Origin of the sequence: Inquilinus sp. Marseille-Q2685 (assembly GCF_916619195.1) — a bacterium.
Lineage (GTDB): Bacteria > Pseudomonadota > Alphaproteobacteria > DSM-16000 > Inquilinaceae > Inquilinus.
The window spans coordinates 57315-113702 of record NZ_CAKAKL010000013.1; the positions used below are offsets into that span (position 1 = coordinate 57315).

The following is a 56388-nucleotide window of genomic DNA, read 5'->3' on the forward strand; positions in this document are numbered from 1 at the left end:
GCGCCGCCCAGGCGAATCCAGCCAGGCTGCGCCCGTCCGCCGCCACCGCGCCGAGGTCGCCGGCGAAGACGATGGCGAGGCCGAGCACGCCGCAGCCGAGCCCGGCCCACAGCCGCGGCGTCAGCGCCGTGCCGAGGAAGACGCGGCCGAGCAGCCCGGCGAAGACGGCGGAGAGCGACAGCACCAGCGCCGCCAGGCCGCTCGGGATCAGCCGCGTGGCGTTGTAGAAGGCGATGAAGGCGAGGCCGAAGAACAGCACGCCCTGCAGCAGCACCCAGGGCAGGTCGGCGCGGGCCAGGCGCAGCCGCGTGCCGGTGGCGGCGCCGAGGGCCAGCATCAGGAGGCCGGCCGCGGCCATGCGGTAGCCGACCGAGACGGTGGCCGCCACCGGCCCCGCCTGCAGCGCGGTGGCCAGCGCCCCGCCGCCCCAGAGCAGTGCCGTGGCCAGGAACAGGATCGCGGTCACCGGCCCAGCCCCTCGGCCCGGGCGTCAGCCAGCAGCGCGCGCCAGCCGGCGCCCGCGATCTTGCCGCTGGCGGTGTCGAGCCGGTCGAGGGCGCGGTCGAGCGCCGCCCGCTCCTCCTCCGGCAGCGCCGCCAGCAGCCGGGCCTCGATCGCCCGCGCCAGCGCCGCGATCTCGGCGAAGGCGGCCTCCCCTTCGGCCGTGAGGGTCACCGAGGCGTAGCGCCGGTCCTGCGCCCCGGCCTCGCGCCGGGCGAAGCCGAGGGCGGCGAGCTGGCCGATGCCGCGGCTGACCGCGACCGCGTCGAGGCCGCAGGCCCGCGCGATCTCCCGCGCGCTGACGCCCGGCCGGTCGGCCACCACCGCCAGGATGCGCCAGGCCGGCAGCCCCATGCCCCAGCGCGGGCCGTAGAAGCTCTCCAGCAGCTCCGCCACCCGGCCCGCGACCACGAACATCCGGTAGGGCAGCCAGCGCCCGAGCTCCAGGGCGGGGGCAGACGAGGCCACGGCACGCTCCGATCACAAAATGATTTCATTATGAAATCATATCGGAAGCTTCTGCGCTATCCAAAAGTCGTCATTGCGAGCGCAGCGAAGCAATCCAGGGCCGCTCGCAACGGCCCCTGGATTGCTTCGTCGGCTTCGCCTCCTCGCAATGACGGCGAACGCTGCCGGCGCCGAACTCAGCCAGCGCGGGCGATGATCTCGATCGGGGCGACCAAGCCGCGCTCGATCGCGGCTGTGACGTTGCCGACGCGCTGCGGCGCCGTCGGCCCCATCAGCAGATGAGGGCCGAGCGGCGACGGCCCGCGGACCGCCGCCCTCTCCCTCATCTCACGGCCGAGGCGCAGCGCCAGGTCGCGGCGGTCGTGCTCCGCCTCGATCGCGAAGCCGGCCTGCCCGAGCAACCGTCGATAGGTCTCCGGCGGCTCGACGAAGCTGGTCTCCGGCGTCGCCGCCCAGGGCATTGGGTAGGGCAACTCGCCTTCCCCGATCCGCATCACGTCGTAGACGCCGAAGCGCCCGCCGGGCTTCAGCACCCGCTTCATCTCGGCGAACAGCGCCGCCTTGTCGGCGATGTTCATGCCGACATGGATCAGCGTGGCGGCGTCGAAGCCGCCGTCCAGGAAGGGCATGGCCAGCGCGCTGCCCTGGCGGAACGACACCAGGCCAGCCAGGCCGCAGCGCCGGGTCAGGGCCTCGGCCGCCTCGACGAACTCCGCCGTCAGGTCGATGCCGGTGACCCGGCAGCCATATGTCGCTGCGACATGCCGGGCCGGGCCGCCGATGCCGCAGCCGACATCGAGCAGATGCAGGTCCGGCCCGAGGCCGAGATTTCGTGCCAGCTCCGCCGTCGCCGCAGGGCCGCCGAGATGGAACTCGTCGGCGCCGGACAGGTCGCCCGGCGAGAGATGGCCGACATCCTTGCCGACGGCCCGCAGCGCTTCGAGGAACGCCTGCTCGATGCCGCTGCGGCTGTAATGCCGTGCGACCTGCTGCTCCGCCGCCATGGCACCCTCCCGTGGTTGCGGCCCATCCTACAGACGGGCCGGCCGCCTCAGAAGGTCCTCGCCACCTCCTCCGCCCAGATCTTCGCCTCGGCCCGGGCCTTCGTGTCCACCTCCGGCCCGAACAGGGTCTTCTCGACCGTGATCGCGGCGATGTCGGTGACGCCGATGAAGCGCAGCCACATCTCCATATAGGGCCGCTGGAAGTCGAAGCCGGCGGCGGGGGTGAAGGCCGAGGGGCCGTAGTCGAGCCCGCGGGCATAGATCACCGCCGCCTTCCGGTCCGGCAGCAGACCGGAGAAGCCCTGCTCGGTGAAGGAGAAGAGCACGTCCTTCTGCGACACGACGTCGATCAGGTGCTTCAGCTTGTACGGGATGCCGAAGTTCCACAGCGGCACGGCGAAGAGCAGCCTGTCGGCCGCGTGGAAGGGCTGCGCCAGCTCCCGGATCCGGCGCCAGGCCGTCTCCTGCGCCGCGGTCAGCGGCGTGCCGGAGAGACCGGCGTATTTCGCCTCCATCGCCGCGCCGTCGAATTCCGGCAGGTCGGCGGCCCAGAGATCCAGCGTCTCGATCTCGTCGGCGGGATGGGCCGCCCGGTAGGCGGCTAGGAAGGCCTGCGCGACCTCGATCGAGGCCGAGCGCTGCTTGCGGGGCGACGCTTCGACATAGAGCAGCCGTGCCATGGCGATTCTCCTTGTGCGTGACTGGAGTCAGGCTAGCGGCTCGCCGTTCAGAGGATAAACGAATAGATCCCATGTCATTGATGGCGAACCGCGATATATTGACATCATGTTCGAGACCGAGCTGCTGCGCAGCTTCGTGGCGGTGGCGGAGCTGCAGGGCTTCACCCGGGCCGCGGAGCACCTCCACCTCACCCAGTCGACGGTGAGCGCCCAGATCCGCCGCCTGGAGGACCAGGCCGGGCGGCCGCTGCTGCGGCGCAGCACCCGGTCGGTGGCGCTGACCGAGGCCGGCGAGACCCTGCTGGGCTATGCCCGCGGCATCCTGCGGCTGAACCAGGACGCCCGGGCCAGCCTGGCCGCGTCGTCGCTGGCCGGGCGGATCCGGATCGGCGCGTCGGAGGATGTCGCCGGCTCCGGCCTGCCGGAGGTGCTGCGCCGCTTCGGGACGCAGCATCCGGCGGTGCGGATCGAGGTCGAGGTCGGCATCGCCACCGCGCTGTTCCAGGCGCTGGACGGCGGCCGGCTGGACCTGATCCTGTGCAGCCGCTGTCATGGCGACGGCCGCGGCTGGACGCTGTGGCGCGAGCCCCTGGCCTGGGTCGCCGCCGCCGATATGACCGTGCTGCCCGACCCGATCCCCCTCGCCTTCTTCCCGGAGCCCTGCCCGTACCGCGAAGCGGCGCTGGCGGGGCTGGCCGGGGCCAGGCGGCCCTGGCGGATCGCCTATGTCAGCCCCAGCGTCGCCGGCGTCCGCGCCGCCGCCCTGGCCGGGCTGGCGGTCACGCCCCTGCCGCTGAGCGCGATCGGGCCGGGGCTGCGGATCGCCGGGCCGGAGGACGGGCTGCCGCCGCTGCCGGAGGTCGAGTTCGTGGTCTGCACCGCGGGCTCGTCCGAGCCGGCCCGGGCGCTGGCCGAGACGCTGCGGCAGTCGGCGGGCCAACTCGGGCGTCCCTAGGCCGGCAGCAGCTTGAGCGCGACCACGCCGCCGAGGATGGCGAGGATCGCGGCGAGGCGGGCGCCGCTGAGCGCCTCGCCGAACAGCAGCAGCCCGGCGGCCACCGACCCGACCGCGCCGATCCCGGTCCAGACCGCATAGGCGGTGCCGAGCGGCAGCACCTTCAGCGCCTGGGTCAGCAGGCCGAGGAAGATGACCAGGGCCACCACCGAGGCCGAGGTCCAGCCGAGCCGGCTGTAGCCGTCGGAGTATTTCGTGGTCACGGCCCAGACCACGTCGGCGATGCCGGACAGGACCAGCATCGCCCAGGCGAGGGAGTTCGACATCGCCGCCTCCCTCAGCCCAGCTTGATCACGGCGACGCCGGCCAGCAGCACCGCCACCCCGGCCAGGCGCAGGGCCGAGACCGGGCGCCGCGGCAGGCGGAACCAGCCGTGGCGGTCGACGAAGACCGAGGCGACCTGCTGGCCGGCGACGGTCAGCCCGACCGCGGCGGCGGCGCCGATCACCGGCATCGCGGTGAAGACGGTGGTGACGTAGGTGGCGCCGGCGACGCCGCCGAGCCAGCCCCACCACGGCATCGCCGCGACGCCGTCGAGGCTCGGCCGCGGCTGGCGCGGCAGGGCGAGCGCCAGCAGCAACACCGCCGCCATCGCCGCGGTCGCCACCAGGAAGCTGACGGCGCCGACGGCGAAGGGCGCGCCGAGATCGCGGCGCAGGAGGGCGTTGACAGCGCCCTGCGCCGGCAGCACGGCGCCGGCGGCGAGCGCCAGCAGGATCCAGCCGGCCCGCGACAGGGCCGGGACGCAGCTGCCGCCGGGCTGGCCGAGCACGATCGCCGCCGCGCCGGCCAGCACCAGCGCGGTTCCCGCCAGGGCTGCCGGGGCGAAGCCCGCCGCCGGCACGCCGAGCAGGCCGAAGCCGTCGAGCGCCAGCGAGGCCAGCATCTGGCCGGCGATGAACAGGCCGACGCTGACCACGGCGCCGAGCCGCGGGAACAAGAGGATGGTCGAGACCACGTAGACGGCGCTGGCGACGCCGCCGACCGCGTGCCACCAGACCACGCCCGGCAGGGCGGCCAGGGCCGAGACCGTGCCGGTGAGGAGCGCCGCGGCCAGCAGGATCGCGGTGCCGACCGAGAGCTGCAGCGTGGTGGCGGCGAAGGGGCTGCCGGTCGCCGCGGCCAGCTGGGCGTTGGCGCCGGCCTGGACCGCGAGCAACCCGCCGGCGAGCAGCGAGATCGGGACGAACAGGGTTTCCATGGCGGCTTCTCCGACCGGGCGTCCGGTCAATCACGGCTGGCCAGGACAGGCACGCGCAGGCCGCGCTGCACGGCGGGCCGGGCGGCGATCGCCTCGTACCAGCGGCGCAGATTGGGGCTGGAATCGAGGTCGAGGCCGATATGGACCAGCCCGGCATGGATCCAGGGCCAGCTCATGATGTCGGCGATACCGTAGGCCTCGCCCGCCAGGTGGCTGCGCCGGCCGAGCGTGCCGTCCAGCACCCGGAACACCCGTGCCGCCTCGGCCTCGAAGCGGCCGATGACATACGGGATCTTCTCCGCGGCGAAGATCTTGTAGTTCCAGAGCTGGCCGAGCGTGGGTCCGAGATGGGCGGCCTGGAACAGGGTCCATTGCAGCGCCGTCAGCCGCTCCCCCGCATCGGCCGGCAGCAGCTTGCCGGAGCGCTCGGCGAGATAGGTCAGGATCGCGCCGCTCTCGAACACGGTGCGGCCGCGGTCCGGGTCGGTGATCACCGGGATCTTGTTGTTCGGGTTCAGCGCCAGGAAGGCGGGCTCGCGCTGTTCGCCGCGCTCGATGTCGACGGCGTGCACCTCATAGGGCAGGCCGGTCTCCTCGAGCATGATCGAGGCCTTGTGCCCGTTCGGCGTCTGCCAGGTGTAGAGCTGGATCGGGGTCATCATCGTCTCTCCAAGGCGGGCCAGCCCCGCCGCTGGAGAGAAGATGAAGGGTGCACTGACGCAGTTCGATCTGTGATACTGCAGCGATCATCTGCATCTATGCACAGGATGATCCATGGACAGCCGGCTGGATTGGGAGGACCTGCACACCGTGCTGGCGGTGGCCGAGGCCGGGTCGCTGGCGGGCGCCGCCCGGCGGCTGGGCGTCAACCACACCACGGTACTGCGCCGGATCGGCGGCTTCGAGCAGCGGCTGGGCCTGCGGCTGTTCGACCGGCTGCCCGGGGGCTATGCCCTGACCGCGGGCGGCGAGGAGCTGGCGGCGGCGGCCCGCGGCATGGCGGCGACGGTCGAGGCGCTGGAGCGCCGCCTGGCCGGCCAGGACCTGCGGCTGGAAGGCACGCTGCGGATGGCGCCGGCCGACACGCTGACGGCCTCGCTGCTGCCGCCGCTGCTGGCCCAGTTCCGCGAGCTGCATCCCGGCATCGTGCTGGAGGTGACCCCCGCCAACCTGATGGCGAACCTGACTCGGCGCGACGCCGACGTCGCCGTCCGGCCGGTGCTGGACCCGCCGGAGACGCTCGTCGGCCGCCGTGTCGCCGGCATCGCCTTTGCCGCCTACGCCGCCGCGAGCCACCCGGCAGTACGGGCGGGAGCGGCCGACCCGGCGGCCCATCCCTGGGTGGCGCCGGACGACAGCCTGGCCGGCACCGCCGTCGCCCGCTGGATGCGCCAGGCGCTGCCGGACGCGGCGATCGCGCTGCGCACGGATTCGCTGGTCGAGATCCGCAACGCGGCCCTTGCCGGGATCGGCCTGGCCGCCCTGCCCTGCTATCTCGGCGACACGTCCGAGGGGCTGGTGCGCATCGCCACGCCGACCGTGCCCGAAGGCGCGGCGCTGTGGGTGCTGACCCACGAGGACCTGCGACGCACCGCCCGGGTCAGCGCCTTCACCGAATTCATGGCCGCCGCCCTGGCCCGCCGGCGCGACCTGCTGGAGGGACGGCGGCCTGTCGTGGCAGGGTGAGGCCAGTGTCCCAGGACCGTCGGAGGAACCCCATGGCCGTCAAACGGATCGTCACCAACATCGCCACCGGCGACGTCGGCCGGGCGCAGGCCTTCTACGGCGACCTGCTGGGCCTGCATCTGGCCATGGACATGGGCTGGATCCTGACCTTCACCGCCGACGGGACGATGACGCCGCAGCTCAGCGTGATGAGCGAGGGCGGATCCGGCACGCCGGTGCCGGACATCTCGATCGAGGTCGACGACGTCGATGCGGTGCACCGCAAGGCGGTGGCGATGGGCCTGGCGATCGAATACGGCCCGGCCGACGAGCCCTGGGGCGTGCGCCGCTTCTATGTCCGCGACCCGTTCGGCCGGCTGGTCAACATCCTGACGCACTGAGCCCGGGCAACTGGATGAAGAGGCTGAGCCACGTCGGGCCTCCGATTTTCCTGTCATTGCCAGGCTTGACCCGGCAATCCAGGGCCACCCGGAGCGGCTTCGACATCTCTGGATGCCCGGGTCAAGCCCGGGCATGACAATAAATAGACAGACGCCCCGCTAAGCCGAACCGGGTCAGTTGATCCAGACCGCGAAGCTGATGAACTCGCCCTCGAAGGCCTCGGTCGCCTGCTCCCAGAACGAGCGGTCGCTGACCGGGCCGTCCTCGAGATAGGGCACCATGTCGGTGCCGGTCAGCAGCAGCACCAGGTCGAAGGGCTGCGGCGACTCCAGCAGGCGGCGCAGGTTGAAGCCCTGGTCGAAGCGCCAATGCGGCAGCAGCTTGTCGCCGTTCAGGATCGCCTCGGATTCCACCATCAGCGCGAGCCAGGACTCGATGCGATCGTCGGTGATCGTCATGCCGGGGATCAGGCTTGCCTGCTTCGCGTTCGGCAGCCATTCGCGGTCGTCGTCGGTCTCGGCCCGGATCGACGCCCACATCTCGCGGCTGAGCTTCGCCGCGGCCAGCAGATGCTCACGCGCCCGCGGCAGCCGGTCGGCCTCCGCCACCGGCCAGTTCAGCAGGTGGATCCAGGCGATGGCGTCGGCGATCCGCCCGTCTTCCGCCCCGGTGAACAGGCCCTCGACCGGCAGGGTCAGCGCCGCGGCCAGCGGCGAATCCGGCTTCGGGAACAGGAGATGCGCGGCGGCGTCGAAGCTGCGGTGCCAGTCGCGCGCCAGCAGGAACTCGGCGCCGGCGCGCAACACATGGGTGTAGGCGCGCAGCCACAGCACGTCGCCGGTGTCGAAGGTGATCACCAGCTTGCCGGCATTGGCCGGATCGCCCTGCCCGCCCAGCAGCACGGCGCTGTACACGTCGTAGAGCGTGGCCTGGCCCCGGCCCTTGCCGGCGAGGTCGAGCTTCACCCGGCCCATGGCCATGGGCAGCTTCACCGGCCGGTCGCCCAGCGGCTGCAGCGTGCGGTCGACCGCGTCGAGGTCGTCGACCAGCGCCTGCAGGATGGCGCGGGCGTCCTCGTAGCGGATCACCTCCGGGTTCGGGTTCGGCGGCACCGGCATGGTCAGCAGCGGCACCGTCATCATCGGGTCTTCCGGCGGCCGGAAGCCGTAGCGGTACAGCGCCTGGCTGAACCGCTCGGTCGCCTTGGCCAGGCGGATCAGGCCGAGCCCGGCGATCGCCTCGGCATCGTCCGGCGTCTTCGCCAGGACCGCCGCCAGGGCCTTCTCGCCCTCGGCGACCGCGCCGGCATAGAGATGCTTCTGCGTCAGCTCCGCCGGCGTCGCGGCCGAAGCCGGCGCTGCCACCAGGTGCAGGGCCAGAGCCGCCGCCAGGCAGGCCAAGCCCTTCGCCCAAATCAAGACAATCGTCCTGCAGAAAAGTGAATCGGATTCACTTCGACGGAGGGAAATCACGCCAGTCGCCTTTCAATATTCACAGCAACCGGACCAGAAGATCCCTCAACTTCATGTCACAATTCAGGCAGGCTCGAGGCCTGGAAACTCAGATTCCCTTCTCGGTATCCGGCGCCACGAGGGCGGTGCTGCCATAGCCGAGATCGCGCAGCTGGCGCGGGATGCCGTCGCGGACATGGCCGCTGCCGGCCAGCACCACGACCAGCGGCGTCCCGGCCGCCCGTGCCTCGGCGATCCGCGCCGCCATCGCCCGGTCCCACAGCAGCTGGATCTCGACGAAGCGGCGGAAGCCGCGGTTGAGGGCGTCGCCCTCCGCCGTCCGGCCGTGCCCGGCGAAGGCGGCGGCGAGATACCGGTTGTAGTCCGGCGACGGCGGCACCGGCCGGCCGAGATCGAGCTCCGGCCAAGCCTGCAGCGCCGACCAGCCGTCCTTTCCGACCGCGCGCACGACGTCGCGGTCGACATTCAGCGCGATCAGCGGGATGCGGTTCATCCGGGCGAAGGCGAAGATCGGCCGATACAAGGCGAAATCGAAGCCCCAGGAGCGGTCCCAGTCGACCTCGTGCAGGAAGGTGGCCTCGTCGAGCCGGCCTTCGGTCCAGGCGTCGAGCGCGGCCTGGCGGCTGCGGGGCACCATCTCCAGCCCGATGGCGAGGCCGGGCTCGTCCTCCCGCAGCGCCGCGATCCGCTGCAGCTGCCAGTGATGATCCGCCACGCGGTCATGGGTCTCGCCCAGCAGCACGACGCCGCCATCCGGCCGCGCCGGGGCGGGCGCGGCGCAGCCGGCCGCGGACCAGCCGAGCAGCCCGGCCAGAGCCAGGGCCAGGATCCTCCCCTTCATCGCCATTCTTCCGCTCCCTCCGCCACCCGTCTCATGTGGCAGCCTTCGCTGCCGACGGCAACCGCTTCGCCGCGACGACGGGCAGGGTTGCGCCAAGCCGCGGAAATCGCGAGCTATGACACCGGTTCAAGGGCGACGGAGTCGCGATGACGGCAGGACGGGCAAGGGCATGACCGATATCGCGCAGGCGGTCATCGAATTCATCGGCCAGCATCCGCATTGGGCCGGCCTCCTGATCTTCCTGATCGCCCTGACCGAATCCGTGGCGGTGGTCGGGCTGTTCATCCCCGGCTCGCCGATCCTGATCGGCGTCGGCGCCGTGGTCGGGCTCGGCCACCTGCCGCTCTGGCCCATGCTGGTCTGGGCCACCGCTGGGGCGATCCTCGGCGACGGCGTGTCCTACGAGTTGGGGCGGCGCTGGCGCGGCACCATCCTCGGCGTGTGGCCGATGAGCCGCTACCCGGGGCTGGTCGCGCGCGGCGAGGCCTTCTTCCGGCGGCATGGCGGCAAGAGCATCGCCCTGGGCCGCTTCCTTCCGATGCTGCGGCCGATGATCCCGATGGTCGCCGGCGCGCTGGGCCTGCGGCCGGGGCTGTTCTACGCCGTCAACATCGCCTCGGCGATCGTCTGGGCGCCGGCCCACATCCTGGGCGGCGCGCTGCTGGGGGCGTCGCTGGGCGCACTCGGCGCCGTCAGCGGCCGGCTGGTGGCGCTGCTGGCCGTGCTGGCGCTGACGCTGTGGCTGCTGGTCGTCGTCACCCGCTGGATCTGGCGCCGGCTGGTGCCGCTGCTGGGCTGGACGCAGCTCGCGATCCACCGCTGGGCGTCGGCCCGCGGCAGCCGGCCCGCCCGCCTGCTGGCGCGGCTGGCCGACCCCGATGAGCCGGATCTGCGCGTGATGGCGGCGCTGGGCGTCGTGGTGCTGGTGCTGGTGGCCGGCTTCGTCAACCTGCTGCGACTGGTGGCCCAGGGCGGGATGGCCCGGGCCGACGGCGCGATCAGCACCTTCGTCCAGGCGCTGCGCACGCCCTGGGGCGACACGGCCCTGACCATCGTGACCATGCTGGGCGACGGCACCACCATCACCGCCCTGGTGGTCGCGACCATCGGCTGGCTGGTGCTGCACCGGGCCTGGCACCGGGCCGGCGGCGTCGCCATCGCGATCGCCGTCACCGCCGCCTTCGTGCCGCTGGTGAAGGGACGGCTGCAGATCGCCCGGCCGACCGACCTCTACAGCGGCGCCGACGCCTTCAGCTTCCCCAGCGGCCATGCCTCCTTCTCCGCCGTGCTGTACGGCATCCTGGGCTGGCTGGTGGCCCGCGGACTGCCCGGCCGCTGGCAGTTGCTGCCGCTGACCATCGCCGCCGGGCTGATCGGGCTGGTCTGCGCCTCGCGCGTCTACCTGGCCGCGCACTGGCCGTCCGATGTCGCCGCCGGGCTGATCTTCGGCCTGGGCATGACCATCGCCTTCGCCATGGTCTTCCGCCTGGCCGATCCGCAGCGGATCCGGCCGCGCCGCTTCGCCCTGGCGCTGGTGCTGGCCGTGGCGGTCGCCGGCGGCGCCCATGTCGCCACCGGCTATCACCACGCCGCGGCGATGTACGTCCCGCGCGAGACCACGGCAGCGATCCCGGCCGCGGAGTGGCGGGCGGAGGGCTGGCGCCGCCTGCCGCAGCGCCGGATCGACCTGGAGGGCGAGGCCGAGCAGCCCTTCCTGCTGCAATGGGCCGGGCCGCCGGAAGCGCTGGCCGCCGCCCTCGCCCCTGCCGGCTGGACCGAGCCGCCCGGCTGGACCCTGGCGAACGCCCTCCGCTTCCTCGACGACGGCGCCAACGCCCGGACCCTGCCGGTGCCGCCGGTGCTGCAGGACGGGCGGATGCCGGTGCTGACCCTGATCCGGCCCGACGCCGGCGGCGCGAATCGCCAGGTGCTGAGGCTGTGGCCGTCGGGCTTCGCGCTGGAGGGCGGCCCGCCGATCCTGCTGGCGGCGCCGGGGGTCGAGACGATCCACCACCCGCTTGGCCTGGTCAGCGCCATCGACGCCGAGGACGAGGCGCCGCTGCCGGACCTGCCGGAGCTGTCGCGCCTGCCGAATGCCGTCTCCCCCACGCCCGGCCTGGTTCTGGCCCAACCGTAACCTACGGGGCTGAGCCGCTGCGGCATGGGGTAGCGGCAGCCATGCCGCCCCTGCCCTGGACGGATGCTGCGGCGCACCGCATGATGCGATCGCGATCCGTTCTCAAGGATCGATCTCTTCAAACCAGGTGCTGCCATGTCCACGGCCCCGACGGACGAGCCGAAGACCCTGATCCTGACCGGCGCCAGCCGCGGCATCGGCCATGCCACGGTGAAGCGCTTCAGCGCCGCCGGCTGGCGGGTGATCACCGTCTCGCGCCAGGCTTTCTCCAAGGAGTGCCCCTGGCATGCGGGCGAGGAGAACCACGTCCAGCTCGACCTCGCCGACCTAGACGGGATCGAGCAGGGCCTGTCCGCCCTGCGCGCGCGGCTGCCGCACGGCCGGCTGGACGCGCTGGTCAACAATGCCGGCATCTCGCCCAAGCTGCCCGGCGGCAAGCGCATGGGCGTGCTGGACACCGACTATGCGACCTGGATGCACGTCTTCAACGTCAACCTGTTCGCCACCGCCCTCCTGGCCCGCGGGCTGTTCGAGCCGCTGCGCGCCGCCAAAGGGTCGATCATCAACGTGACCTCGATCGCCGGCAGCCGGGTGCATCCCTTCGCCGGGCCCGCCTATGCCACCTCGAAGGCGGCGCTGGCGGCGCTGACCCGCGAGATGGCGCACGAGTTCGGCGCCCATGGCGTGCGGGTGAACGCCATCGCGCCGGGCGAGATCGACACCTCGATCCTGTCGCCGGGCACCGAGGCCATGGTCGACAGCGAGATCCCGATGAAGCGGCTGGGCAAGCCGGAGGAGGTCGCCGCAACGATCATGTTCCTCTGCACCTCCGGTTCGTCCTACATTACCGGGGCCGAGGTACACATCAACGGCGGCCAGCATGTGTGACGCCCATTCGATACGGCTACTGGCGTGGCCGTCTGGCGGCGGTTTCTCCGCTTCCGGTGCCCACGGACTATAACGTCCGCTGCGCTCCGGTTCTCGAAACCACCACCAGCCGACTCACGCCAGCGCCGTCTCGAACGGGCGCCGATCGGCCCCAGGCCGCAAAAAACAGGGAGTGTCCGTCATGATCCGTTTCCCCCGCCTCCTGCCCGCGGCAGTGCGGGCGGCCGGCATCGCCGCGCCCGCCATGGCCCGCGACCTGACCGTGGTGTCCTGGGGCGGCGCCTATCAGGACGCGCAGCGCGAGATCTATTTCGAGCCGTTCAAGGCCACCGGCGTGCCGATGCATGACGAGAGCTGGGACGGCGGCATCGGCGTGCTGCGCGCCAAGGTCGAGGGCGGCGATTCGAGCTGGGACGTGGTCCAGGTCGAGTCCGAGGAGCTGGCGCTGGGCTGCGAGGAAGGGCTGTTCGAGCCCCTGAACTGGGACGCGATCGGCGGCCGCGACGCCTATCTGCCGGCGGCGGTGAACGACTGCGGCGTCGGCACCATCGTCTACAACAACGTCGTCGCCTATGACGGCGCCAGGTTTCCCGACGGGCCGAAGAGCTGGGCCGATTTCTGGGACGTGAAGAAATTCCCCGGCAAGCGGGCGATGCGCCAGGGCCCGAAGATCAACCTGGAAGCCGCGCTGATGGCCGACGGCGTCGCCCCGGCCGATGTCTACAAGGTGCTGGCGACGCCCGAAGGCGTGGACCGCGCCTTCCGCAAGCTGGACGAGCTGAAGCCGAACCTGATCTGGTGGACCGCCGGCGCCCAGCCGCCGCAGATGCTCGCGGCCGGCGAGGTGGCGATGACCACGGCCTATAACGGCCGCATCGCCGCCGCCAACGTCGCCGACAAGAAGGATTTCCGGGTCGTCTGGAACGGCAGCCTGTTCACCATCGACAGCTGGGTGATCCTGAAGGGGTCGCCCAATGTGGACGCCGCCACCAAGTTCCTGGCCTTCGTCGGCAAGCCGGAGAACCAGGCCAAGCTGCCGGCCAAGATCGCCTACGGCGTCACCAGCAAGGCGGCGACGCCGCTGATCCCGGCCGAGTACCTGCCCGGCCTGCCGACCAACCCGGACAACATGTCCCAGGCGATCGAGCTGAACGCCGAGTTCTGGCTGGAGAACATCGACAGCCTGACCGAGCGCTTCAACACCTGGGCCGCGAAGTAGGGCGGCCGGCCGGCGCGGATGGCTTCGACGTCAACTCCAATGAGTCCCCCCCCTCGCGGGAGGGGGCCAGGGGAGGGTTCGCGCCGCGAAAACGGACGATCCCGCTTGGCCCCTTCTCTTCGATCGACAACCCCCTCCCCCTACCCCCTCCCGCAGGGGGAGGGGGGACTCGTGAAACTGCGCCATGACCGCCCTCGCCCAGGACGGCACCGCGATCCGCCGGTCGCTGCGGCGGGCCGGGCGGCGCAGGCGGGGCGAGGCGTGGCTGCTGCTGGCGCCGCTGATTGCCTTCCTGCTGCTGGTCTTCGTGGCGCCGATCGCCGGCATGCTGTGGCGCGCGGTCGACGACCGCGACCTGGCCCCGGTGATGCCGCGCACCGTCGCCGCGCTGGCCGGCTGGCACGGCGAGGGGCCGCCGGGCGAGGACGCCTTCGCCGCCCTGGCCGCCGATCTGGCGCAGGCCCGCGCCGACAAGACCCTGCCGGCCGCCGCCCGGCGCCTGAACTACGACCGCAACGGCTGGCGCACGGTGATCACCAACACCGCGCGCAAGCTGCCGGACTCGCCGAAAGGCAGCTGGCAGGAGACGTTGACCGCCCTCGACCCGGCCTGGGGCCAAGCCGAGATCTGGGGCGCCATCGCCCGCGCCGCCGGGCCGACCACCGATTTCTACCTGCTGGCGGCGCTGGACCTGCGCCGCGACGCCGCCGGCACGATCCTGCATTCCCCGCCCGACGAGGCGATCTACCGCGAGGTGTTCCTGCGCACCTTCCTGGTCGCGCTGTCGGTCACCGCGCTGTGCCTCGTGATCGGCTTCCCGGTCGCCTATCTGCTGGCCACCCGGCCGCCGCGCATCGCCAACATCCTGATGATCCTGGTGCTGCTGCCGTTCTGGACCTCGCTGCTGGCCCGCACCACCGCCTGGGTGGTGCTGCTGCAGACCAACGGCACGGTGAACGAGATCCTGACCGGTCTGGGGCTGGTCGGAGAGCCGCTGCAGCTGGTCTACAACCGGGTCGGCGTGCTGATCGCCATGACCCATGTGCTGCTGCCCTACATGATCCTGCCGCTGTACAGCGTCATGCGCTCGATCCCGCCGGCACATCTGCGCGCCGCCTACTCGCTGGGCGCCCGGCCGGTCGGCGCCTTCCTGCGGGTCTATCTGCCGCAGACCCTGCCGGGGATCGGCGCCGGCGCCCTGCTGGTCTTCATCCTGGCGCTCGGCTACTACATCACCCCGGCCCTGGTCGGCGGGCCGGCGGACCAGATGATCAGCTGGTTCATCGCCTTCTACACCACCAGCACGGTCAACTGGGGCATGGCCTCGGCGCTCGGCCTGCTGCTGCTGGCCGCCACCCTCGCCCTCTACGCGGTCTATGCCCGGCTGGTGGGCGCCGACCGCATGCGGCTGGGGTGACCGGGTCATGAGAATGGGGAGGATCCTCGAAAGCCTGGCCTTCTGGCGCGCCCTGCTGTGGCTGACCGGCGGCGCGGCGCTGCTGTTCCTGATCGCGCCGATCCTGGCGATCATGCCGCTGTCCTTCAACGGCGGGTCGTTCCTGGTCTATCCGCTGGACGGCGTGTCGCTGCGCTGGTTCGCGGAGTTCTTCGGCTCCGAGCGCTGGATGGGGGCGCTGGCCAACAGCCTGATCGTCGGCGGCGCCACCACGGTGCTGGCGACGGCGCTGGGCATCCCGGCGGCGCTGGGGCTGAACCACGCGCCGCTGCGCTTCCGCGGGCTGCTGACCGGCCTGCTGCTGTCGCCGATGATCGTGCCGGTGGTGATCGTGGCCGTGGGCCTCTACTTCGCCTTCGCCGCGGTCGGGCTGACCAACAGCTATGCCGGGCTGATCCTGGCGCACACCGCGCTGGCCGCGCCCTTCGTCGTCATCACCGTCGGTGCCACGCTGCAGGGGCTGGACCGCAACCTGCCGCGCGCCGCCTCCAGCCTCGGCGCCCGGCCGACCACCGTGTTCTTCAAGGTGACGCTGCCGCTGATCCTGCCCGGCGTGGTCTCCGGCGCCCTCTTCGCCTTCGTCACCTCCTTCGACGAGGTGGTGGTGGCGCTGCTGCTGGCCGGGCCGGGCCAGCGCACCCTGCCGCGCGAGATGTTCAACGGCATCCGCGAGAGCATCACCCCGACCATCACTGCCGCCGCCAGCGTGCTGATCGTGGTCTCGACCCTGATGCTGATCGCGATCGAGGCGCTGCGCCGCCGCGGCGAGAGGCTGCGCGCGCGGCGCTAGCGTCTCAGTTCACCGGCCCGGGCCCTCCGATATCCTCCATCGCCGGCTCCGCCGCCGACTGGCCGGTGGCGCGGTTGATCAGCACGGTGACCACCCAGAGGCCGGCGCCGATCGCCAGCAGGATTCCGGCGATCGCGTATTGCTCCGGATTGCGGCCGGTCCAGGGCCCGACCAGGAAGGCGCAGGACACGGCGCCGATGATGGGCAGGATGGTCGGCGTGCGGAAATGCTGGTGCTCGACCGTGTCGCGGCGCAGCACCAGCACGGCGACATTGACCACGGTGAAGACGCAGAGCAGCAGCAGCGCCGTGGTGCCGCCCAGGGCCGGGATCCCGCCGACGAAGCCGATCAGGCCGAAGGCCAGGAGGGTGGTGAAGGCGATCGCCACGGCAGGGGTGCGCCGCCCCGGATGGACCCGGCCCAGAACGCTCGGCAGCACGCGCTCCCGGCTCATGCCGTATACTAGGCGGCTGGCCATCAGCATGTTGATCAGCGCGGTGTTGGCCACCGCGAACATGGTGATGAAGCCGAAGATCTCGATCGGGAAGTTCGGGGCGCCGGCCTGCACCACCTTCAAGAGCGGCGTCTCGCCCTCGCCGAGCTGGTCGGGCGACACCAGGGTGATCGCCGAGATCGATACCAGCGTGTAGATCACGGCGGTGATGAACAGCCCGGTCAGCAGCACCTTCGGGAAGATCCGGCTGGGCTCGCGGGCCTCTTCCGCCATGTTGACCGAATCCTCGAAGCCGACCATGGCGAAGAAGGCCAGGGTGGTGGCCGCGATCACCGACCAGAAGGCGCCGCGCTCCGCGGGCGCGAACTGGGTGACGCGCGAGACGTCGCCCTGCCCCAGCCCGATCGCCCACAGCCCGATGACGATGATGATCAGAAGGCCGGTCAGCTCGACCATGGTCAGCAGGACGTTGACCTTCACGCTTTCGCCGACGCCGCGGAAGTTGATCGCCGCGACCACCGCCATGAAGGCCAGGCCGATGGCGGTGACGCCGCCGGGCGACAGCCCGAGGGCGAAGGCGTTCGACAGGTTGGCGGCGAAGGCGCGCGAGGCGGTGGAGGCCGAGGTGATGCCCGAGCACATCACCGCGAAGGCGACGAGGAAGGTGATGAAATGGATGCCGAAGGCCTTGTGCGTGTACAGCGCCGCACCGGCGGCGCGCGGGTATTTCGTCACCAGCTCCAGATAGCTGAAGGCGGTGACCAGGGCGACGGCGAAGGCCACCAGGAAGGGCAGCCAGACCACGCCGCCGACCTGCTTCGCCACCTGCCCGGTCAGGGCGTAGATGCCGGTGCCGAGGATGTCGCCGACGATGAACAGCAAGAGCAGCCAGGGGCCCATCACCCGGTGCAGGCTCGGCTCGGCGGCCGGCGTGCTCTGGGCCTTCTTGGCGATGTCGACCATCAACTCCCCCTTTTTGACGATCACAAGCAGCTGTTCATGAAACAGCATTTCCCGAGGAATGTCGCCCCAGGCCCGCCCGCGACCGTCGCAGGCGCCCCTTCGCCGAAGCGAGAGGCGCCCGGGCGAGAGTTGGTCAGTCCTCGAAACCGGTCGATTCCGCCAGGCGGCGCCACTGCGCCAGCTCCTTGGCGACGAAGGCGTTCTTGGCCTCGATCCGCTCGACCGTGTCGCGGCCGAGCGGCAGGCGCACCGGCGGGGCCTCCGCCGCGACGACGGCGCGCAGCGCCTGGGCCAGCTTCTTCGGATCGCCGGGCTGCTGGTAATTGTGCCCGGCCGCGAAGTCGCGCATCTGGCCGACCGTCTCGGCATAGTCGGCGATCTCGGTCCGCGTCCGGCTCAGCGAGCTGCCGTCCAGGAAGTTGGTGCGGAAGAAGCCGGGCTCGACCACCGTGGCCTGGATGCCGAGCGGCGCCAGCTCCGCCGACAGCGCTTCGCTCAGCCCCTCGACCGCGAATTTGGTGGCGCCGTAGACGCCCCAGCCCGGATAGGCCTGGTAGCCGCCGACCGAAGAGATGTTGAGGATGTGGCCCGAGCGCTGACGGCGCAGCTGCGGCAGCACCGCGCGGGTGACGTTCAGCAGGCCGAAGACGTTGGTGCGGAACAGACGCTCGACCTCGCCGGCGTCCGCTTCCTCGACCGCGCCGAGCAGGCCGTAGCCGGCATTGTTGACCAGGACGTCGATCCGGCCGAAGCGTTGGACCGCGGCCTGCGCCGCCGCCCGGGCCTGGGCCTCGTCGGTGACGTCGAGCGTCAGCGGCAGCAGGTTCGGATGATCGCCGAAGCGCTCCGACACCGTTTTCGCGTCCCGCGCGGCCGCGGCCACGGCGTCGCCGCCGTCCAGCACCGCCTGGGTGATCTCGGCGCCGATGCCACGCGACGCCCCGGTGATGAACCAGACCTTCATGATGCCCTCCTTCGGACTGCCGGCCCGCCCTCGGGCCGTTGCGTTTCCGAATTTAGGGGCTGGCCGATTGCACAATAATTCCATCAATATTCCATTGGTCGCTGAGAAAGAGTCACCAATCCATGGCCCGGATCGACTTCCCCGGCCTCTCCGCCTTCGTCGCCGTGGCGACCCATCGCAGCTTCCGCCGGGCCGCGGCGGAGCTGGGCGTCTCGCCGTCGGCCGTCAGCCATCTGCTGCGCGACCTGGAGGAGCGACTGGGCGTCCGGCTGCTGAACCGCACCACCCGCAGCGTCGCGCCGTCGGACGCCGGCGCGCGGCTGCTGCAGCGGCTGCAGCCGATGTTCCGCGACCTGGGCGACGCGCTGGAGGAGGTCAACCAGTTCCGCGACGTGCCGGCCGGCACGCTGCGCATCAACGCGCCGCATCAGGGGGCACGGCAGGTCCTGGCTCCGATCATGGCGCGCTTCGTGCGGACCTATCCGCAGATGCGGCTGGAGATCGTCAACGACGACGACCTGGTCGACATCGTCGCCGGCGGCTTCGACGCCGGGCTGCGCTTCGGCGAGAGCCTGGAGCAGGATATGATCGCCGTCCGCTTTGGGCCGCGGCAGCGCTGGGCCGTGATCGCCGCGCCGGGCTATCTCGACGGCCGGGAGCGGCCCCGCACCCCGCACGAGCTGAAGGGTCACGACTGCATCCGCTACCGCTTCCACAGCGGCGCCTTTCTCCGCTGGGAGTTCGAGAAGGACGGCGAGGCGCTGGAGGTCGAGGTCGATGGGCCCCTGACGCTGGGCGACCAGGAGCTGATGCTGCGGGCCGCGCTGGACGGCGCCGGCATCGCCTGCGTGTTCGAGGCGGTCGCCGCCGGGGCCCTGGCCGAGGGGCGGCTGGAGCGGCTGTTGGAGGATTGGTGCCCGGACTTCCCCGGCTTCTTCCTCTACTACCCCAGTCGGAGGCAGCTGCCGCGGGGCCTGCGGGCTTTCATCGAGATGGCGCGAGAGGAATGGCCGGAGAGCTAGCGTGTCGAAATCTTGAACGATTCAAGACACCGCATCCAGTCTGATTAGCAATTAGCACCCATTTGAGCCTGCCTTCATGATTTAACGTCGAGACTCGTGACGAAATCTTCTGCAAAATCCTCCTCTAAGGATTTCGACGGCCCTGACGGATCCTGATCCTCGACGCCGTCTCCTGGAAGGGAGGAACGACATGGCGATCATCAACGGCACCGAGCAGGACGATGTCCTGACCGGCACCGAGACCGACGATTCGATCACCGGCTTCGGCGGCAACGACCGGATCACCGGCGAAGGCGGCGACGACATCGTCCAGGCCGGCAGCGGAGACGACACCGCGGCCGGCGGGGCGGGCGACGATTCGCTGACCGGCGGCAGCGGCAACGACGTGCTGGAGGGAGGCGCCGACGCCGACACCCTCGACGGCGGCACCGGCATCGATGTCGCCTCCTATGCCGGCTCCGCCGCCGCGGTCACGATCGATCTCGGCGCCGGCACGGTCGCGGGCGGCGACGCCGCGGGCGACACGCTGCGGGCGATCGAAGGCCTGATCGGCTCGGCCTTCAACGACCTGCTGACCGGCGACGCCGGCGCCAACACCCTGTCCGGCGGCGACGGCGACGATACGCTGCAAGGCGGGGCCGGCGCCGACCGGCTCGAGGGCGGCGCCGGGGTCGATACGCTGACCTATGGACGGACCCAGACCGGCGTCTCGGTCAGCCTGCTGCTCGGGACCGGCACCGGCGGCGACGCCGAGGGCGACAGCTTCAGCGGCATCGACCGGCTGATCGGCGGTTTCGGCGACGACAGGCTGGCCGGCGACGCCAGGGCGAATTTCGTGGACGGCTCGAACGGCGACGACGTCATCTACGGCCACAGCGGCGACGACCGGCTCGAGGGCGACTCCGGCGCCGACATCCTGGTCGGCGGCATCGGCGCCGACACGCTGGACGGCGGCGAGGCCGTGTTGGACAGAGACGTGGACTGGGCCTACTACCACACCAGCGCGACCGCGGTGACCGTCGACCTGGCGGCCGGAACCGCCAGCGGCGGCGATGCCCAGGGCGACACGCTGATCGGGATCGAGGCGGTGTACGGGTCGAGCCACGACGACGCCCTGACCGGCAGCGCCGACGGGGACCAGTTGAGAGGCGGGGCCGGGAGCGACACGCTCCACGGCGGCGACGGCCATGACGGGCTCGGCGGCGGCGACGGCGCCGACGATGTCTTCGGCGAGGCCGGGGACGACACGCTCTGGGGCAATGCGGGAGCCGACACCCTGTCGGGCGGGGACGGACGAGACACGCTCGACGGCAGCGACGGGACCGACACCCTGCTCGGCGACGCCGGGAACGACACGCTCCGCGGCGGTGCGGCCGACGACATCCTGCGCGGCGGCGCCGACGACGACACGCTCGTGGGCGGCGCGGGGGCCGACCGGCTGGAAGGGGGTGACGGCAGCGATACGGCCGTCTATCTCACCTCGGCCGCCGCCGTGACGATCGACCTCGCGGCCGGGACCAGCTCGGGCGGCGAGGCCGAGGGCGACACCTATGCCGGGGTCGAAAACATCATCGGCTCGAGCTTCGACGACGTCCTGTCCGGCGATGCCGGTGCCAACACGCTCAACGGCGCGGACGGGGACGACCTGATCAACGGCCATGGCGGGAAGGACAACATCTTCGGCGGCGACGGCATCGACACGGTCACCTTCGCCGATTCCACAACCCGCGTGCTGATCCGGATCGACGACCATTCGTCCATTCTGACCAGCGAAGTCCGGGCCGCCGAGAACATCATCGGATCGGCCTTCAACGACACCATCCGCGGCAACGAGGCGGCCAACCGGCTGGAGGGCGGGGACGGAGCGGACTCGCTGGTCGGCGACAGCGGCGACGACACGGTGATCGGGGGCGGCGGAAACGACCGCGTGGAGGGTGAATACGGCGCCGATATCCTGACCGGCGGCGCCGGTGCCGACACCTTCCTCTATCGGTTCTACGGGGAGAGCACCGTCGCCGCCGCCGGCCGCGACCGGATCGAGGATTTCTCCGCGGCCGATGGCGACACGATCAACCTGTTCGCCATCCATGCGGACGGCACACGGGGCAGCAGCTTCACCTTCACCGATGGCGGCGCCTTCACCGGCATCGCCGGCGAGCTGATCGTGGTCGCCGATGGCGGCGTGTCCACGGTCATGGGCGACCAGAACGGCGACCGGGTGGCGGACATGGCGATCGACGTGGTCACCGCCACCGCGCTGACCGCCGCCGACTTCGTGCTGTAATAGGACGAGGGCCCGGCAGGAGCCCGGGCCCTTCGTTCTCCGGCCAGGGTGACGCGGCGCCCTTCAGGGCGGCGTGGCGTCCATGTCCATAAGACAGTCTCCCTGCTGGGGCAGCCTGAAGAACCGCTCCTTCGCGCCGCCGGAGCATGCCTCCATCGCCGACAGGGCCAGTATCGCGCGAACCGCGAACTCCGTCCTGCCATACAGTGCCATTGGCTTTATCTCATCCAATCCCGGCGAGGTCGGTGTCATTCCGGCCTTCGCCACGGCCTCGTCCAGAAACTTCCGCGTGCATTCCAGCATCATCCCCTTGATGCTGCCCGCGCCACATTGCCGGCCCTCGTCGGTCAGGCAGGTTTCCTTGATGCTGCGGGCCTTCAGGTCGGACAGCCACATCAGGAATTTCGACTGCTTGGCCGAGTACCCGTCCCGCTTGAGTTTCCGGACCAGCAGATCCCGCTGATCGCTGTATGAGTAGATCCGGCAATCCGAGGAGGGCGGCGGGGCCGCCACGGCGAGGCTGGCCAACCCGGCCAGCGCCATCAGAATCAGAAGCCCACAGGTTGACGCACGCCCTATCATGCCCCTCCCCTTCGCCCGGAGGGCCGATGGTCGGGAGATCCAATACCGGCCGCAACAGAAAAGGCCCGGACCAAGGGTCCGGGCCTTTCTTCTGCAGACTGACCTTGGGTGATTACGCCACGGTGGCGCGCAGCATCCAGGCGGTCTTGTCGTGATAGGTGATCCGGTCGGTCAGCAGGTCGACGGTCGAATCGTCGCCCGCCTTCTCGCCGACGGCCAGGGCGGCCTTGGCCTGCTCCGACAGCAGCTCGTGGCTCTTGGCCAGGTCCTTGACCATGGCGGTGCCGTCGAGCCCGTCCTTGGGCGACGACACCTTGGTCAGCTTGGAGAAGGCCTCGAAGCTGCCCGGCGCGTAGTCGCCGAGGGCACGGATCCGCTCCGCCACGTCGTCCACCGCCGCGAACAGCTCCTTGTACTGCTCCTCGAACATCAGGTGCAGCGAGCGGAACTGCGGGCCTTCCACGTTCCAGTGATAGTTCTGGGTCTTGATCTGGAGGGCGTAGGTATCGGCCAGCACCTGCTTCAGCGCGTCCACGACCGGCGTATTGGAGGCCTTGCTCATCACCCTTCTCCTGCTTTTCGGAAGCGTTCCGGCCCGTCCCCCGGGCCGTTGCCACGGATTGGTAAATGGCCCTGATCCGGCGGAGTTCCAATCGATCCGTCGGATCGGGACGATCAACCCTCCTTATCGGAAAAAGCGGGTCGACTTCCACCTCTCATACGGGATAGGTGCGGACTCGGCCGGGGGCAGTTGCCCGGCGCTGCGGTAGCGGGTCAGGCCCAGTCGCGCCAGCGCGCGGCGATGCGGTTGCCGACCGACAGGCGCAGGTCCTGGATGCCGGTGTCGACCTCGCGGCTGGGATGCACCCGGTTGGTCAGCAGGGTCCAGGCGATGCCGCGGTCGAGGTCGATCCACAGCCCGGTGCCGGTGAAGCCGAGATGGCCGATGGTGCGCGGCGAGCACAGGCTGCCGCCCTTCCAGCCGGGATGGCGCCGTTCCCACCCCAGCGCGCGGCCGGGCGTCGTCTGCGGCGCGCACAGCTCGACCATCGCCGCCGGACTGAGCAGCCGGCCGCGCAGCAGCTCCAGCGCGAAGTCGAGCACGCCGCGGACGGTGCCGAACAGCCCGGCATGGCCGGCGGCGCCGCCGAGCGACCAGGCGTTCTCGTCATGCACCTCGCCGCGCAGCAGGCGATTGCGGACGGCGCAGACCTCGGTCGCCGCCGACTGCGCCGGGACCGGCGCGAAGCTGAGGCCGGTGCCGACCGGCAGCTGGTTGAAGGCCACGCCGCGCCAGCGTTCGACCACGAAGCCGAGCAGCATGTAGTTGATGTCGGAATAGACCGGCTCGGCCTTCACCGGCCAGTGCTTGCGGATCACCGCGGCGCGGCGCTGTTCCGCCGGGCCGGGCCAGAGATAGATCCGCTCCTGCGCCGGCAGGCCGCTGGAGTGGTCGATCAGCCGGCGCAGCGGGATCGCGCCGTGCAGCGGCGCCGCGTCCGGCAGATGCTTGGCCAGCGGGTCGTCGAGGTCCAGCACCCCCTCCTCCACCAGCCGCAGGATCTCGGTCACCGTGACGATGACCTTGGTCAGGCTGGCGAGGTCGAACCAGGTGTCGCGCTGCAGCGCCTCGGGCTTCGGCAGGGTGGTGGCAACGCCGCCCCAGCGGATGGCGCGCTGGCCGTCGGCGGTGGCGATGCCGAGCGCCGCACCCGGAATCCGGCCGTCCTCCAGGGCCAGGGCCACGGGAGCGAAGGCGTGATCGGCGAGGGTCTCGAGGCTCATGGACACGGCTCGTCGGGGCGGACGGCGTCGTTAGAGCACGCGTCGGGCGGCCGGAGCAAGACCGGGCGGGTTGGACGGGCGCAAGGCGCGTGCTAGACCCACCCGGCAACGCCCATAAGAAACGGTCGCCATCATATGTCCCGCACCGCTGCCCGCGCCCTGGTCGACACCCTGCGCCTGAACGGCGTCGACACCATCTTCTGCGTGCCGGGCGAGAGCTACCTGGCCGTGCTCGACGCGCTGCACGACGTGCCGGAGATCAGGCTGGTGGTGTGCCGCCAGGAGGGCGGCGCCGCCTATATGGCCGACGCCTATGCCAAGGCCACCGGCAAGCCCGGCATCTGCTTCGTCACCCGCGGCCCCGGCATCACCAACGCCTCGGTCGGCATCCATGTGGCGCAGCAGGACAGCTCGCCGGTGATCGTGTTCATGGGCCAGGTCGGCCGCGACATGTTCGAGCGCGAGGCCTTCCAGGAGGTCGATGTCCGCAAGGTCTTCGGGTCAATGACCAAATGGGCGGCGCAGATCGACGACGCCGACCGGGTGCCGGAATTCGTCTCCCGCGCCTTCCACACCGCCACCTCCGGCCGGCCCGGCCCGGTGGTGCTGGCGCTGCCGGAGGACATGCTGGTCGAGGAGACCGACGCCCTGGACGCCCGCGCGGCCACGCCGGTCGAGACCGGCATCGGGGTCGAGGCCCTGGCCCGGCTGCGCGACCTGCTGGCCGAGGCGAAGCGGCCGCTGGTGCTGCTGGGCGGCGGCGGATGGAGCGCCCGGGCCCGTGCCGACATCCAGGCCTTCGCCGAGGCCTGGGAGGTGCCGCTGACCGTCTCCTTCCGCTGCCAGGACTATGTCGACAACGACCACACCCACTATGTCGGCGATGTCGGCATCGGCCCGAACCCGAAGCTGGCCGAGCGGGTGAAGAGCACCGACCTGCTGGTGGTGCTGGGCGCCCGGCTGGGCGAGATGACCACCAGCGGCTACACCCTTCTCGACGTGCCGGTGCCGGCGCAGCGGCTGGTCCACATCCATGCCGGGGCGGAGGAGCTGGGCCGGGTGTACCAGCCCGAGCTGGCGATCAACGCCAGCTCCGCCGCCGTCGCCGCGGCCCTGGCCGGCCTGGCCCCGGCCGGCGACATCCAGGCCCGGCAGGACTGGGTGCGCGGCGCCCGCGCCGATTACGAGGCCTGGCAGCAGCCGGTGGTGTCCCCCGGCGCGGTGCAGATGTCGGAGATCGTGCGCTGGCTGGTCGGCCGGCTGCCGGCGGATGCCGTCATCTGCAACGGCGCCGGCAACTATGCCACCTGGTTCCACCGCTTCTACCGCTACCGCGGCTGGCGCACCCAGCTGGCGCCGACCAACGGCTCGATGGGCTACGGCGTGCCGGCCGGCGTCGCCGCCAAGCTGCAGCACCCGGAGCGGGTGGTGATCGCCGCCGCCGGCGACGGCTGCTTCCTGATGAATGGGCAGGAGCTGGCGACCGCGGCCCAGTACAACGCCGCCGTGGTGTTCCTGGTGATCGACAACGGCATGTACGGCACCATCCGGATGCATCAGGAGCGGGAATACCCGGCCCGGATCAGCGGCACCGACCTGAAGAACCCAGATTTCGCGCAGCTGGCGCAAGCCTATGGCGCCCATGCCGAGACGGTGGAGCGGACCGAGGAGTTCGCGCCGGCCTTCGAGCGCGCGGTCGCCGCCGGCCGGCCGGCGCTGATCTGGATCAAGCTGGATCCCGAGGCGATCACCCCGCGCGCCAGCCTGAGCCAGATCCGCGCGACGGCGCAGCAGAAGGGCTAAGCCCAGCCGGTCATCAGCATCAGCGATCCTGCCCCGGCGCTGACGCCGAGCAGGACGTTGCGGCGGAAAAAGAGGAACACGGCGAGGCCGAGCGCGGTGGCGCCGGCCCGCTCGGCCATCGAGGTCGCGGCCAGGGGGCCGGCCGGCAGCAGGATCATGCGCGCGATCAGCCCGGCCAGGATGGCGTAGGCGACGCAGCCGACCCAGTCGAGCAGCGCCCCGCCCTCGCGCACCCGGCCGGCGAGATAGACGCCGAGCGCCCGCCAGACATAGGTGGCGAGCGCGGCGCCCAGGAGCATCACCCAGGGCAGCGCGTCAGCCATGACGGCGCTTCCACATCCGGTCGGCCAGGAAGGCGGCGGTGCCGGCGATCATGCCGGTGGCCAGGAGGCCCCATTCCGGGTCGAGCCGGTAGAGCGGCGGCCCCAGCGCCGCGCCCAGCACCATGGCGCCGAGCCGGGCCCGGTTCCGCAGGTCCGCGGTCAGCACCAAGATGAAGTAGAGCGGGTTGAGGAAGACGAGCCCGAGCGAGACCGAGGCCGGCACCGCCGTGACCAGGTAGTACCCGGCCGCGGTCCAGGCGACGCAGGACGCCCACAGCACGCCGGCGAAGCCGACGAAATAGGGCAGCCGCTGCTCCGGCGGCAAAGTCGGGCAGACCCTCATCCCCTGGACCCAGCCGGTGACGGCAACCAGGTGCGCGGCGGCGTAGTCCCACCAGCGCGGCCGGCCCGGCACGCGCAGCCCGGGCAGCAGCACCAGCGTCATCGGCAGCAACCGGACATTGACCAGCGCCACCGCCGCGACCATGGCCAGCAGCGAGGCGCCGACGGCATAGGCCTCGACCAGCACCATCTGGCCCGGCAGGGCCCAGCCGGTCAGGGTCGAGAGCAGGCCGACCGGCAGGCCGAGCCCGCTGGCCCGAACCAGCGAGCCGAAGCCGAGATAGGAGGCGCCGAGCACCAGGAGCGGCGCGCCGAGGACGTCCCGCGCGCCGCCGCGGAAGGCGGCGCGGGGCGAGTCGTAGGCGCGGATCGGGTCAGGCATGGAGTCGCTTTTAGGACGGCGCTCCGGCCCGCCGGCATGCCGATCCGGCATGGAGGGTCTGCGGCACGGCGCCGCCGGAACGGATCGGGATCGCTGCCGTTGAGTCGGCATCATGCAGACGCGAACCCCAGGCTGATCCCGTGTCGCGCCTAGGCGAGATCCAGCATGTCGAGAAAGGCCTCCACCGCCTTGCTGCGGTAATGGTCCGGATGGCGCAGCACGCGGAAGCGGCGGGCCGGGAACGGCGGATCCAGTTGATGCAGCGTGCCGAAGCGCAGCCCCGATTCGACCGCCAGGCTGGACAGCACCCCCGCCCCCGCCCCGGCCTCGATCGCCGCCCGCACCGCCTCGTTGCTGGCGAGCTCCAGCGCCACCGGCAGCGTGGCGGGATCGACGCCGAGCCGCCCAAGCGCCGACTCGAACACCTGGCGGGTGCCGGAGCCGCGCTCGCGCAGCACCCAGGGGCTGTCGGCGAAGCGGGCCGGTGCGACCACCCTGTCCCCGGCCCAGGGATGGCCGGTCCCGACCACCAGCACCAGCCGGTCGCCCGGCACGCCGGCGTGCTCGAAGCCGGCGAGGTCGAGATCGCCCTCGACGAAGCCGATATCGGCCCGGCCCTCGCGCACCGCCTCGGCCACCTGGGTGGTGTTGCCGATGGTGAGGTCGAGTTGCAGCCCCGGATGCGCCGCCCGGAACCGGTGCATCAGCGACGGCAGCCAGTAGTTGCCGATGGTCTGGCTGGCGTGCAGCGCCAGCATGCCGCGGCGCAGCCCGGACAGATCGTCGAGCGCGCGCTCGGCCAGGGCCGCGCGGGCCAGCACCGCCCGCGCCTCCGGCAGGAAGGCGGTGCCGGCGTCGGTCAGGGCGATGCCGCGGCCGACGCGGTGGAACAGCTTGGTGGCGTGGCGCGCCTCCAGCGCCTGGATCGCGGCGCTGGCGGCGGACTGGGTCAGATTCAGCGCTTGCGCCGCACGGGTGACGTGCAGATGCTCGGCGACGGCGACGAAGATCCGGAGCTGCTCCAGGGTCATGAGCCGACCCTAGCGCAGCCGGAGGGGCGATCAGAAGGCCGGCGTGTCCGAGCCCGAGCCGGCGGCCGCCGAACGGCCGGACAGGATTTCCGAGGCGCAGCGAATCGGTGGCCGGTTCGTCGAAGGACGGCGGGCGTCCAGGACGCCTCGCCGGAGGGCTTCATACTGGGCAAAACATCGGCTTCGCGAATGATTGGCGCCGGATCGATCGCAATTTCCGATCATATGGCGGCTTATCTCGTGCTTAAGGCGAGTCGGCCGAAAAGCCGCATCGCCTTTCTCGCGAACTGGGCATACCCTGTTAGCATCGACGGCATCCTACGGTCCGGATCGCAGGCCGCGCCAAGACCTCGACGAATGAGGCACCGGGCCGAGATAAAATTCAAAGCAGTAGTATTATCGGTCAGTTTGAGCCCTATATTGATAACCAGAGCGAGCGGTGGAGAAGGGGTAGTGTCATCTATTACGCCTCACCAGAGCCCGAACTGCACAGCCCCCGCAGGGCTTGTGGGCAGGGGCAGTGAGGCTGCACCTCGTCAGCCACCTGATTCTCGCCGCAAATCTCGGCTCATCATGAGCCGCAAACAGACGCCCAGAAGCTGCGGATGGTGAGTCTCGATCCTCCAACCTTTGGCGGGTGGCAATGGCACCGACCGACGATCTCTTCACCAGCTATGCGAAGTCGTACGAGGCCCGCCGCGCGGCGGAGATGTCCCTCGAAGAATTCCTGAAGGGATGTCGCAGCGACCCGATGATGTATGCGAGCGCGCCGGAACGGCTGCTCGCCGCCATCGGCCAGCCGGAGATCGTGGACACGGCCCGCGACGCCAGGCTGGGGCGGATCTTCATGAACCGGACCATCCGGGTCTATCCGGCCTTCTCCGAGTTCTACGGCATGGAGGAGACGATCGAGCGGATCGTCAGCTTCCTGCTGCACGCGGCCCAGGGGCTGGAGGAGCGCAAGCAGATCCTCTACCTGCTCGGCCCGGTCGGCGGCGGCAAGTCCTCCCTGGCCGAACGGCTGAAGGCGCTGATGGAGGTGCACCCGATCTACGCGCTGAAAGCCGGGGACGAGATCAGCCCGATCTTCGAGAGCCCGCTCGGCCTGTTCAACCCGGACACGATGGGCGCCGAGTTGGAGGACCGCTACGGCATCCCGCGCCGGCGCCTGACCGGGCTGGTCAGCCCCTGGTGCCTGAAGCGGCTGGACGAGTTCGGCGGCGACATCTCGCGCTTCAAGGTGGTGCGGCTGCAGCCGTCGCGACTGCGCCAGATCGGCATCGCCAAGACGGAGCCGGGCGACGAGAACAACCAGGACATCTCCTCGCTGGTCGGCAAGGTCGACATCCGCAGCCTGGAGACGCTGCCGCAGCACGACCCGGACGCCTACAGCTATTCCGGCGGCCTGAACCGCGCCAATCAGGGCCTGCTCGAATTCGTCGAGATGTTCAAGGCGCCGATCAAGATGCTGCACCCGTTGCTGACGGCGACGCAGGAGGGCAACTATGTCGGCACCGAGAACATCGGCGCCCTGCCCTTCACCGGCATCATCATGGCGCATTCCAACGAGGCCGAGTGGCAGGGCTTCAAGAACAACAAGAACAACGAAGCCTTCATCGACCGGATCTACGTGATCAAGGTGCCCTACTGCCTGCGGGTGACCGAGGAGCAGAAGATCTACGACAAGCTGATCCGCGGTTCGAAGCTGGCTGACGCCCCCTGCGCCCCGGGCACGCTGGAGATGCTGGCGCGCTTCTCGGTCCTGTCCCGCCTGCACGAGCACGAGAACTCCAACCTCTACTCCAAGATGCGGGTCTATGACGGCGAGAGCCTGCGCGAGGTCGATCCCCGCGCCCGCAGCCTGCAGGAGTACAAGGACGCCGCCGGGGTCGACGAGGGCATGGACGGGGTCTCGACCCGCTTCGCCTTCAAGGCGTTGGCCGCGACCTACAACCACGACACCAACGAGGTCGCCGCCGACCCGGTACACCTGATGTATGTGGTCGAACAGATGGTGCGGCGCGAGCAGCTGCCGGCCGAGACCGAGAAGCGCTACCTGGAGTTCCTGAAGGCCGAGCTGGCGCCGCGCTACGCCGAGTTCATCGGGCACGAGATCCAGAAGGCCTATCTGGAATCGTACCACGACTACGGCCAGAACCTGTTCGACCGCTATGTCGACTACGCCGACGCCTGGATCGAGGACCAGGACTTCAAGGACCCCGACACCGGCCAACTGCTGAACCGCGACCTGCTGAACCAGGAGCTGACCAAGATCGAGAAGCCGGCCGGGATCGCCAACCCGAAGGACTTCCGGAACGAGGTGGTCAAGTTCGCCCTGCGCTCCCGCGCCGGGAACGAGGGCCGCAACCCGAGCTGGACCAGCTACGAGAAGATCCGCGACGTGATCGAGCGGCGGATGTTCAGCCAGGTCGAGGAGCTGCTGCCGGTGATCAGCTTCGGCTCGAAGAAGGACGGCGACACCGAGAAGAAACACGAGGAGTTCGTCTCGCGCATGGTCGCCCGCGGCTACACCGAGCGGCAGGTCCGGCGCCTGGTCGAATGGTACATGCGGGTGAAGCAGGCAGGCTGAGAGAGCTTCTTCAGGACGGAGGTCGGAAACGACGCAACGATGTCCATGCATATCATCGACCGGCGGCTCAATCCGGGTGGCAAGAGCCTCGTCAACCGCCAGCGCTTCCTGCGCCGGGCCAAGGCCCTGGTGCAGCGGGCGGTCCGGGACAGTTCGCGCGAGCGCAGCATCAAGGATCTGGAGCAGGGCGGCGAGGTCGCGATCCCGGTCACCGGCGTGAACGAGCCGCGGCTGCACCGCTCCTCCTCCGGCGGCGTTCGCGACCATGTGCTGCCGGGTAACAAGGAGTTCGTCGAGGGCGACACCATCCAGCGGCCGAAGCGCGGCGGCGGGGGCGGCGGCACCGAGGGCGCGCCCGACGGCGACGGCCAGGACGAGTTCCGCTTCGTGCTGTCGCAGGAGGAGTATCTGGAGCTCTTCCTCGACGACCTGGAGCTGCCCGACCTGGCCAAGCGCAAGCTGGTCGCGTCCGAGAGTGTCGGCTGGCGGCGGGCCGGCTTCTCCACCAGCGGCCCGCCGGCCAGCCTGGCGGTGACCCGCACCATGCAGAAGGCGATGTCGCGCCGCATCGCCCTGCGCCGCCCGAAATCCGGCGAGATCAAGGATGTCGAGGCCGAGATCGCGGCGCTGGAGGGCGATGCGGAGGCCGACCAGGACCGGATCGACGAGCTGCAGGAGCGGCTGGACCACCTGCTGCAGCGCACCCGGCGCATCCCCTATATCGACCCGGTCGACCTGCGCTACCGCCGGCTGGAGGCGACGCCGAAGCCGGTGGCCCAGGCGGTGATGTTCTGCCTGATGGACGTCTCCGGCTCGATGACGGAGCACATGAAGGACCTGGCGAAGCGCTTCTTCGCCCTGCTGCACCTGTTCCTCAAGCGCCGCTACAAGCACGTCGAGATCGTGTTCATCCGCCACACCCACCAGGCCGAGGAGGTGGACGAGGAGACGTTCTTCTACTCGACCGAGAGCGGCGGCACGGTGGTCTCCACCGCGCTGGAGATGATGGCCTCGATCGTCGCCCAGCGCTACCGGCCGGAGGACTGGAACATCTACGCCGCCCAGGCCTCGGACGGCGACAACCTGTCGAGCGACAGCGCCAAATCCGCGGCGTTGCTGGGCGACGAGATCCTGCCGCTGTGCCAGTACTTCGCCTATCTCGAGGTCGGCCGCGACGAGGACCCGATGTCCTCGGGCGTGGTGCCGCGCCAGACCGACCTGTGGCAGACCTACGACCGGGTGCGGAAGGCCGACGCGCCCTTTGCCATGCGCAAGGTCTGGCACCGCCGCGACATCTATCCGGTGTTCCGCGAGCTGTTCCAGCGCCGTGACGTGCAGACCGCGGGGGCCGAATGACGGGCGACAAGCTGCTCTATCCAGGCACCGACTGGGATTTCGGCACGATCCAGCGGATCTACGACCGGGTTGAGCAGGTGGCGAAGGGGCTGAAGCTCGACACCTATCCCAACCAGATCGAGGTGATCACGGCCGAGCAGATGCTCGACGCCTATTCCTCGATCGGCATGCCGCTGTTCTACAAGCACTGGTCCTTCGGCAAGCAGTTCGCCCAGAACGAGGTGCTGTACCGCAAGGGGCTGCGCGGCCTGGCTTATGAGCTGGTGATCAATTCCAGCCCCTGCATCAGCTACATCATGGAGGAGAACACGGCGACCCTGCAGACGCTGGTGATCGCCCATGCCGCCTTCGGCCACAACACCTTCTTCAAGACCAACTACCTGTTCAAGCAGTGGACCGACGCCGAGGGCATCCTCGACTATCTGGAATTCGCCAAGGGCTACATCGCGCAATGCGAGGAGCGCTACGGCCAGATGGCGGTCGAGCAGCTGCTGGACGCCGCCCATGCGCTGATGAGCCATGGCGTGCACCGCTATCCGCGGCCGCGCCGGCCCGACCTGAAGACCGAGGAGCGCCGGGCCAAGGAGCGGTTGGAATACCAGGAGCAGGTGTTCAACGACCTGTGGCGCACCCTGCCGAACGCGCCGGCCAAATCCGGCCCGGTGCTGACCGAGGAGCGCCGCCGGGCCCTCTTGGAGCTGCCGCAGGAGAACATCCTCTACTTCCTGGAGAAATCGGCGCCGCGGCTGCAGCCCTGGCAGCGCGAGCTGCTGCGCATCGTCCGGCTGGTGGCGCAGTACTTCTACCCGCAGTCGCAGACCAAGGTGATGAACGAGGGCTGCGCCTGCTGGGTGCACTACAAGATCATGACCCAGTTGCACGAGGAGGGTGCGCTGAACGACGGCGCCTTCCTGGAGTTCCTGCAGTCCCACACCAACGTCGTGTACCAGCCGGAATTCAACGATCCGCACTACAACGGCATAAACCCCTACGCCCTCGGCCTGGGGATGATGCAGGACATCGAGCGGATCGTCGTCGACCCGACCGACGAGGACCGCGAATGGTTCCCGGACATCGCCGGCAAGGGCGATGCCACCGGCGTGCTGCAGGATGTCTGGGCGAACTATCGCGACGAGAGCTTCGTGTCGCAGTTCCTGAGCCCGCGGCTGATCCGGCAGTGGCGGATGTTCCACCTGCTGGACGATTCCGGCCAGCCGGAGCTGCGGGTGGACGCGATCCACGACGAGAACGGCTACCGCCGGATCCGCCGGGCCCTGGCCCGGCACTATGACGTCGCCTGGGTCGATCCGGACATCCAGGTGGTCGACGTCGACCTCGCCGGCGACCGCCGCCTGATCCTGCACCACAGCGTCGTCAACGGCATCCTCTTGGCCGAGAACGACACCAGGCAGGTGCTGCAGCATCTCGCCGACCTGTGGGGCTACGACGTGCTGCTGAAGGAGATCGACCCGGCCAGCAACGCCGTGCTGAAGGAGCATTCCGCCAGCGCCCGGTCGACGTTCTTCTGACTGCAAGGCTTGCCCTGATGCATTGCCTCTCCCGCCGGACGCGGGAGAGGCAACGTAACAAACTTCGGTCCTTCAGCCCGCCTCTCCCGCCGGCTTGGCGCGATCGAGGGCGTGCTGGGCCACGGCTGAGGTCGCAGCCCCGCCGCCCGCCACGGTCACGGTCGGGACGGCGAAGGCGATGCCGTTGGCTTCGAAGGCCTTCTTGATCATCGCCAGGGCGCGGCGCCGGATCACGAACTGCTCGCCCGGCCTGGTCATCATCTTCAGCCGGATCTGGATGGCGTAGTCGCCGAACTGTTCCACACCCTGCATCTTCAGCGTTTCCAGGATGTGCGGCGCGAATTCCGGATCGGCCGCCAGCTCCTTTCCGACCTGCTTGACGATCGGCTTGATCTTGTCGAGATCGGTGTCGTAGGTGACCGAGACCGTCATCTTGTCGATCACCCAGTCGCGCGAATAGTTGGTGATCTTGTCCAGCGAGCCGAACGGGATGGTGTGCAGCGCGCCGCGGTGGTGGCGCAGCTTGAGCGAGCGCAGCGAGAACCCCTCCACCGTGCCGCGGATGCTGCCGCTCTCGATGTACTCGCCGATGCGGAAGGCGTCGTCGAACAGGAAGAACATGCCGGAGATGACGTCCTTCACCAGGGTCTGGGCGCCGAAGCCGACGGCCAGGCCGACCACCCCGGCGCCGGCGATCAGCGGCCCGATCTCCACCCCCAACGCCGCCAACGCGATCAGCCCCGCCATCACCGCCAGCACCACGAACAGCACGTTCTTCAGGATCGGCAGCAGGGTGCGCAGCCGGGCGCGGCGCCGGGCCTCGTCGCCAGCGCCGAGCCCGGCCGTGTTCGCGGCCGCGATGCGCTGGTCCAGCCAGGCGCGCAGCAGGTGCCAGGCGAAATCCGCCACCAGGAACACGATCGCGGCGTTGATGGCGCCGCGCAGCAGCCGCGTCGCCAGCGTGTCGCGCGAGGTCAGGGCGCCGAGGTCGAGCCCGAGCACGCCGGCGATGGCCAGCGCGCCGCCGATCCCCAGCAGCGCGCGCAGGCCGCGCTCCAGCGACACCGCCAGCACCGACGGCACCTCCTCCGCCGCGGCCGCGCCCGGCGGGCGCAGCACATGCTTGACCGCGAGATGGGTGCCGCGGATGGCGATCGGCAGCAGCAGCAGGATGATGCCGACATAGAAGGGCGCGGTCGTGCCGGTGAACAGCGCCAGCCAGATCCCGACGATGTAGAGGGTCAGGAGCCAGGTGCCGATCCGGTGGTCATGGCCGATCCGGTCGCGCCCGTCGAAGGTCGGGGCGCGCCACAGCGCGGCCAGGGTCAGGCCCAGCAGCACCACGCCGCAGGCCAGGCCGACCAGGTACCAGGACTCCAGCCGCAGCCCCAGCGTCGCCAGCATGCCGAGCGTGAACTGCACGAAGAAGAACCAGCCGACCAGGATGGCGGACCAGACGAACCAGTAATGCGCGGTCGGCGTCGCCATCGGCACCAGCCGGAACTTCTCCGCCCCCGGCGCCAGGATGATGCGGCCCAGCACCAGCGTCACCCGCACGATCAGCACCAGCAGCAGGTAGGACAGCACGATCTCCTGCAGCAGCAGCGGCCAGTCGAACAGCAGGAAGGCGCCGATGCTGCCGAGGGCGAAGACGAGGATCAGGCCGAGGCCGTAGACCGAGCGCAGCCACACCGCCTGCAGCCGGCCGTGCAGGGTGTCGAGCTGGGTCCCGATCAGCCGCTGCCGGAAGCCGGTGGACAGCCGCCAATACAGCTGCTCGGCGCCGAAGCCGAGGCCGATGAACACGGCCAGGGACACGACCGTCCAGGCCAGCCCTCGCTCCATCAGCTGCCCCGTCAGGGTCCGCCAGGCGGCGGCGAGCTCCGCCGGCAGGGCCGGGGCGGCGGCGATCAGCGACCGCAGGAAGCCGCGCGTCGCCTCGATGCCGCCGGCCATGCTCTGCTGCATTCCCGCCGCCATGGCCGGGGCGGCCGGCGGCCCGGTGTCCGCCGGGGCCGCGGCGGGGGCCGCGACCTGGGCCTGCAGCCAGCCGCGGACTTCGGGGTCCTGCAGCAGCTCGGCCAGGCTGCGCAGCTTCTCCGGGCTCGGCGGGGCCGCCGCCTGCTGGGCCAGGGCAGGGCCGGACGCGCCCAGCCCGAGCAGGAGGACGAACAGGACCAGAAGGCGATGCATGGCGGGACGGTTCCTCAGCCGATCTCGGGCGATGATAGGGCCCGCGCGTGGCGAAGCGACAGCCGTTCCCAAACCGCGACGACGACCAGCACCACCGCCACGGCGGCGGCCAGCAGCAGCGGCGACAGCGCGGCGACCGCCGCGATCAGCAAGGCCAGGAGGACGAGGCCGACCAGATGCGACAGCGGGATGCGGCCGGCGGTGGTCCATTTGAACAGCGCGTTGCCGAGCAAGTACAGCGCCGGCCCGCCCAGCAGGGCGATCGCGGTCTTGCCGTCGACATGGCCCTCGGGATGGGCCAGCACCAGCTCGTCCGCCACCGCGCCGACGATGATGCCGGCGACGATCAGCAGGTGGATATAGGTGTAGGCGATGCGCGCCAGCCGCCCGGGATCGTCGGCATGGGCGATGCGGCGGCTGCCGCGCTCGGCGCCGATATCGAAATAGCTCCACCACATCGCCACGCTGCCGATGAAGGAAACGGCGAAGGCGGCGATGGTGGCGGCATCCGGCGCCAGATCGGCGAAGGTGGCGCCGGTGACCAGGATGGATTCACCCAGCGCGATGATCACGAACAGGCCGCAGCGCTCGGCCAGATGGCCGCCTTCGACGTCCCAGTCGGCGGTGGTCGAGCGCCCCAGGCCGGGGGTCCAGAAGCCGAGCGAAGGCGAGACATATTCGATCGCCAGCGCCACGACCCAGAGCGCCAGCCGCGCCTCCGCCTCGGCGAAGGCCCCGGCGATCCAGAACACGGCGGAGAGCACGAGCCAGGCGGTGATGCGCAGGAAGTTGCGATAGTTGCCGGGGCTGTGCCCGCGCAGCGCCGCCGCGGTGAACAGGCTGCGCCCGACCTGCATGAAGACATAGGCGCCGGCGAAGCCCAGCCCCTTTTCGGCGAAGGCCTCCGGCAGCGAGGTCGACAGCACCAGCCCGGCCAGCATCAGCACCAGCAGCAGCAGGCGCACCGGCGTGCGGTCGGGGTCGAGCCAGTTGGTGACCCAGGAGGTGTAGATCCACACCCACCATACGGCTAGGAACAGCAGCGCCGTGTGTACCGCGCCGAGCGCGGTGAGGTCGTGCAGCAGCCCGTGCGACAGCTGGGTGATCGCGAAGACGAAGACCAGGTCGAAGAACAGCTCGACGAAGGTGACCTTGCCGTGCTCATGCGCCTTGCGCGGGCGGAGCAGGCCGCGGGCCGCCTGGGTGGTCATGTGCGGAATCCCACGAATCCGATGGTTCGCAATCCTATGCCGGGCCCTGCATCCGCGCGAGATGCCGCGCCGCGGCGGCCTCCAGCACCGGGCTCAGCGCCTCGGCCAGCGCCTCCAGCTTGGCGATATCCTCCGCGCCGAAGCCGCCGCAGCGGTCGGTGACGGCGACGAGTGACGCCATCCGCCCGTCGGCGAAGGGCATCGGCAGGGCCAGGTAGTCGGTGGCGCCCTGCGCCGCCAGGCGGTGCAACAGCGGATGGGCCGTCGCCGGCACGGCCGGCTCCAGCCGCAGGCGGAACGCCGTGCCCGTACGGTCGATATGCTCCAGCGGGCTGCCGATATAGGCGGGCAGCCGCTGCAGCCCCGCCCGGGCGACCCGGTCGCGGTCCAGCGGCTGCCCGCGCGTCCAGACTGCGGCCCAGCCGGCGAGGCGCGGCCCGTCGGCCCGCAGCGACAGGCGCAGCCGCACCAGCGGCGCGCCGGCCGCGACCAGCCGCAGCGCCAGCCCCCGGGTCAGCTCGTTCGGGTCGGCCAGGAATCGGCCCTCGCGGAACAGCCAGAGCAGGACGGGCGCCAGCGCCCAGCCGCCGCCGGCATCCGCGAGGGCCTCGGCGCCCATCTCCCGTCCGCTAGCGGGTGGTGTAGCCGCCATTGGCGAACAGGGTCTGGCCGGTGATCCAGCCGCCCTCGGTCGCCAGGAAGCGGACGATCGGCACGATCTCCTCGATCCTGGTCAGGCCGCCCAGGGCCGAGGCCGCGGTGTGGTAGGCGACCGAATCCGGCGTCTCGGCCGGGTAGAAGAACGGCGTGTCCATCGGCCCGGGCCCGATGTTGTTGACCGAGATGCCGCGGGGCCCGAACTCCTTGGCCGCCGCGCGGGTGAAATGCTCGACCGGCGCCTTGGCCCCGGCATAGGTCGAGTAGAGCCCGGTGAAGGCGGCCAGCAGCGAGGTGACGATGGTGATGATCCGGCCGCCATCCTCCAGCGTCTTGCCGGCCTCGCGGATGAAGAAATAGGCGGCCTTGGAGTTGACCGCGAACATCTCGTCGTACTCCGCCTCGGTGGTCTCGACGAAGGGCTTCTTCAGCACCTTGCCGGCGGTGTTGACGGCGATGTCGACCCGGCCGAAGCGCGACTTCGCCTCGGCGAACAGGCGCTCGACCTCGGCCACCCGGGTCAGGTCGCCCTGCAGGGCGAAGGCGTCACTGCCCGCCGCCTTGACCGCGGCGACGGTCTCCTCGGCCGCGGCCTTCGTGGCGTTGCTGTTGAAGTTGATGGCGATGCGGGCACCGGCCGAGGCCAGGTCGCGGCTGATCAGGCCGCCGAGATTCTTGGCGCCGCCGCCGATGACGACGACCTTGTCCTTGAGAGGCTGGTTGGGCATGGCATGCTCCTGCGATCCAGGCCGGCATTCCGCCCGCTGCCCGAAGGATCCTGCCGATGTCGTCTCCCGCGCGCTTCCACAATGCCCGCGGGGATTACGAATTCTCCGGCGGGATCTAGAATGAATAAAATTCTATCTTTCTAACCGGCAGGCTGGTGAGATGGCGGAGATGACCGAGATCCAGGGGCGCTGGGGCGCGGTCGAGCTGGCGGTCACGCGCGAGGACATCCGCGCGGCGGCGAGCTGGCGGATGCGCGAGGCACGGCACGCCGTGATCGTCCATCTCGGCGGCCCGATGCGGCAGCTGGAGACCGAGCTGGACGGGGTCGCCGCCCGGCCGGGCCCGCCCGCCGCCGGCGACATCTGGGTGGTGCCGGCCGGCCGCAGCTATGCCAGCCAGGCCCGCGGCGGCACCATCCGCTATGGCGTGCTGTATCTCGACCCGGAGTCGCTGTCCGCCCTGCCCGGATCGGACGGTCGGATCGCGCCGCGCTTCGCCCATCGCGACGAGTTCCTGTACCGCGCGATCGAGCGGCTGGCCGAGCTGATCGGCCGCGACGACGGTGTGTCGGAGATGCTGGGCGCCAGCCTGGGCCAGGCGCTGTCGCTGCATCTGGTGCAGCGCTACCGGGCCGAGGAGACGGCATCTGGGCCGCGCGGCCCCTTGCTGAGCAAGCCGGCCCGGGAGCGGCTGCAGGAGCATATCCATGCCCGTCTCGGCGAGCGGATCACGCTGGACGACCTGGCGGACATCGCCGGCATGAGCACGCACAACCTGCTGGTCGCCTTCCGGCAGGCCTTCGGCACCACGCCGGCGCAATACGTCATCGCGCAGCGGCTGCGCCGGGTGCGCTGGCTGCTGGCGAACAGCGCCCAGGACATCACCGCGATCGCGCTGGAGACCGGCTTCGCCAGCCACAGCCACCTGACCACCGCCTTCCGGCGCCATGTCGGGCTGACGCCGCGGGACTTCCGCCGGCGCTGGCGCGAGGATGGCTGACCGGAACCCTCAGCGGGCGCGTTCCAACTCCATGATGTCGAACTGGGATTCGAGCCGCGGCGACGGGAGTTCGAGCCGCAGCCTGTCGGGGCCTACCCGGACCAGATAGCCGACCTGGTCGCGCTCCGCGTCGCTGCCATAGGGCTTGGGCTTGCCCTCATAACCGTAGTAGAGCGCGCCGACATAGGTCAGCCGCTCGGCATTGGCATCGTCGTAGAAGGCGCCGGCGGTGCGCTGCGAGCCGGAGACCTTGTCGAGCCGCAGCCCGGCCGCGTCGTCGGTGATCCGGCAGCGGAACCAGTCATAGACCACGAGCGGCAGGTTGCCGCCCAGCTTCGCCACCCGGCAGCGCCAGTCGCCGGCGAGGTCGCTGGCGCCGCGGATCGTCTCCGGCTTGCCGGACAGTATCTGGTCCAGCACGGCCAGCGCCGCCTTGTCGTCGCTCTCGCGGGCGGCGCCGATCGCCTCGCCGCGCACGGAATCGAAGGTTTCGAGCCGCTGCCGGTCGTCGGCCGACAGCTTGTCCGGCAGCGTGCCGTCGGCCAGGGCGGGCGCCGCCGCGGCCAGAACCAGGATCGCCAACGTTGCGCGAAGCACCATTCCCCTCCCCCTGCCGCGCGGCCGGATCAGCCGGCGTCGATGCGATCGATGAACCAGCGGCAGATCCGCCGCCACAGCTCGTCCTTGGCGATCATGTCCTCGCAGCCGTGGTCGAGATTGGGGTTGTCGTTGATCTCGATCACGAACACGCCCTTCTCGGTCTGCTTCAGATCGACGCCGTAGAGCCCGTCGCCGATCAGCTTGGCCGCGCGCACGGCGACGTCCAGCACCTCGGGCGGCACCTCGTCGAGGGCGAAGGTCTTGAAGTTGCCCCATCCGACCTTGCCGTCGGCGGAGTGGCGGACGATCTGCCAGTGCTTCTTCGCCATCATGTACTGGCAGACGAACAGCGGCTCGCCGTCCAGCACGCCGACCCGCCAGTCGTGGTCGGTCGGCATGAACTCCTGCGCCAGGATGACGTCGGAATCGTCCAAGAGCTGCTCGGCCATCTGCTCCAGCTCGCGCCGGTCATTGGCCTTGAACACGCCGCGGCTGAAGGACCCGTCCGGGATCTTCAGCACCATCGGATACGCGAACTCCTCCTCCAGCCGCTCGATGTTCTTCAGGCTGTCGACCACCACGGTCTTCGGCGTCGGGATCTTGTTCGCGGACAAGAGCTCGTAGAGATAGACCTTGTTGGTGCAGCGCAGGATCGAGGTGCTGTCGTCGATCACCGGCATGCCCTCCTGCTCCGCCCGTCGGGCGAAGCGGAAGGTGTGGTTGTCGATCGCCGTGGTCTCGCGGATGAACAGCGCGTCGTATTCGGCCAGGCGCAACAGGTCCTTCTTCTCGATGACCTCGACCTCCATGTCCATGGTCTCGGCCACGCGGGCGAGCTTCAGGATCGAGCGGTGGGTCGAGGGCGCGAACTCCTCCTTCGGGTTGAACAGCACGGCGAGGGTGTATTTCGCCGGCTTGTTCTCCTTCGGGTTCCGCCAGCTCTGGCGGGTGTAGAGGTCGAGCGTCTCGTAGAAGAAGGCCTCGGTGTCACCCTCGATGTCGGCGATCGACAGCTCGCCGATCGAGGCGATGCGGAAGCGGTCGGTGAAGCGGACCTTGACCTCGAGGATCGGCGCCCGGAACCAGTCGAACACCCGGCGGCCGAAATCCTGGAACCGGTCGTCGTCGGCCCGGCCGAAGCAGATGATCAACTTGAACGGGCCGCCCGGCGGCGGGGCCAGCCGCTTGATCCGGCGGTTGAGGTCGTCCTCCAGGTCCGGCAGCGCGATCTTGTAGAGCGTCTTCTGGCCGAGGTCGAGGATGGTCTCGACCATCGGGATGACCCGGTGGGCGCGGGCCTCGGCCAGCAGCGAGACGTAGTAGCCCCGGGTCATGTAGGCGGTGGAACGCGACAGGTTGATGACCTTGGCGTCCCCTCCCTTCAGCATCTGCGGCCGGGCGATGTAGTCCCGGGTGGTGACCAGCTGGCGACCATCCGCGTCGCCCTTGAAGTCGCCGATCCGGTCGACGACGATGATCCAACCGCTCATGAGCCCTTCCTGCTGAGCACGACCGCGGCCCTGAGCTGGGTGCGGCCGTAGCGGGCCATACGTTCGAATTCCTGGCGCGGGATCGGCAGATTCGCCTTGGCCGAGGCGCTCTCCATCTCCGTCACGGCGACCCAGGGGTCGTGCACATAGATGAAACGCTCGTCGAAGCCGTTTGCGACCACCCAGTGTGGATTTTTTTCGCCATAACCCCGGAACATGCTGATCAGGACGATCGGGATCGCGCCTTCGGCAATCAGGGCGCACATTTCGGGCAAACCGAGGGCACGATGCCGGACCTCGATCCGGCGGCGGGCGCAGCGGGTGCGGAAATCCTCCTGCACCACGGTCATCACCGCCTTCTTGTCGGGGCTGCGCACGCCGTCGAGGAACAGGATCGAATCGTCGCTGACGAAGATCCGGGCCCGCAGACCGCGGTCATGCGCCGCCAGCGCCATGCCGTAGGGGTCGCAGCCGCCATGGCCCGAGGTCATGTAGATCGTCGTCGCCTCGCGCCACAGCCGCAGCTCCCGCGCCCGGCTCAACTCCGTCTCCGGGTCCAGCGCCTTCAGCGCCATCAGCAGCGTCGCCGCGCCGCAGGTGAAGTTGGTGGTCTGCGCGTAATAGGGCACGTGCAGATCGATCTGCGGCAGGTCCTCGGTGCCCAGCCGCTTCTCGAAGCGCAGCGCGTCGGCATGGTCCTCGTAGAAGTCGAGATAGCGGCCGAAATGGCGGTAGCCGTGCTGCTCGTAGAGCGCGATCGCCTTGGCGTTGTCCGGCCGCACCTCGAGCCGCAGGAACAGCGCGCCCTCGTCATGCGCCGCCCGCTCCGCCGCCTCCAGGAGCCGGGCGCCGAGACCGCGCCCGCGGGCCTCCGGGTCGACCGCGAGGGAATAGAGCCGGGCCAGCGCCGTGGTCCGGCGCAGCAGCACCAGGGCATAGCCGAGCAACCGGCCGCCCCCCTCCGCCGCGAGGCAGACCGCGTGGCCCCGGGTCAGCAGGTGCAGGAAGCTGCGACGGCTGAGCCGGTCATGGTCGAAGGCGCGGGATTCGATCTCCAGCAGCCGCGGCACGTCATCGGGCGTGGCGCGCCGGATGGTCTCGGCAGTCGGGGCGGCGGATCTGTCGTCGGGCATCGCGCGGTCGATTCTCGATCTGGTTATCGCGCCGATACCGGTCCGGCACCAGGGTGTATTCGGAGATGACCGCGAATTCATCCACCCGCCACCAAAAGCTGTGTCATCGTCCCGCGCCATGACCGCGACGGACGCCACCCTGCCCCGCCCCCGCAACCGACTTGCGCCGCTGTTCGGCGCGCTGCGCCTGGCCGGGGCGCTGCTGTGGCTGGTGCTGCTGCTCGGCGTGCCGTCGGCCCCGGACGGCTGGCAGGTCTACGGCCTGGCCTCGGTGCCGGTCGAGTTGGCGGTGCTGGTCGCCGCCCTGGCGCTGGTGCCGCCGCTGCGGCGGTCGCGCGCCGTCGCCGGCGTGCTCGGCGGCCTCGGTCTGCTGGTCGCGGCGATCAAGCTGGCCGACCTCGTCACCCAGCTCTCCTTCGGCCGGCCCGTCAGCCTCTATGTCGACCGGCTGCTGCTGGTCAACGGCATGCATCTGGCGACCGGGGTGCTCGGCGCCGTCGGCCTGATCGGCATCACCCTCGGGGCCGTCGTCGCCGGCTGGCGCATCTGGCGGGCGACCACCCGGTCGGTGCGGCTGCTGCAGCAGGCCCTCTCCGTTTCCCCCGCCCGGCGCGGCATCGCCGGCAGCCTGGCGACGCTGGCCATCCTGGTCTTCGCCGTCGGCCAGGCCGTGCCGGATGCCTATGGCCCGGCCCGCCCGGTGAACGACACCGCCAGCTTCATGGTCGCCGACCAGGTCCGCCGTCTGATCCCGGCCCTGGCCATGGAAGGCCGATTCCGGGCCGAGGAGGCCGTGGACCCGCTGGTCGGCGGGGTGTCGCGGACGCCGCTGGGCGGGCTGGGCGGCGCCGACGTCACCGTCGTCTTCCTCGAATCCTACGGCCGCAGCGCGCTGGAGGACCCGCGCTTCGACGCCCTGCCCAAGGCCGCGCTGGCCGAGATGGCGCCGAAGCTGGCCGCCGCCGGGGTCTACACCGCCTCCGGCTGGCTGGCGTCGCCGACCCGCGGCGGCCAGTCCTGGCTGGCGCATGCGACGCTGGCCAGCGGCATGCAGATCGACGACCAGCTGCGCTACGACCTGCTGGTCACCGGCAAGCGCATGACCCTGCCCCGCCTGTTCGCCAAGGTCGGCTACCACACCGGGCTGATCGCCCCCGCGATCACCGGCAGCGAGCCCGAGGCGAAACGCTTCTTCGGCTTCGACCAGACGCTGTTCGCCGACGATCTCGGCTATGCCGGCCCGCCCTTCGGCTGGGTGACGATGCCGGACCAGTACACGCTGGCCGTCTATGACCGCTGGCGGCAAAGCCAGCCGAAGCCGTTGTTCAGCGTGGTGGTGCTGGTGTCCAGCCACGCGCCCTGGACCCCGGTGCCGACCCTGGTCGAGGACTGGGGCATGATCGGCGACGGCAGCCTTTACCGCAGCCTGCCGGCGACCGGCGGCACGCCGGAGGAGGTGTGGAGCGACCCGGACCGGATCCGCGAACAGTACGGCCGGTCGATGGCCTATTCGCTGCGCTCGGCGCTGGACTATGCCGCCCGCGTCATGGGCGACCACACGCTGATGATCGTGCTGGGCGACCACCAGCCGGCACCGATCGTGACCGGCCCCGACACCCCGCGCGACGTGCCGGTGCATGTCTTCAGCCGCGACCCGGACCTGGTCGCCCGGTTCCGCGACTGGGGCTTCGTCGACGGGCTGAATCCTCCGGCAACCGGACCGGTGGCGCCGATGTCGACGTTCCGGGATGCGTTCGCCAGATCCTTCTCCCCGTAAAAGCGAGTCAAACACGCGTGTCAATCTGTGAGAATGCAGACCAGCATCTGCCGCCGCGCCTGGGTTCGTCGGCTTTTGCACTGCACACAGAGCGGCTAGGGTAACATCGGAACAAATTCACGAAGGTTGCGTTGATCGGACGGTTGCGGCACGCGGCGCGGGGCGGAGGCGTCGTGGAACCGGGACCGGGCTGTGGGGGTTTGAGCCGTGCGCGGCGCAGCGGCGTTCGCGTGGGGCGGGTCTTGTCCACGAACCGCCACAATCGCGATCGATGGTGCCTGGATGTTGCAGTGCAAAAATCCGGTGGTGGTGACGTGGGGCTGACCAGACGCCAGATCTTGATGGGCACGACCGCGCTGGCGGCGTCGTCACTGTTCGCGCCCGGCCGGCCCGCCGTCGCCGCCCCCAGCCTGGGCGAGACCACGCCGTTCAGCATGACCTGGCTGATCGACCGGGCCAAGACCGTGTCGCAGGCGCCTTTCGTGCCGCCGGACGAGAACCTGCCGGCCGAGATCAAGCAGCTCAGCTACGACCAACTGCGGGCGATCCGCTTCCTGCCCGAGCAGGCGCTGTGGCGGCCGGAGAACCTGCCGTTCCAGATGCACTTCTTCCATCTCGGCGCCTATTACGACAAGCCGGTCCACATCTTCCAGGTCGACGGCTACCAGGCGCGCGAGGTGCTGTACCGCCAGGACCTGTTCGACCTGGGCGGCACCAAGTTCCCGGAGACGCCGCCCGACCATCTCGGCTTCGCCGGCTTCCGGCTGCATTACGCGATCAACCGGCCGGAGTTCCTGGACGAGATCGCGGTGTTCCTGGGCGCCAGCTACTTCCGCTGCCTGGGCCGCAAGAACATCTACGGCCTGTCCGCCCGCGGCCTGGCGATCGATACCGGGTCGACCCGCGGCGAGGAGTTCCCGCTGTTCCGCCAGTTCTGGGTCGAGACGCCGGCCCCGGACGCCAAGCAGATCCGGCTCTACGCCCTGCTCGACAGTCCGGGCGTCAGCGGCGCCTACAGCTTCCTGATCAAGCCGGGCGAGATCACCACGGTCGATGTCGAGGCGACGCTGTATCCGCGCCACGCCATCGAGAAGTTCGGCATCGCGCCCTTGACCAGCATGTTCCTGTTCGGCCCACAGGACCACAGGACCTTCGACGACTTCCGGCCGGAGGTGCATGACAGCGACGGGTTGTCGATGTGGAGCGGGGCCGGCGAATGGATCTGGCGGCCGCTGCGCAACCCGTCGCGCCTCCTGATCAGCTCGTTCATGGACGAGAACCCGCGCGGCTTCGGCCTGATGCAGCGCCAGCGCTCCTATGCCAGCTACCAGGACCTGGAGGCGATGTACGAGCGCCGCCCCAGCCTGTGGGTCGAGCCGCTGAGCGGCTGGGGACCCGGCGTGGTGCAGTTGGTCGAGATCCCGACCGACGCCGAGATCCACGACAACATCGTCGCCTTCTGGGTGCCGAAGCAGCCGGTCGACGCCGGCCAGGAATGGAAGCTATCCTATCGGCTGCACTGGGGCATGAATCCGCCGGTCAGCAGCGACCGCGGGATCGTGGTATCGACCCGCACCGGGGCCGGCGGCGTGTCCGGCGGCGACAACAAGTCCAGCGATACCCGCAAGTTCGTGATCGACTTCCGGGGCGGCGCGCTTGACTCTCTGCCGGAAGACGCGTCATTGGAGGCCGTGGTCACGGCTTCCGCCGGGGAAATCCAGTTCCCCGTCGCACAGCGGAATCCGGAACTCGGCGGCTGGCGGGCCTTCTTCGATCTGAAACCCGCCGGCGACGATCCTGCCGAGCTTCGGTGCTTCTTACGGCAGGGCAGCGATGCCCTGACCGAAACATGGAGTTTCCAATGGACGCCTTGACGACGCATCGGAATCGTCCCATGTCCCAGGTCGGGTCACGCACCCCGGTCAACATCAACATGCCCGACAACGTCATCGCCTTCTTCCAAGGCCTGGGATTCACGGATCCGGCCGCACTGTCCGGCGCGATCGAGACCGCGTTCTGCGACGTCGATCCGTCGACGATGCCGGCCCCCGCCCTGCTGGAGCACGCCCGCCGGCGTACCGCCGACTGGTTCGCCGTGGTGCTGAACCGCAGCGAGCGCGACGACGACGCGGTGCTGACCATCGGCCGCGCCGCCTATCCCCTGACCGCCGCCGCCCGCCGCTGGCCCGAGCACTTCCTGTCCGAGGATCCGCTGCCGCAGGCGATGGAACAGGCGCTGCGCCGGGTGTCGCCGGTGCCGGTACCGCGCTCCAAGCCGACGCCGATGCTGGACCAGCCGCTCGACCCGGTCTGGGCCGGCGAGCCGCTGAAGCGCATCTTCGGCTGGTGGTCGCCCGAGGCTGCCGAACGGCGCCCGGCCTGACGGAAAGGCGATCTCCTAGCCGATGACCGGACTCGAAGCGGCGTCCTACGCCTCCGCGGCTCGCTGGCGCCGCCTCGCCGTCTTCGGCGCGACCGCGCTGTCGACCCTGGCCGCCGCCTTCGCCCTCTACCGGTTCCTGTCGGTCGGCGGCGTCACCGGGCTGGAGCTGGCCCTGGTGGTGATGTTCGCCATCAACTTCTCCTGGATCGCGCTGTCCTTCTGGACCGCCCTGCCCGGCTTCCTGACCCTTCTGCTGCGCTGGGGCCAGCCCGGCCTGGCGTGGCCGCAGGGGGCCGAGGCGGTGGCGCCGCTGAAGAGCCGCACCGCGGTACTGATGCCGGTCTACAACGAGGACACGACCGGCATCTACGCCAACCTCCAGGCGATCCACGACAGCCTGGCGCGGACCGGCCATCTCGACGCCTTCGACATCTTCATCCTGAGCGACACCACCAACCCCGACGTCTGGGTGGCGGAGGAGATCGGCTGGAGCGCGCTGTGCCGCCGCACCGAGGGCAGCGGCCGCATCTTCTACCGCAAGCGCCGGCACAACGTCGCCAAGAAGGCCGGCAACATCGCCGATTTCTGCACCCGCTGGGGCGCCCGCTACGACTTCATGGTGGTGCTGGACGCCGACAGCCTTATGGCTGGCGACACGCTGGTCACCATGGCCCGGCTGATGCAGGCCAATCCGCGCGCCGGCATCATCCAGGCGCCGCCGCTGGTGGTGAACCGCAACACGCTGTGGGCCCGGATGCAGCAGTTCGCCGGGCGGCTCTACGGCCCGATCGTCAGCGCCGGCCTGGCCTTCTGGCAGCTCGGCGACGGCAACTACTGGGGCCACAACGCGATCATCCGCACCCGCGCCTTCATCGAGAGCTGCGGCCTGCCGATCCTGTCCGGGCGGCCGCCCTTCGGCGGCCATATCCTGTCGCACGACTTCGTCGAGGCGGCGCTGATCCGGCGCAACGGCTGGACCGCCTGGCTGGTGCCGGAGCTCGGCGGCAGCTACGAGGAATGCCCGCCGACGATGATCGACCACGCCAAGCGCGACCGGCGCTGGTGCCAGGGCAACATGCAGCATCTGCGCGTCCTGGTGGCGCGCGGCCTGCACCCGCTGTCGCGCCAGCACATGGCGATGGGCGTGATGAGCTACGTCTCCTCGCCGCTGTGGCTGATCTTCATCTGCATCGGCATGCTGACGGCGCTCGAGCACAAGCTGGAGATCCCGGTCTACTTCCCGACGGCCGAGACCCTGTTCCCGGTCTGGCCGGTGCAGGACCAGACGCTGGCGGTGCGCCTGCTGGTGATCTCCTTCGCCATGCTGCTGGCGCCGAAGATCTTCGGCTGGACGCTGCTGCTGTTCGACCGCCGCCTGGCCGCCGGCTATGGCGGCGCCTTCCGGGCGCTGCTGAGCCTGCTGTTCGAGACCTTCTTCTCGATCTTCCAGGCGCCGGTGATGATGCTGTTCCATTCCAGCTTCGTGCTGCAGGCCTTCCTCGGCCGCGATTCCGGCTGGGGCACGCAGTCGCGCGACGACCGCGGCACGACCTGGGCCGACGCGGTGCAGATGCATCGCGGCCACACCATCTTCGGCGCCGTTCTGGGCGTGGTGGCGCTGTGGATCTCGCCCTCGATGCTGGCCTGGCTGTCGCCGCTGGTGATCGGCCTTCTGCTGTCGATCCCGCTGTCGGTGATCACCTCGCGCCACTCCACCGGCGTCTGGGCCCGGAAGCTCGGCCTGCTGGTGACGCCGGAGGAGCGGCAGAAGCCGCAGATCGTGGTCGAGGCCGCGGCGCTGGGCGAGCAGCTTTCCGCCACCACCCGGCCGGTCGAGGACGGGCTGGCGACGGTGATCCGCGACCCGCTGGCCAACGCCATCCACATGACCCTGCTGACCGGGTCGCCCGAGGCCGGGCGCGAGGACGCGAAGGTGGTCGAGGCGGCGCGGCGCAAGCTGACCGCGGGCGGCCCCGGCACGCTGAACACCGGCGCCCTCAGCCGCGACGAGAAGACGGCGCTGCTGTTCGACCCGCGCAGCCTGAGCGAGCTGCACCTGACCGCCCTGGCCGGCGGCCGCCTGCAGGCCGCGCCGAGGGCCTGAGGCACCTTTCCACGCCTCCTCCAAATCCATTTTGCGCTTTGCGTTGCCTCTCCCGCCGGATGTGGGAGAGGCAACAAAAGCCTACGCAGCGAAAACCGTCATGCCCACTCCGCCACCGGCCGGTGGCGCACTTCCAGGCTGCGGGGCACGGTCGCCCAGTCGAGGATGGCGGCGTTCCAGCCGGCGGCCTCGGCGATCGCGCGCAGGTCGTCGGTCGCGGGCAGCGTGGCCGCCAACCCTGTCGGGTCGAGGCCGTGGGTCGGCCGCACCAGCGTGACCAGCAGCGTCTCGCCGGCGCCGATCCGGCCGACCAGGGCCGGCACCGAGGCCTGCGGGAACACCAGATGGGTGTTCGGCGCCACATCCGCCTCGACCGCGCGGCGCAGCCCGCCGAGATCGGCCAGGCTGGAGGCGTGGCCGTCGGCGACGGCCAGGGTCAGGCCCTGCGGCCCCGGCTCCCGGCTGTCGAAGGCCTGCTTCAGCTTGCCCCGGGTGCGGCTGTGCGCCGGCACCGCATGGCCGGTCTCGATCACCGCCAGCGGCGCGTCGGCGGCGACCCGGTGCAGCCGCAGCTCCCAGTCCCCGGCAAAGGCCTGCAGCGTCGTCACCTTGACCCCGGCCATGGGCTGCCAGACGGTCTCGACCCAGCCCTTGCCCACCCGGGAGGCGGCGAGCGCGCCGCGGGACCGGAACTCCTGCCCGTCGCGGCTGACCGCCAGGATGTTGTCGCCGCAGAAGCCGGTATGGAGCCAGCGATCCGCCTCCACCGCCAGGCCGAAGCGCGAGGAATAGGCCAGCTTGCCGTATTTGTCGGTCGAGCCGCGCATCTCGGTGCGCACCGGGCCGGCCGGCAGCGCCACCACGTCGCCGCCGCTGCGCCGCACCACCATCGAGGCGCCGCGCAGCGTGGCGGTGCCGTCCGCCGCGTCGAGCTCCTCCTCCCGCGCCGTCCAGAACGGATGGCCGTCCGGCAAGGCCAGCGGCAGGAAGGCCTTGAATGCCCAGTAGGGCGAGCCGGGGGAGTTGTACTCCTCGCTCATGAAATAGTTCGGCCAGCGATAGCCGACGGGCAGGCGGCCGGCGGCGTCGAGGATCGGCTGCTGCATCCACCAGCGGATCTGCCGGGCCCAGAGGCCGCGGATCTGGCCCCAGGGCAGCGCCTCGACCCCGGCATAGGCCAGGCCCCCCCAGAATCCGGCCATGGCGAAGCGGTAGGTCAGCGACCGGCCGATCACCAGCGCCGCGCCGTCCGCCCCGAACCAGTGGCGAAAGCCCTGGGCGAAGGCGGTGGCGCGATCCCTGTAGGCCTGCGCCCGCACCGGGTCCTGTTCCGCCCGATGGGCGGCGTAGATCAGCCCGTAGAAGTGCAGCGCGAAGCCGTTGTAATGGTCGATCCAGCCGCCCTCGCCGTCGCCATACCAGCCCTCGGCGCCGATGAACTGGTCGATCCGGGCCAGATGCCGGTCGCGCGAGGCGGTGTCGATGCCGACGCCCACCCGCTCCAGCCCCAGCCCGGCCATCACCGGGAAGAAGTGCCAGTTGTTGTCGGCCATCTCGACCGACTGGATGCCGCCCAGCCAGGCCGCCGCGCGCTGCTTCGCCGCCTCCGGCAGCGGCTCCCACAGCTTGTCCGGCGCCAGCGCCAGCGCGAAGCCCAGCGCCGCCATCTCGACCGAGCGCTGGTCGAGATCGGTCACCGCTTCCCAGTATTCCGGGTGGTCCGGATCGGTGCCGCTGGCGAGCCCTTCGCGGAACTTGTCCCAGAACTCGAAACCGCCGCCACCGGCATGCAGCGGCGCCAGGCCCCAGAGCGGCCGGGCATAGCCCTCGAACCACTGCGCCTTGCGGTTGAAATGGGCGGAGTCCAGCCCCAGCCGGATCTGCGCCCGGCCCGGGCTGAACCCGGATTCGAGCGGCGCGGTGAGGTCGCGCAGCAGGCGCTGAGCATCGGCACGGCTGGCCAACGGATTGGCGCGGATGCGATCGGCAGTATCGGTCATCGGGATGCCCAGAGCAGGCCGCGGCGCAGGATCTCGCGCATCTGCGGGTGTTCGAACTCGCGCACCACATGGCCCAGCGCGGTGTAGAACACCCGCCCGGCGCCGTAGCGCTTCTTGTAGACGACCGGCATGGTGACGCCGTCGATCCAGGGGGCGTGCTCGCCCGAGAAGGTGGTGGTGGCCAGCACCTCCACGATCGGGTCGACATGCAGGTAGTACTGCTCCGACCGGTAGTCGAAGTCGCCGATGCCGTCCATGATCGGGTCGTCCGGCCGGGTGATGTTGACCCGGAACGGGATGATGCCGCCGGGATGCGCCACCCACTGGCAACCGGCCATGAAATGGAAGCCCACCGCCTCGCGGAACGACCCGGCCAGGCCGCCGTGATAGCCTGCGATCCCCGTGCCGCCCTGGACCGCGGCCAGCAGGTTGTCCAGCGGCTCCTTGGCGATGGCGGCGCGGGTGATGCACGGCACGATAAGGTCCATCTCGCGCAACGCCGGGTCGGCGAAGGCGTCGATGTCGCCTTCGACCCGGACCTCGAAGCCTTCGTCGCGCAGCATCGCGGCGACAGTGGCGGCGCCCGGCTCGGGCTCGTGCCCCTCCCAGCCGCCCCAGACGATCATGGCGCGTTTCATCGCGATCCTCTCCGCTCCCGGTCGGGCGGCAGGGCCGGGAGACCGGTCATGCCGCCCTCACCTCCGATTCCGCTCACTTCGGCCGCAGGATCGACTTGCCCTGATCGACCAGCTGCTGCGCCGCCTCGTCGATCGACAGGTTGCCGAAGGCGACCTGGTCCGCCGTCTTGCGCACCACGTCGCGGTCGAACTGCTGCGACCCGACCGGCGCCGGCGGCGGATAGGCGCTGACCTTGTCGGCCAGCAGGTTGACGTAGTCGACCGTGGCGCGCTCGGTCTCGTTCAGCTGCGGCAGGATCGCCTCGCGCACCTTGGGCGACATCGGCACGCCGCGCTCCACGCCCAGGATCTTGCCGGCCTCGATGTCGTTGACGAAGAAGTTGATGAAGGCGGCCGCAGCTTCGCCGTTCTTCGAGGTGGCGCCGATGCTCCAGATCAGCGCCGGCCGGTAGTAGTGGCCGGACGGGGATTCCTTGCCGAGCGCCGGCACCATGGTGATGCCGAGCTTGTTCGGCATCATCGCCTGGTACCCGATCAGCTGGTTGGAATAGGTGAAGCCCATCACCGCGTTGCCGCGGGTCAGCGGACTGGTCTCGATGGTGTTCTGGTCCTGGGTCTGCAGGTCGGCCGAGACGCAGATGTTCTTCTTCCGCAGATCCTCCCAGTAGGCGTACCACTCCTTGGCGTCCTCGACGCCGAAGCCGATCGACCCTTCCGGTGAGAACAGGGACTTGCCGCGCTGGCGCAGCCAGACGTCCAGGACATAGGCGTAGCGGGCGCCGTAGGCCGCGCCCCAGAGCTGGTCCTTGCCGGCCGCCTTGGTCAGCTCGGCCGCCATCTCGGCGAACTGGATCCAGGTCGTGTCCGGCGTCGGCACCGGGATGCCGGCCTTGGCGAAGACCGTGGTGTCGTAGAACATCGAAAAGGAGTTCAGCCCGAGCCCGACGCCGTAGATCTTGCCGTCGACCCGGCACAGGTCGAGCATCTTGGCGCCGAAGGCCTCGACGTCGAGCGGCTTCGGGATGAACGGGTCCAGCGCCATGCAGGCGCCGCGCTTCGAGTAGTCGGAGACGGTGCTGGGCTCGAGCTGGAAGACGTCGGAGACGTTGCGCCCCGCCATCTGCGTCGACAGCTTGGTCCAGTAGGCGTCGCCGCTCAGCGGTTCGCCGACGATGGCGATGTCCGGCGTCTTCTGCTCGTACAGCTTGGCCACGTCCTGGGTGCGCTTGGCGCGCTCCTGCGAGCCCCACCAGGTCATGCGCAGCCGGGTCTCCGCAGCCATGGCGCGGCCGGCGCCGAGGGACAGCGCCGCCCCGGCGGCGGCCCCGGCGACAATTGTGCCCTGCAGGAACGAACGACGGTTGAAAGCCTTCATCGGTTGCCTCCCCTTCTGGCACGGCGGCGTTCGGCCGCCACGTTATAACCGTTTGGTTACTTATTATTGATCGTCATCGAGGGATGTCAAATGACGAATGGCTAGGCCAAGCGCCGTCGCGCGGCGCGGCCGGATGTAACCAATTGGATATAACTCGATGCATGCCTCCAGGCCCGACTCAGCGGGCCGAGACGCCCTTGCCGAAGCGCTTCTCGATGCGGGCCTGGACCAGCTCGAACACCGCCGACATCGCCCAGTAGATCAGCGCGGCGACGATCAGCATCTCCATGTATTTGAACTCGGCCCGGCCGTGGGTGCGGGCCAGGAACATGATCTCCCAGACACCCATCACCGAGACCAGGGACGAATCCTTGAGCATGGCGATGAACTGGTTGCCGGTCGGCGGGATGATCAGCCGCATCGCCTGCGGCAGCACCACGAGCCAGGTGACCTCGGCCGGCTTCAGCCCGAGCGACAGGGCGGCCTCCGACTGGCCCCTCGGGATCGCCAGGATGCCGGCGCGGAAGATCTCGGCCATATAGGCGCCGTAGCACAGCGATAGGGCGATGATGCCGGCCGGGATGGCGTCGATGACCAGGCCGAGCTGCGGCAGGCCGAGATAGATCAGCATGGTCTGCAGCAGCAGCGGCGTGCCGCGGAAGAACGAGATATAGAAGGTCGCGATGCCGAAGGCCGGGCCGCTGTCGGACAGCCGAGCCAGGGCGGCGGCGAGCGCGATCACGGTCGAGATCGCGATCGATACGGCGCAGATGAACAGGGTCAGCGCCGCGCCCTGGATGAAGCCGTCGCGCAGCTCGAGCCCGAGCAGGATCGGCGCCCGGTCGGCCATGAAGGAATAGCTGAGGCCGAAGCTCCAGCAGAACGCCGCGAACAGGGCCAGCAGCTCAAGCCAGATGATCGCCACCTGAGCCCGGAACGGCAGGTGCGACAGCAGCCAGAAGTTCAGCACCACCAGGGCGGCCAGGACGGCGATGACGAGCCAGGGCCCGGCCGCCTGGCCGGCCGGCAGGGCCAGGACCGGCACGACCTCCGCCAGCCGCGCGACCAGCCCGCCATAGTCGAAGCCGGCCAGCGCGGCGACGGAAAGCAGGAACAGAAGCCCGCGCAGCAGCAGCGGCTGCGCCAGGGCCTCGAACAGGCGGATCACTCTCTCAGGCCGCGGGCTTGGTCAGGTCGACCCCGTACCATTTCACCGAGAGCGTGCTGAGCGTGCCGTCGTCGTGCATCGCCTTGACGATCTCGGCGAGCTTGGCGGTCAGCTCCGGATCGCCCTTCTCGATCGCCACCGACAGCGGCTCGTAGAACAGGGGCGAGCCCACGACCTTGATCGGATAGCCGTTCTTGATCGCGCCCTGGATCGTCGGCAGCGCCGTCGCCACCGCGTCGAGCCGGGTGCCGTCGCCAAGCTTCAGGTCGTCCAGCGCCGGCACGTCGGTGTCGTAGGCCTGGATCTTGGCGTCCTTGACCAGGAACTGGAACGGCGGCGCGCCGGCGGCGTCGATCACCAGGTCGCCGCGCAGATAGCTTTCATAGGTCGTGGCCGCGCCGACGCCGATCTTCTTGCCCGAGGCGTCGGCCGGCGTCTTGATCGTGGCGTTGGCCGAATGCACCGCCAGGGCGGCCGGCGTGTAGTAGTAGATCGCCGGGAAATCGAGCACCTCGGCCCGCGCCTTGGTCGGCGTCATCGACCCGACCGAGACGTCCCAGCGCCCCGCCCATTTGCCGGAGACGATGGTCTCCCAGCCCGGTGTGACGAATTCGATCGAGACGCCGAGACGCTTGGCGATCTCGGTGCCGACATCGATGTCGAAGCCTTCGAACTGGTTGCTGGCGTTCAACGAGGATTGCGGCGGATATTCCGGATCCGTCGACATCACCATCTTCTTGTTCTGCATGATCCGGTCCAGAACGGCGCCGGCGAAAGCCGGGCCCGAGGACAGGACGCCCATGGCGGCAACGGCCAGGACGATGCTGCGCAAACGCATGATCGATCTCCCAGTGGCGCGGGGACGGCGCCTCTTCCGGACGTCCGTCCCAGACCAAGCCTAATCCCGCGCCGCCGCGCCGCACAATCGGCAAGGCGGCCGATCCGCCCCCCTCCCCCTTTTGGGTCAGCGGGCGTCGAGCGGCACCGCCGCCGCGGCCGGCGCGGCGCGGCCGGGCGCCATGGCGGACACCGCCCGCCGGTGGGTGCCCAGCCGCGCCTCGAGCCAGGCGAAGCCCCGGACGATGATCCAGGTCAGGACCAGATACATCAGGGCGGCCGTGATCAGCGGCTCATAGGTGCGGAAGGTCTGCGCCCGGATGATGTTGGCCTCGCCCATCAGGTCGCGCACGGTGATGGTGAAGACGATGGCGCTGGCCTTCAACAGCAGCACCGTCTCGTTGGCGAAGACCGGCAGGCTCTGGCGAAGCGCGATCGGCAGCACGATCCGGCGCATCATCAGGCCGCGGCGCATGCCGACCGAACGCGCGGCTTCGATCTCGCCGCGCGGCACCGCCTGGATGGCGCCGCGCAGCACCTCGCCGGAATAGGCGGCGGTGCTGATGCTGAGCGAGATCACCGCGCACCACATCGGCTCGCGCAGGATCGGCCACAGCACGCTGTGCCGCACCGCCGGGAACTGGGCCAGGCCGTAGTAGATCATGAACATCTGCACGATCAGCGGCGTGCCGCGGATGCACAGGATCAACAGGAAGGCCGGCGCCTTCAGCCACCAGCGCCGCGACACCCGGGCCAGCGCCACCGGAACGGCCAGGGCATTGCCGCAGACCATGGATGCCGTCACCAGGATGATGGTGACGAGAACGCCATCGAAGAGGTTGCCGAGGATGCGCTGGACGAAGTCGAGATCCATGGTTCAGGACCGCCGGAAGCCGCGGCCATAGGCGCGCTCGGCCAACTGGAACAGCCCGACCGAGGCGATGGTCAGCAAGAGGAAGATCAGCGCCACCACGGCATAGAAGGTGAAGGGCATGCGCGTGGTCGCGGCGGCGGTGGCGGCGCTGCCCAGCAGGTCACGCAAGCCGACCACGCTGATCAGCGCGCTGTCCTTCAGCACCACGACCCAGAGATTGCCGAGCGCCGGCAGGGCGAAGCGCATCGCCTGGGGCAGAACCACGCGGAAGAACATCACCCGCGGCGGCAGGGCCAGCGACTTCGCCGCCTCGACCTGCCCGGGCGGCACCGCCAGGATGCTGCCGCGGAACAGCTCGGTCGCATAGGCGCCGGAGACGAAGCCGAGCGAGGCGACCGCGGCGGCGAAGGCGTCGATCTCCACCGTCACGCCCGGCACCACCAGGCCGATCAGCGAGCGCAGGGCGCTGGTGCCGCCGTAGTAGACGAACAGGATGATCAGGATGTCCGGCACGCCGCGGACGATGGTGGTGTAGGCGTTGCCGAGGGCCCGCAGCGGCCATGGCCCGGCCAGCTTGGCCCAGGCCCCGAGCAGCCCGAGGACCAGCCCGACCAGGTAAGAGGCGACGGCGATCTCGACCGTCACCACCACCCCGGCCAGGAGCTGCGCCCCCCACCCCTTCTCCCCGAAGCCCAGCAGGGCGGCGAGGTCCTCCATCGCCGCGGCCTCAGCCGTAGATGTCGAAGCCGAAATACTTGTCGTTGATCGTCTTGTAGAGGCCGTTGGCGCGGATCGCCTTGATCGCGGCGGAGAACCTGGCGGCCAGCGGGTCGCCCTTGCGCACCGCGATGCCGGCGCCAAGCCCCAGCAGCGGATCGCGGATCGGCTGGCCCTTGGCCTCGAACTCGGCCCCTTCCGGCGACTTCAGGAAGCCGTCCAGCAGTGCCACGGAATCCGCCAGCAGCAGGTCGACGCGGCCGGCGATCAGGTCGAGATTGGCGTTCTCCTGCGTGTCATAGGTCTTGATCGTGACGACGCCCTTGTACTTCGCCTCGACATAGTTGGCATGGA

51 protein-coding genes (2 of these 51 running past the window's edge) are annotated in these 56388 nt (G+C 70.1%); 19 read left to right on the plus strand and 32 right to left on the minus strand.

Annotated elements, in window-relative coordinates:
• The 4 genes from LG391_RS32745 to LG391_RS32760 form a co-directional block, all read right to left on the minus strand.
• Positions 1–466, minus strand: the 5' portion of a protein-coding gene (locus LG391_RS32745; RefSeq protein ID WP_225773043.1) for a DMT family transporter. It extends 398 nt beyond the left edge of the window; only the first 466 of its 864 coding nucleotides appear in the window; the start codon lies at positions 464–466; its stop codon lies off the left edge, out of view.
• Entirely contained in the window at positions 463–969 is a 507-nt protein-coding gene (locus tag LG391_RS32750) for a MarR family winged helix-turn-helix transcriptional regulator (RefSeq protein ID WP_225773044.1), read from the minus strand. Before LG391_RS32750 ends, LG391_RS32745 begins: the two co-directional genes overlap by 4 nt.
• 176 nt (positions 970–1145) lie before the next feature.
• Positions 1146–1973, minus strand: a complete 828-nt coding sequence (locus LG391_RS32755; RefSeq protein WP_225773046.1) for a cyclopropane-fatty-acyl-phospholipid synthase family protein — start codon at positions 1971–1973, stop codon at positions 1146–1148.
• Between the two features lie 47 nt (positions 1974–2020).
• Positions 2021–2653 carry an FMN-dependent NADH-azoreductase gene (locus LG391_RS32760; RefSeq protein ID WP_225773047.1) on the minus strand — a complete coding sequence of 211 codons (633 nt, stop codon included), beginning with the start codon at positions 2651–2653 and terminating at the stop codon, positions 2021–2023.
• Positions 2654–2759: 106 nt separating this feature from the next.
• On the opposite strand from LG391_RS32760, the gene LG391_RS32765 reads away from it, so the two are divergent.
• On the plus strand, positions 2760–3608 hold the full coding sequence (locus LG391_RS32765; RefSeq protein WP_225773049.1) for a LysR substrate-binding domain-containing protein: 849 nt from the start codon (positions 2760–2762) through the stop codon (positions 3606–3608).
• Here LG391_RS32765 and LG391_RS32770 read toward each other — a convergent pair.
• The 3 genes from LG391_RS32770 to LG391_RS32780 are packed head-to-tail and all read right to left on the minus strand — an operon-like array spanning position 3605 to position 5531.
• Positions 3605–3934: a multidrug efflux SMR transporter gene (locus LG391_RS32770; protein WP_225773051.1), complete on the minus strand. Its 330-nt coding sequence runs from the start codon at positions 3932–3934 to the stop codon at positions 3605–3607. The genes LG391_RS32765 and LG391_RS32770 overlap by 4 nt on opposite strands.
• Positions 3935–3945: 11 nt before the next feature.
• Complete coding sequence (locus tag LG391_RS32775) at positions 3946–4869, minus strand: DMT family transporter (RefSeq protein ID WP_225773053.1); 924 nt, start codon at positions 4867–4869, stop codon at positions 3946–3948.
• 26 nt (positions 4870–4895) lie between these two features.
• Positions 4896–5531 (minus strand): glutathione S-transferase family protein, encoded by a 636-nt coding sequence (locus tag LG391_RS32780; protein ID WP_225773055.1) that lies wholly within the window; start codon positions 5529–5531, stop codon positions 4896–4898.
• 112 nt (positions 5532–5643) lie between these two features.
• Between LG391_RS32780 and LG391_RS32785 the strand changes: the two genes are divergently transcribed.
• Together LG391_RS32785 and LG391_RS32790 are read left to right on the plus strand one after the other, a co-directional pair.
• A complete protein-coding gene (locus tag LG391_RS32785; protein WP_225773057.1) occupies positions 5644–6555 on the plus strand; it encodes a LysR family transcriptional regulator in 912 nt (303 codons plus the stop codon).
• A 32-nt stretch (positions 6556–6587) separates the two neighbouring features.
• On the plus strand, positions 6588–6935 hold the full coding sequence (locus LG391_RS32790; protein ID WP_225773058.1) for a VOC family protein: 348 nt from the start codon (positions 6588–6590) through the stop codon (positions 6933–6935).
• Positions 6936–7109: 174 nt separating this feature from the next.
• Here the strand turns inward: LG391_RS32790 and LG391_RS32795 are convergent, their stop codons facing one another.
• Both LG391_RS32795 and LG391_RS32800 read right to left on the minus strand, forming a co-directional pair.
• A complete protein-coding gene (locus LG391_RS32795) occupies positions 7110–8354 on the minus strand; it encodes a hypothetical protein (RefSeq protein ID WP_225773061.1) in 1245 nt (414 codons plus the stop codon).
• 142 nt (positions 8355–8496) lie between these two features.
• Complete coding sequence (locus LG391_RS32800) at positions 8497–9249, minus strand: ChaN family lipoprotein (protein WP_225773063.1); 753 nt, start codon at positions 9247–9249, stop codon at positions 8497–8499.
• Positions 9250–9418: 169 nt separating this feature from the next.
• Between LG391_RS32800 and LG391_RS32805 the strand changes: the two genes are divergently transcribed.
• From LG391_RS32805 to LG391_RS32825, 5 genes are all read left to right on the plus strand, one after another.
• Positions 9419–11386 (plus strand): bifunctional DedA family/phosphatase PAP2 family protein, encoded by a 1968-nt coding sequence (locus LG391_RS32805; protein WP_225773065.1) that lies wholly within the window; start codon positions 9419–9421, stop codon positions 11384–11386.
• 135 nt (positions 11387–11521) lie between these two features.
• Entirely contained in the window at positions 11522–12274 is a 753-nt protein-coding gene (locus LG391_RS32810) for an SDR family NAD(P)-dependent oxidoreductase (RefSeq protein WP_225773067.1), read from the plus strand.
• Between the two features lie 181 nt (positions 12275–12455).
• Positions 12456–13493, plus strand: a complete 1038-nt coding sequence (locus LG391_RS32815) for an ABC transporter substrate-binding protein (RefSeq protein ID WP_225773069.1) — start codon at positions 12456–12458, stop codon at positions 13491–13493.
• Positions 13494–13677: 184 nt separating this feature from the next.
• Positions 13678–14910: an ABC transporter permease gene (locus tag LG391_RS32820; RefSeq protein WP_225773071.1), complete on the plus strand. Its 1233-nt coding sequence runs from the start codon at positions 13678–13680 to the stop codon at positions 14908–14910.
• Positions 14911–14923: 13 nt separating this feature from the next.
• Positions 14924–15739: an ABC transporter permease gene (locus LG391_RS32825; protein WP_225773073.1), complete on the plus strand. Its 816-nt coding sequence runs from the start codon at positions 14924–14926 to the stop codon at positions 15737–15739.
• Between the two features lie 4 nt (positions 15740–15743).
• Here the strand turns inward: LG391_RS32825 and LG391_RS32830 are convergent, their stop codons facing one another.
• On the minus strand, positions 15744–17156 hold the full coding sequence (locus tag LG391_RS32830) for an APC family permease (RefSeq protein WP_225773074.1): 1413 nt from the start codon (positions 17154–17156) through the stop codon (positions 15744–15746).
• A gap of 133 nt (positions 17157–17289) precedes the next feature.
• The gene (locus LG391_RS32835) at positions 17290–18120 is read right to left on the minus strand and encodes an oxidoreductase (protein ID WP_225773076.1); all 831 of its coding nucleotides are present in this window, start codon (positions 18118–18120) and stop codon (positions 17290–17292) included.
• A 122-nt stretch (positions 18121–18242) separates the two neighbouring features.
• Here LG391_RS32835 and LG391_RS32840 point away from each other — a divergent pair, with 122 nt between their 5' ends.
• Both LG391_RS32840 and LG391_RS32845 read left to right on the plus strand, forming a co-directional pair.
• Complete coding sequence (locus LG391_RS32840; protein ID WP_225773078.1) at positions 18243–19142, plus strand: LysR family transcriptional regulator; 900 nt, start codon at positions 18243–18245, stop codon at positions 19140–19142.
• Between the two features lie 190 nt (positions 19143–19332).
• A complete protein-coding gene (locus LG391_RS32845) occupies positions 19333–21426 on the plus strand; it encodes a calcium-binding protein (RefSeq protein WP_225773080.1) in 2094 nt (697 codons plus the stop codon).
• Positions 21427–21489: 63 nt separating this feature from the next.
• Here LG391_RS32845 and LG391_RS32850 read toward each other — a convergent pair whose 3' ends face one another.
• The 3 genes from LG391_RS32850 to LG391_RS32860 form a co-directional block, all read right to left on the minus strand.
• Entirely contained in the window at positions 21490–22008 is a 519-nt protein-coding gene (locus LG391_RS32850; RefSeq protein WP_225773082.1) for a hypothetical protein, read from the minus strand.
• A gap of 112 nt (positions 22009–22120) precedes the next feature.
• Positions 22121–22570 (minus strand): Dps family protein, encoded by a 450-nt coding sequence (locus tag LG391_RS32855; protein WP_225773084.1) that lies wholly within the window; start codon positions 22568–22570, stop codon positions 22121–22123.
• Positions 22571–22782: 212 nt separating this feature from the next.
• Positions 22783–23793 (minus strand): serine hydrolase, encoded by a 1011-nt coding sequence (locus LG391_RS32860; protein WP_225773086.1) that lies wholly within the window; start codon positions 23791–23793, stop codon positions 22783–22785.
• Between the two features lie 135 nt (positions 23794–23928).
• On the opposite strand from LG391_RS32860, the gene LG391_RS32865 reads away from it, so the two are divergent.
• Positions 23929–25596, plus strand: coding sequence for a thiamine pyrophosphate-binding protein (locus LG391_RS32865; RefSeq protein WP_225773088.1), 1668 nt, complete (start codon positions 23929–23931; stop codon positions 25594–25596).
• Here the strand turns inward: LG391_RS32865 and LG391_RS32870 are convergent.
• The 3 genes from LG391_RS32870 to LG391_RS32880 all read right to left on the minus strand — a co-directional run bounded on the left by LG391_RS32870 (position 25593) and on the right by LG391_RS32880 (position 27674).
• Positions 25593–25919, minus strand: a complete 327-nt coding sequence (locus tag LG391_RS32870; protein WP_225773090.1) for an AzlD domain-containing protein — start codon at positions 25917–25919, stop codon at positions 25593–25595. The genes LG391_RS32865 and LG391_RS32870 overlap by 4 nt on opposite strands.
• Complete coding sequence (locus LG391_RS32875; protein WP_225773092.1) at positions 25912–26643, minus strand: AzlC family ABC transporter permease; 732 nt, start codon at positions 26641–26643, stop codon at positions 25912–25914. The genes LG391_RS32870 and LG391_RS32875 overlap by 8 nt, the downstream gene beginning before the upstream one ends.
• Before the next feature lie 149 nt (positions 26644–26792).
• On the minus strand, positions 26793–27674 hold the full coding sequence (locus LG391_RS32880; protein ID WP_225773094.1) for a LysR family transcriptional regulator: 882 nt from the start codon (positions 27672–27674) through the stop codon (positions 26793–26795).
• A gap of 643 nt (positions 27675–28317) precedes the next feature.
• Between LG391_RS32880 and LG391_RS32885 the strand changes: the two genes are divergently transcribed.
• From LG391_RS32885 to LG391_RS32895, 3 genes are read left to right on the plus strand one after another with little or no spacing between them, the layout of a single operon-like run.
• Positions 28318–30264 carry a PrkA family serine protein kinase gene (locus tag LG391_RS32885; RefSeq protein WP_225773096.1) on the plus strand — a complete coding sequence of 649 codons (1947 nt, stop codon included), beginning with the start codon at positions 28318–28320 and terminating at the stop codon, positions 30262–30264.
• 45 nt (positions 30265–30309) lie between these two features.
• Entirely contained in the window at positions 30310–31620 is a 1311-nt protein-coding gene (locus LG391_RS32890) for a YeaH/YhbH family protein (RefSeq protein ID WP_225773218.1), read from the plus strand.
• Complete coding sequence (locus tag LG391_RS32895; protein WP_225773098.1) at positions 31617–33149, plus strand: SpoVR family protein; 1533 nt, start codon at positions 31617–31619, stop codon at positions 33147–33149. Before LG391_RS32890 ends, LG391_RS32895 begins: the two co-directional genes overlap by 4 nt.
• A 72-nt stretch (positions 33150–33221) precedes the next feature.
• Here LG391_RS32895 and LG391_RS32900 read toward each other — a convergent pair whose 3' ends face one another.
• Genes LG391_RS32900 through LG391_RS32915 form a run of 4 tightly spaced genes read right to left on the minus strand, consistent with a single transcriptional unit; the run spans position 33222 to position 37938 of the window.
• Positions 33222–35342, minus strand: a complete 2121-nt coding sequence (locus LG391_RS32900) for a mechanosensitive ion channel family protein (RefSeq protein WP_225773100.1) — start codon at positions 35340–35342, stop codon at positions 33222–33224.
• 14 nt (positions 35343–35356) lie between these two features.
• Complete coding sequence (locus tag LG391_RS32905; RefSeq protein WP_225773102.1) at positions 35357–36553, minus strand: low temperature requirement protein A; 1197 nt, start codon at positions 36551–36553, stop codon at positions 35357–35359.
• A gap of 34 nt (positions 36554–36587) precedes the next feature.
• Positions 36588–37172: a hypothetical protein gene (locus LG391_RS32910; protein WP_225773104.1), complete on the minus strand. Its 585-nt coding sequence runs from the start codon at positions 37170–37172 to the stop codon at positions 36588–36590.
• 10 nt (positions 37173–37182) lie between these two features.
• Positions 37183–37938, minus strand: coding sequence for an SDR family oxidoreductase (locus LG391_RS32915; protein WP_225773106.1), 756 nt, complete (start codon positions 37936–37938; stop codon positions 37183–37185).
• A 160-nt stretch (positions 37939–38098) separates the two neighbouring features.
• Between LG391_RS32915 and LG391_RS32920 the strand changes: the two genes are divergently transcribed.
• Positions 38099–38938, plus strand: coding sequence for a helix-turn-helix domain-containing protein (locus LG391_RS32920; RefSeq protein WP_225773108.1), 840 nt, complete (start codon positions 38099–38101; stop codon positions 38936–38938).
• Positions 38939–38947: 9 nt separating this feature from the next.
• Here LG391_RS32920 and LG391_RS32925 read toward each other — a convergent pair whose 3' ends face one another.
• Genes LG391_RS32925 through LG391_RS32935 form a run of 3 tightly spaced genes read right to left on the minus strand, consistent with a single transcriptional unit; the run spans position 38948 to position 42161 of the window.
• Positions 38948–39538 carry a DUF4893 domain-containing protein gene (locus LG391_RS32925; protein WP_225773110.1) on the minus strand — a complete coding sequence of 197 codons (591 nt, stop codon included), beginning with the start codon at positions 39536–39538 and terminating at the stop codon, positions 38948–38950.
• A gap of 26 nt (positions 39539–39564) precedes the next feature.
• Positions 39565–41028, minus strand: coding sequence for a RimK family protein (locus LG391_RS32930; protein ID WP_225773112.1), 1464 nt, complete (start codon positions 41026–41028; stop codon positions 39565–39567).
• Positions 41025–42161: a GNAT family N-acetyltransferase/peptidase C39 family protein gene (locus LG391_RS32935; protein WP_225773114.1), complete on the minus strand. Its 1137-nt coding sequence runs from the start codon at positions 42159–42161 to the stop codon at positions 41025–41027. Before LG391_RS32935 ends, LG391_RS32930 begins: the two co-directional genes overlap by 4 nt.
• A 118-nt stretch (positions 42162–42279) precedes the next feature.
• On the opposite strand from LG391_RS32935, the gene LG391_RS32940 reads away from it, so the two are divergent.
• The 4 genes from LG391_RS32940 (at position 42280) to mdoH (ending at position 48425) form a co-directional block, all read left to right on the plus strand.
• A complete protein-coding gene (locus LG391_RS32940; RefSeq protein ID WP_225773116.1) occupies positions 42280–43938 on the plus strand; it encodes a sulfatase-like hydrolase/transferase in 1659 nt (552 codons plus the stop codon).
• A 341-nt stretch (positions 43939–44279) separates the two neighbouring features.
• Positions 44280–45812 (plus strand): glucan biosynthesis protein, encoded by a 1533-nt coding sequence (locus LG391_RS32945; protein ID WP_225773118.1) that lies wholly within the window; start codon positions 44280–44282, stop codon positions 45810–45812.
• A 20-nt stretch (positions 45813–45832) separates the two neighbouring features.
• Complete coding sequence (locus LG391_RS32950) at positions 45833–46321, plus strand: hypothetical protein (protein ID WP_225773120.1); 489 nt, start codon at positions 45833–45835, stop codon at positions 46319–46321.
• 22 nt (positions 46322–46343) lie between these two features.
• Complete coding sequence (gene mdoH, locus LG391_RS32955; protein WP_225773122.1) at positions 46344–48425, plus strand: glucans biosynthesis glucosyltransferase MdoH; 2082 nt, start codon at positions 46344–46346, stop codon at positions 48423–48425.
• A gap of 98 nt (positions 48426–48523) precedes the next feature.
• Here mdoH and LG391_RS32960 read toward each other — a convergent pair whose 3' ends face one another.
• The 8 genes from LG391_RS32960 to LG391_RS32995 form a co-directional block, all read right to left on the minus strand.
• Positions 48524–50425 carry a DUF2264 domain-containing protein gene (locus tag LG391_RS32960; protein ID WP_225773124.1) on the minus strand — a complete coding sequence of 634 codons (1902 nt, stop codon included), beginning with the start codon at positions 50423–50425 and terminating at the stop codon, positions 48524–48526.
• Positions 50422–51063, minus strand: coding sequence for a ThuA domain-containing protein (locus tag LG391_RS32965; protein ID WP_225773126.1), 642 nt, complete (start codon positions 51061–51063; stop codon positions 50422–50424). Before LG391_RS32965 ends, LG391_RS32960 begins: the two co-directional genes overlap by 4 nt.
• 73 nt (positions 51064–51136) lie before the next feature.
• Positions 51137–52438, minus strand: a complete 1302-nt coding sequence (locus LG391_RS32970; protein WP_225773128.1) for an ABC transporter substrate-binding protein — start codon at positions 52436–52438, stop codon at positions 51137–51139.
• 178 nt (positions 52439–52616) lie between these two features.
• Complete coding sequence (locus LG391_RS32975; protein ID WP_225773130.1) at positions 52617–53606, minus strand: amino acid ABC transporter permease; 990 nt, start codon at positions 53604–53606, stop codon at positions 52617–52619.
• A 4-nt stretch (positions 53607–53610) separates the two neighbouring features.
• Positions 53611–54444, minus strand: a complete 834-nt coding sequence (locus LG391_RS32980; RefSeq protein WP_225773131.1) for a transporter substrate-binding domain-containing protein — start codon at positions 54442–54444, stop codon at positions 53611–53613.
• A 126-nt stretch (positions 54445–54570) separates the two neighbouring features.
• A complete protein-coding gene (locus LG391_RS32985; RefSeq protein WP_225773133.1) occupies positions 54571–55317 on the minus strand; it encodes an ABC transporter permease in 747 nt (248 codons plus the stop codon).
• Between the two features lie 3 nt (positions 55318–55320).
• Positions 55321–56034: an ABC transporter permease gene (locus LG391_RS32990; RefSeq protein WP_225773135.1), complete on the minus strand. Its 714-nt coding sequence runs from the start codon at positions 56032–56034 to the stop codon at positions 55321–55323.
• Positions 56035–56044: 10 nt separating this feature from the next.
• Positions 56045–56388: the 3' portion of an ABC transporter substrate-binding protein gene (locus LG391_RS32995; RefSeq protein WP_225773137.1), read on the minus strand. Its footprint extends 427 nt past the window's final position; the window shows 344 of its 771 coding nt (coding positions 428–771); its start codon lies beyond the right edge, outside the window — the gene reads right to left on this strand; the stop codon is at positions 56045–56047.

Excerpts from the sequence above, each read along its gene's own strand:
- LG391_RS32925 (WP_225773110.1), bottom strand. The coding sequence starts at position 39,538 with ATGGTGCTTCGCGCAACGTTGGCGATCCTGGTTCTGGCCGCGGCGGCG.
- LG391_RS32855 (WP_225773084.1), bottom strand. The coding sequence starts at position 22,570 with ATGAGCAAGGCCTCCAATACGCCGGTCGTGGACGCGCTGAAGCAGGTG.
- LG391_RS32755 (WP_225773046.1), bottom strand. The coding sequence starts at position 1,973 with ATGGCGGCGGAGCAGCAGGTCGCACGGCATTACAGCCGCAGCGGCATC.
- LG391_RS32900 (WP_225773100.1), bottom strand. The coding sequence starts at position 35,342 with ATGCATCGCCTTCTGGTCCTGTTCGTCCTCCTGCTCGGGCTGGGCGCG.
- LG391_RS32970 (WP_225773128.1), bottom strand. The coding sequence starts at position 52,438 with ATGAAGGCTTTCAACCGTCGTTCGTTCCTGCAGGGCACAATTGTCGCC.
- LG391_RS32980 (WP_225773131.1), bottom strand. The coding sequence starts at position 54,444 with ATGCGTTTGCGCAGCATCGTCCTGGCCGTTGCCGCCATGGGCGTCCTG.
- LG391_RS32930 (WP_225773112.1), bottom strand. The coding sequence starts at position 41,028 with ATGAGCGGTTGGATCATCGTCGTCGACCGGATCGGCGACTTCAAGGGC.
- LG391_RS32830 (WP_225773074.1), bottom strand. The coding sequence starts at position 17,156 with ATGGTCGACATCGCCAAGAAGGCCCAGAGCACGCCGGCCGCCGAGCCG.
- LG391_RS32910 (WP_225773104.1), bottom strand. The coding sequence starts at position 37,172 with ATGGGCGCCGAGGCCCTCGCGGATGCCGGCGGCGGCTGGGCGCTGGCG.
- LG391_RS32775 (WP_225773053.1), bottom strand. The coding sequence starts at position 4,869 with ATGGAAACCCTGTTCGTCCCGATCTCGCTGCTCGCCGGCGGGTTGCTC.
- LG391_RS32835 (WP_225773076.1), bottom strand. The coding sequence starts at position 18,120 with ATGAAGGTCTGGTTCATCACCGGGGCGTCGCGTGGCATCGGCGCCGAG.
- LG391_RS32945 (WP_225773118.1), top strand. The coding sequence starts at position 44,280 with ATGGGCACGACCGCGCTGGCGGCGTCGTCACTGTTCGCGCCCGGCCGG.
- LG391_RS32800 (WP_225773063.1), bottom strand. The coding sequence starts at position 9,249 with ATGAAGGGGAGGATCCTGGCCCTGGCTCTGGCCGGGCTGCTCGGCTGG.
- LG391_RS32815 (WP_225773069.1), top strand. The coding sequence starts at position 12,456 with ATGATCCGTTTCCCCCGCCTCCTGCCCGCGGCAGTGCGGGCGGCCGGC.
- LG391_RS32915 (WP_225773106.1), bottom strand. The coding sequence starts at position 37,938 with ATGCCCAACCAGCCTCTCAAGGACAAGGTCGTCGTCATCGGCGGCGGC.
- LG391_RS32895 (WP_225773098.1), top strand. The coding sequence starts at position 31,617 with ATGACGGGCGACAAGCTGCTCTATCCAGGCACCGACTGGGATTTCGGC.
- LG391_RS32965 (WP_225773126.1), bottom strand. The coding sequence starts at position 51,063 with ATGAAACGCGCCATGATCGTCTGGGGCGGCTGGGAGGGGCACGAGCCC.
- LG391_RS32760 (WP_225773047.1), bottom strand. The coding sequence starts at position 2,653 with ATGGCACGGCTGCTCTATGTCGAAGCGTCGCCCCGCAAGCAGCGCTCG.
- LG391_RS32880 (WP_225773094.1), bottom strand. The coding sequence starts at position 27,674 with ATGACCCTGGAGCAGCTCCGGATCTTCGTCGCCGTCGCCGAGCATCTG.
- LG391_RS32920 (WP_225773108.1), top strand. The coding sequence starts at position 38,099 with ATGGCGGAGATGACCGAGATCCAGGGGCGCTGGGGCGCGGTCGAGCTG.
- LG391_RS32865 (WP_225773088.1), top strand. The coding sequence starts at position 23,929 with ATGTCCCGCACCGCTGCCCGCGCCCTGGTCGACACCCTGCGCCTGAAC.
- LG391_RS32985 (WP_225773133.1), bottom strand. The coding sequence starts at position 55,317 with ATGGATCTCGACTTCGTCCAGCGCATCCTCGGCAACCTCTTCGATGGC.
- LG391_RS32935 (WP_225773114.1), bottom strand. The coding sequence starts at position 42,161 with ATGCCCGACGACAGATCCGCCGCCCCGACTGCCGAGACCATCCGGCGC.
- LG391_RS32770 (WP_225773051.1), bottom strand. The coding sequence starts at position 3,934 with ATGTCGAACTCCCTCGCCTGGGCGATGCTGGTCCTGTCCGGCATCGCC.
- LG391_RS32845 (WP_225773080.1), top strand. The coding sequence starts at position 19,333 with ATGGCGATCATCAACGGCACCGAGCAGGACGATGTCCTGACCGGCACC.
- LG391_RS32790 (WP_225773058.1), top strand. The coding sequence starts at position 6,588 with ATGGCCGTCAAACGGATCGTCACCAACATCGCCACCGGCGACGTCGGC.
- LG391_RS32785 (WP_225773057.1), top strand. The coding sequence starts at position 5,644 with ATGGACAGCCGGCTGGATTGGGAGGACCTGCACACCGTGCTGGCGGTG.
- LG391_RS32810 (WP_225773067.1), top strand. The coding sequence starts at position 11,522 with ATGTCCACGGCCCCGACGGACGAGCCGAAGACCCTGATCCTGACCGGC.
- LG391_RS32940 (WP_225773116.1), top strand. The coding sequence starts at position 42,280 with ATGACCGCGACGGACGCCACCCTGCCCCGCCCCCGCAACCGACTTGCG.
- LG391_RS32990 (WP_225773135.1), bottom strand. The coding sequence starts at position 56,034 with ATGGAGGACCTCGCCGCCCTGCTGGGCTTCGGGGAGAAGGGGTGGGGG.
- LG391_RS32825 (WP_225773073.1), top strand. The coding sequence starts at position 14,924 with ATGGGGAGGATCCTCGAAAGCCTGGCCTTCTGGCGCGCCCTGCTGTGG.
- LG391_RS32950 (WP_225773120.1), top strand. The coding sequence starts at position 45,833 with ATGTCCCAGGTCGGGTCACGCACCCCGGTCAACATCAACATGCCCGAC.
- LG391_RS32780 (WP_225773055.1), bottom strand. The coding sequence starts at position 5,531 with ATGATGACCCCGATCCAGCTCTACACCTGGCAGACGCCGAACGGGCAC.
- LG391_RS32860 (WP_225773086.1), bottom strand. The coding sequence starts at position 23,793 with ATGAGCCTCGAGACCCTCGCCGATCACGCCTTCGCTCCCGTGGCCCTG.
- LG391_RS32765 (WP_225773049.1), top strand. The coding sequence starts at position 2,760 with ATGTTCGAGACCGAGCTGCTGCGCAGCTTCGTGGCGGTGGCGGAGCTG.
- LG391_RS32960 (WP_225773124.1), bottom strand. The coding sequence starts at position 50,425 with ATGACCGATACTGCCGATCGCATCCGCGCCAATCCGTTGGCCAGCCGT.
- LG391_RS32840 (WP_225773078.1), top strand. The coding sequence starts at position 18,243 with ATGGCCCGGATCGACTTCCCCGGCCTCTCCGCCTTCGTCGCCGTGGCG.
- LG391_RS32890 (WP_225773218.1), top strand. The coding sequence starts at position 30,310 with ATGCATATCATCGACCGGCGGCTCAATCCGGGTGGCAAGAGCCTCGTC.
- LG391_RS32850 (WP_225773082.1), bottom strand. The coding sequence starts at position 22,008 with ATGATAGGGCGTGCGTCAACCTGTGGGCTTCTGATTCTGATGGCGCTG.
- LG391_RS32805 (WP_225773065.1), top strand. The coding sequence starts at position 9,419 with ATGACCGATATCGCGCAGGCGGTCATCGAATTCATCGGCCAGCATCCG.
- mdoH (WP_225773122.1), top strand. The coding sequence starts at position 46,344 with ATGACCGGACTCGAAGCGGCGTCCTACGCCTCCGCGGCTCGCTGGCGC.
- LG391_RS32820 (WP_225773071.1), top strand. The coding sequence starts at position 13,678 with ATGACCGCCCTCGCCCAGGACGGCACCGCGATCCGCCGGTCGCTGCGG.
- LG391_RS32885 (WP_225773096.1), top strand. The coding sequence starts at position 28,318 with ATGGCACCGACCGACGATCTCTTCACCAGCTATGCGAAGTCGTACGAG.
- LG391_RS32905 (WP_225773102.1), bottom strand. The coding sequence starts at position 36,553 with ATGACCACCCAGGCGGCCCGCGGCCTGCTCCGCCCGCGCAAGGCGCAT.
- LG391_RS32875 (WP_225773092.1), bottom strand. The coding sequence starts at position 26,643 with ATGCCTGACCCGATCCGCGCCTACGACTCGCCCCGCGCCGCCTTCCGC.
- LG391_RS32870 (WP_225773090.1), bottom strand. The coding sequence starts at position 25,919 with ATGGCTGACGCGCTGCCCTGGGTGATGCTCCTGGGCGCCGCGCTCGCC.